Here is a 57,671-nt window from a genome sequence, read left to right as displayed (position 1 = left end):
GCGAAGGTCGTCACGGCCCGGGAGCAGAAAGCCCCTATAGGGGGAAAGAAACCAGGTCCCGCGCGCGGGTGGCCGGTGGCCGGCGCGCGACCGCGCGCCCGTGCGGCTACCGTCCGGAACCGTGGCTGAGGGTCCGAGGGCCCTTCCCGGTGTCCGCGGGCGCCGACCCGGTCGACGCAGGACCGCCGCCCCCGGCGAGGGCCACCACACCGCCGCCCGCATCGAGGTCCACGGCCTGGTGCAGGGCGTGGGCTTCCGGGCGTTCACGCACCGGCTGGCCTCGTCCCTCGGCCTGTCCGGCGACGTGCGCAACGCCGACGGACACGTGGTCGTGCGGGCGGCGGGGCCCGTTCCGGCCCTGCGGGAGCTGGCCCGCCGGCTGGCCCACGACGCTCCCCCCGGCGCGCGGGTCGGCTCGGTCGTGGTGGCCGAACTGCCCGACCACGTCCTGTGGGAGCGCGGCTTCCGGGTCGTCGACAGCACCGCCAGCACGGCCAGCACCGCCAGCGCCGCCGGCACGCCCGGCGTCGAGGGCGCCGCGGTCCCGAGGGGCTCCCGCGAGGTGCCGCCCGACCTGGCGACCTGCGAGGACTGCCTCGTCGAGCTGTTCGACCGGAACGACCGGCGCTACCGCTACCCGTTCCTCAACTGCGCCGTGTGCGGCCCACGCGCGAGCATCATCGAGGCGCTGCCCTACGACCGGGCCCGCACGACCATGCGGCACTTCCCGATGTGCCAGGAGTGCGCGGAGGAGTACCACGACCCGACGAGCCGGCGGTGCCGCGCCGAGCCCGTCGCGTGCCCCTCCTGCGGACCCCAACTGACGTGGACGGCGCGGGACGCGCGCAGCCCGTCGCACCTCGCGGGCGCGGCCCTGGGCGCGGCCGAGCGGGTCGTGGCCGAGGGCGGCGTGGTCGCGGTGAAGGGCGTGGGCGGCTACCAGCTCGTCTGCGACGCGACCGACGAGACCGCCGTGCGGCGGCTGCGCAGGATCAAGGGCCAGCCGCACCGGCCGTTCCCGGTGATGGTGCGCGACCTGGCCGCCGCGCGGTCCCTCGCGGCGCTGGACGGCCCCTCGGCCGCGCTGCTGCACTCCCCCGCCCGCCCCGTCGTGCTGCTGCCCGGCCGGGTCCCCGGCCGCGTGGGCGACTCGGTGGCGCCGGGCATGGCGGAGCTGGGGGTGCAGCTCCCGCACAGCCCCACGCACCACCTGCTGCTCGCCGACCTGGACCGCCCGCTGGTCGTCACCAGCGGCAACCGGGCGGGCGACCCGATGATCATCGAGGACGAGCACGCGCGGACCGTGCTGGGCCCGGTCGTGGACGGCGTGCTCGCCCACGACCGGGTCATCCGGTCGCGCTACGAGGACTCGGTGCGGCGCGTGGTCGCCGGCCGGGTCACGACGCTGCGGCGGGGCCGGGGCAACGCCCCGCTGTCCCTGCGGCTGCCCGTGCGCGTGCCCAGCCCGGTGCTCGCCGTGGGCGCGCGCCTCGCGCACACCGCGGCGCTGGCCCAGGGCGACCACGTGGTCCTCACCCCGCCCGGCGGGGACCTGTCGAACCCGGCGTGCGTGGCCGCGTTCCAGGACACCATCGCCACGTTCCTCCGCCTGCACGCCATCGAGCCCGAGGTGGTCGCGCACGACCTGTGCCCCGAGTACGTGTCCACGCGGTACGCCGGCGAGTTCGCCGCGCGGCGGCGGATCGGGGTGCAGCACCACCACGCGCACGTCGTGGCCACCGCCGCCGAGCACCGGGTGAACGGCCCGTTCCTCGGCGTCGTCTACGACGGCACCGGGCTCGGCGAGGACGGCACCCTGTGGGGCGGGGAAATCCTGCTCGCGGACTACGCGCGCTATCGCCGGCTCGCCCGGTTCGGCACCGCGCCGCTGCCGGGAGGGGAGGCCGCGGCGCACCGGCCGGCGTGGTCGGCGCTGGGCTACCTGTTCGGGGCGGAGCGGCTGGGCAACCACATCTCGCCGTCGATCGCGCCGGACCTGCTGGAGCGCCGGCCGGCCGAGGAGGTGGCCGGCGTCAGGAGCATGATCGCCTCCGGCGTGAACTGCCCCCGCTCCTCCAGCGCGGCCCGGCTGTTCGACGCGGTGGCCTGTCTGCTCGGGCTGTGCGACGAGGTCGGCTACGACGGCGAGGCCGTGCTGCGGCTGGAGGCCGCGGCGGGCGCGCGCGACGAGCCGCCCGCGCTGGGCTGGCGGTTGGCGCGCCAGGACGAGCTGTGGGTGTACGACCCGGTGCCGACGCTGTGGGACGTGCTGGTGGCGGCGACCGACTGCCCGCTGGACCTGGTGGCCGCGCGGTTCCACACCACGGTCGCCGAGGTCACCACCGCGCTGGTGACGCGGTGCGCGGAGGCGACCGGCGTGCGGACGGTGTGCCTGGGCGGCGCGGTGTTCCAGAACCGGCGGTTGACCGCCTCGGTGCTGGGCCGGCTGACCAGGGAGGGGCTGGAGGTCCTGGTCGGGGAGCGGGTGCCGGCGCACGACGGCGGGATCAGCTACGGCCAGGCCGTCGTCGCGGCCGCCCGGCTCGCCCAGGGCGGTTGAGCGGGACGCGCTTGCTCACGCGGGGCGGTCGAGCGGGACACGCGCCCGACCGAGGCGGCCGATCAGGACACGCGGGCCGGCGCGAACCGGGACCTTCGACCCTGGTTTCCCCTGGCGCGCGGGGCGACTGTGGACCGTCACTGGCGGCGGAGTTCGCCCGCCGCGCCAGGTCCTCGGTCGGGCTGACCCCGTGGAAGGAGCCGGACGTGCGGTACGACAGGACTGGTCTCGAGGTGCTCGACGAGGCCGAGTGCCTGCGGCTGCTGGGGTCGGTGCCGGTGGGGCGGATCGCGTTCACCCACGACGCCCTGCCCGCGGTGCAGCCGGTGACCTTCGTGCTGAACGGGGGCTCCGTGGTGTTCCGCACCCGGGAGGGCAGCAAGCTCGCGGCGGCCACGCGCAACGCCGTGGTCGCCTTCGAGGTGGACGAGTTCGACGCCGCGACCCGCACCGGGTGGAACGTGACCGTCGTGGGACGGGCGCGCGTGGTCACCGACCCCGACGAGCTGGCCGAACTCGCCGCACTCGACCTGCGGCCGTGGGCTCCCGGGCAGCGGGACCGGTACGTGCAGATCAGCGTGGACCTGGTGCAGGGGCGGCGCATCGTCCGCCGCCCGCGGGACTGACGGCCACCCGGAGGTCCCGGCCGGACACGGGACCTTCTGCCCTGCACCCCCCGGCGGCGGCCGGGGACCGTGGGAGGACCGGGGAACGACCCCGGGCGACGACACGGAGGTGGGCGGGCGTGAACGACAGGCTGCCGGTGGTGGTCGGAGTGGACGCCTCGACGCACGCCAGGACAGCGGCGTTGTGGGCGGCGCGGGAGGCGACGGCCAGGGGGTGCCCGCTGCACGTCGTGCACGCGTCGCTGTGGCCGCTGGTGCGGACCCCTGGCGGCCCCCTCTCGGTCGGGTCCCACGAGGCGCTGACGGAGGCGGCGCACCGGCTGTTGGCCGAGACAGCCGACGCCTGCCGGGCGGAGAGCCCCGGCCTCGTCGTCCACACCGAGCTGGTCCCCCGCGAGGCGGTGCGGGTGCTGGTGGAGCGCTCGGCGCGGGCCGAGCTGGTGGTGGTCGGCCACGGCGGGCTCGGCCGGTTCACCGGCCTGCTGGTGGGCTCGGTCGGGGTCGGCCTCGCCGCGGCGGCGGCCTGCCCCGTGGTGGTCGTGCGGTCGGCCGACGGGTCCCCGCCCCTCGACGGGCCGGTGGTGGTGGGGGTCGACGGGTCGGCGCTGAGCGAGGCGGCCACGGGTTTCGCGTTCGAGGCAGCGGCGCGGCACGGCTGCCCCCTGGTCGCGACGCACGCCTGGCACAGCCCTCTGGACAGCGACTTCCTCACCCACCTGCTGGAGGCGGGGATGGGGTGGGACGAGCAGCTCGCGGCGGCCGAACGGGAGGTGCGGGAGCGGCTCGCGGCGTGGCGGCGCAGGTACCCGGGGGTCGGCGTGCGGGTCCGCGTCGACTACGGCCACCCGGCGCCGACGGTGCTGGAGGTCGCGCGGAGCGAGGGAGCGCGGCTGCTGGTGCTGGGCGCCAGGGGCCGGGGCGGGGTGACCGGGGCGCTGCTCGGCTCCACCAGCCACGCCGCCCTGCACCACGCGCCGTGCCCGGTCGCCGTGGTCCGCGCGGCCGCCGGGCGCGTTGAGTCCACTCAGGACAGTCCACAGAAGACAGACGTGTGATGGCCGTCTCCCGCGCCGGCACGGCGCACCGGCCCGCCCCGACGTCCGTCGCTCTCCGCGCGCGGGGCACGTATATCGTCTGGATCATGCCCGTCCCGCGATCGGTCCGCTCCGCCCCGACACGCCCCCGGCGCGGGAGCCGGTGATGGCCGAGGAGATCCCGGTCGACCCGTCCCTCGCCGCCCCGGTGCGCGCCCCGCTGTCCGGTCTCCGGCTGGACGAGCTGCTGGGCGAGGTGCAGGACCGGTTGGCGGAGATCGTCAGGACCAGGGACCGGTTGCAGGGCCTGCTCGACGCGGTCCTCGCCGTCGCGGCCGGGCTGGAGCTGGACACCACGCTGCGGCGCATCGTCACCGCGGCGACAGAGCTGGTCGACGCCCGGTACGGGGCGCTCGGCGTGCTCGGCCCCGGCGGCGGGATCTCCCGGTTCGTCCACGTCGGCATCGACGAGGAGACCAGGGCGAAGATGGGCGACCTGCCCCAGGGGCGCGGCCTGCTCGGCCAGCTCATCCACGACCCGCGGCCCCTGCGGCTGGCCGACCTCACCGCGCACAGGGCGTCGGTGGGCTTCCCGCCGCACCACCCGCCGATGCGCACGTTCCTCGGGGTGCCGGTGCTGGTCAGGGAGGAGGTGTTCGGCAACCTCTACCTGACGGAGAAGCGGGAGGGCGAGTTCACCGCCGACGACGAGGTCGTCGTGCGGGCGCTGGCCGCGGCGGCGGGCATCGCCGTGGACAACGCCCGGCTGTTCGAGCAGACCCGGCTGCGGCAACGCTGGCTGGAGGCGTCCAGCGAGATCACCACCGAGCTGCTGTCCGGCGCGGCGACCGAGGACGCGTTGCGGCTGATCGCACGCAGGGCGCTGGAGCTGGCCAGGGCCGACTGCGCGGTGATCGTGCTGCGCGGTCCCGGCGCGGGTCCCGGCGCGGGTCCCGGCCGGGTGGCGGCCTCCGCCGGCGACCCCGACACCGACGCCCTCGACAGCCCGGTGGCGGCGAACCTGCCGCTGGTGTCCGAGGTGCTGACCGGCGGCGCGCCCGTGCTGTCCTCGGACCTCCTCGCCGACGCCGAGCCCGACCTCGATCCCGACCGCCCCGACTCCCCCGCCCCTGACGACGTCGACGGGGACGAGGACTGTGGGGACGGGGACGGCGGCCAGCCCCACCCGTTGGCCGGGTGGGGGCCGGCGCTGGCGGTGCCCCTGGTGTCCGACCGGGCGGGCGCCTCGGCCACCGGCGTGCCGGCCGGAGTGGTCCTGGCGTTGCGCCGGCGGGGCGGCGAGCCGTTCCTGCCCGGCGAGGTGCCCCTGCTGGCCTCGTTCGCCGACCAGGCCGCGATCGCGCTGGAGCTGGCGGCCAAGCACCACGCGCAACGCGAGCTGGACGTGCTGGCCGACCGGGACCGGATCGCCCGCGACCTGCACGACCACGTGATCCAGCGGTTGTTCGCGACCGGGCTGGGGCTCCAGGGGACGCTGCGCCGCAGCGCGGACCCCGAGGTGCGGCGGCGCATCCAGCAGGCCGTGGAGCAACTCGACCAGACCGTGCGGGAGATCCGCACGTCGATCTTCGACCTGCACACGCCGGCGGGCGCGGAGGAGACCAGTCTGCGCCGCCGGCTGCTCGACGTGGTGTCGGAGGCGAGCGCGGGCGGGGACATGACGCCCGCGGTGCGCGTGTCCGGCCCGGTGGACACGCTGGTGCCGCCCGAGCTGGGCCAGCACGCCGTCGCGGTGCTGCGCGAGGCGGTCAGCAACGCCGTCCGCCACGGCCGGGCGTCCACAGTGGACGTGATCGTGGACGCCGGCGACGACCTGGTGCTGGAGGTGGTCGACGACGGCGTCGGCATCGATCCGGCCGTGGCCAGGAGCGGACTGCGGAATCTGGAGCAGCGCGCGACCGAGTGCGGAGGGACGTTCACGGTGCGACCGGAACCGGGCGGCGGAACCCGGTTGCGGTGGCAGGCGCCGTTGAAGTGAACCCACGTGACACGAGGAACGGCGAGGAACGCCCCGCCGCACAGGAAATCCGTGCCACGACCGATGGGATCTGACGGGCCGGATCTGAGCCCGAACTGAGCCGGATCTGAGCCGGATCTGAGCCGGATCTGAGCCGGATCTGAGCCGGATCTGAGCCGGATCTGAGCCGGATCTGACGAGTCGGATCTGACGGGCGAGGCCGCCGGCCGAGGGCCGGTGTCAGGCGTGGTCAGCCACGGGACGGACCGAAGCGCGCCCGCTCGGCCGAGGTGCGGCCCCACCGCAGTTCGGTGGCCAGCACGGCGGCCTGCGTCCGCCGCTGCATCCCCAGCTTCGCCAGCAGGTGGGAGACGTAGTTCTTCACGGTCTTCTCGGCCAGGAACATCCGCTCCGCGATCTGCCGGTTGGTCAGGCCCTCCCCGATCAACTCCAACACGGTGCGCTCCTGGTCGGTCAGCTCCCGCAACGGGTCGGCCAACTCCTGCTGCCGACGCAGCCGCGCCAACAGGGCCGAGGTCGTCCGCGCGTCCAAAAGGGACTGTCCAGCCCCGACGGCGCGGATGGCCGCCACCAGGTCGCCGCCCACCACCTGCTTGAGCACGAACCCGGACGCGCCCGCCATGATCGCGTCGAACAGCGCCTCGTCGTCGGCGAACGACGTCAGCATCACGCACCGCAGCTCGGGCATGCGGGACCGCAGTTCCCGGCACAGCTCCACGCCGTTGCCGTCGGGCAGCCGCACGTCGAGCACGGCCACGTCCGGCCGTGCGGCGGGGAGCACCGCCGTCGCCTCCCGCACCGAGGCGGCTTCCCCGACCACCTCGATGTCGGGCTCGGGCTCCAGCACGTCGGCGATCCCCCGCCGCACGATCTCGTGGTCGTCGACCAGGAAGGTCCTGACCGTCACCGTCTCGTCCTCCAGTCCGTCCCCGCCGGTCGGCGTGCCGCGTGGCCGTCTCCGGCCCCGTTCCCGGCTCCGCCGGACCTCGTGCCGCGGTCGCCCGCGCTCACGACGCGGCCACGGCGTGCCGGCGCGCGCAGGCGTCGAGCAACTGCGGCAGGCTGGCCTCCGCCGCCCACGAGCGGACGGCGGCCGGCGCCCGCACGGGCACGTCCCGGTCGGCCGGGACCACCACGAGCGGCCGGCGCGCGCGGACCGCGCACACCGCCCCGTACTCCCGGGTCGTCAGCTCCTCGTCGCCCGCCCGCACGTCCACCACCAGGTCGACCGGCTCGCCCGGCGTGTCCAGCGGGCACCGCCCGCCCGGGCTCAACGCCCGACAGAAGCCGGTGGAGCCGTGGCAGGTGCTGACGCGACAACCGAGCGAGCGCAGCCGCCGCACCACCTCGTCGCTGTCCCCGAAGGCCGCTTCCGTCACCAACACGCGCATGCCGTCTCCCCGGTCAGGTCAGGCGCCCCGTCCGATGGCACGAGGCGAAACGGTAAACGTTCCCAGCGGTCCGGGCCGCCCGCTTTGGTCCTCCGGTGACGGGACCAAAGACCATGGCCGCTCGCCCGCCGACGTGCTATCCGCGTCATCCCGTCATCCGTGTCGCCGGTCTCGCTGGCCTTGGTGTTGTCGCTGTCCTTGGTGTTGTCGGTGTCCGTGTCGTCGTCGGCGTCAGTGGCGTGGATGCCGTCGCTGCCGTCGGTGCTGGTATCGGCGTCGGTGGTGTTGGTCTTGCTGTCGTCGGTGTCGGTGTCGTGGGCGTCCTCGCTACCGGCGTCGGCATTGGTGTCATCGCTGCCGTCGGCACCGACGCTGGCGGCAGCGTTGGCGTCCGCGGTGTCCGTGTCGCGTTGGCGTTGGCGGCGGCGACGGCCGGTCTCGGTGGTGTCCATGCCGTTGCTGACGGCGCCCAGCCGAGTCGGTGGCGTCCGTGTTGGCGTCGTCGGTGACGCTGTCGGTGTCGTCGGTGTCAGCGTCCGCGTCGTCTGCGTTGGTGTCGGTGTCGTCAGCGTCGGCTTCGGCGTCAGTGGCGTCCGTGTCGGTGTCGTCGGTTCTGGTGTCGGTGTCGTCCGTATCAGCGCCCGCGTCGCCTGCGTTGGTGTCGGTGTCGTCAGCGTCGACTTCGGCGTCAGTGGCGTCCGTGTCGGTGTCGTCGGTTCTGGTGTCGGTGTCGTCCGTATCAGCGCCCGCGTCGCCTGCGTTGGTGTCGGTGTCGTCAGCGTCGACTTCGGCGTCAGTGGCGTCCGTGTCGGTGTCGTCGGTTCTGGTGTCGGCGTCACAGGTGTCTTTGGTGCCGTCGGTGTCTTCCGGGTCGTGCGTGTCAGCCGCGCCCGCCGGCGCAGCGCGGCGCGGGCGTGCGATGCACGACCTCGGCCAGTCGCACGCCGGGCACGGTGTGCACCAGCGCGGTGACGACCCGCCGCTCGGCCTCGTCCGTGAACTCCCCGGTGACCGTGACCGCGCCGCCCTCGACCTCGACCCGCCACCAGCCCCGGCCCGCGTAGTCGTCGAGCCGGCGCTGGATCGCCGCGACCAACACCTCGTCCGGCCGGACCGTCAGGCGCAGCAGGTCGCCCCGGCTCAGCATCCCCACCAGCACCCTGGCCGTGCCGCACGCGGTCACCGGCACGCTGCGCACCTGGTGGTCGAGCAGTAACCGGACCACCTCGGACAGGTCGGCCTCGGTCGAGGCCACCACCGCCGGACTGCTCATCACCGACCACACCGGCGCCGTCGGATCGCCGACGGCGCGACGCGCGTCGGACAGGCTGATCACGCCGAGGACCCGCTCCACCTCGTCGACCACCGGGAGCACGGCGAACCCGTGCTCGGTGAGCAGCGCCGCGGCGTCGCTGACCAGATGGTCGCCCCGCACCCACACCACGTCCCGCGTCATGACGTCCCGCGCCCGCATCACCGCTCCTCCCGCATCGACCGGAACCCGACGCTAGGGACGGAGAGCGCGGCGTGGCAGCGGCCAAGGACCCTGCCCGAGGGGGCCTTGGTCCCTCCGGCGAGGAGCAGCGCCATCCCGCTGTGCGGGACGGACGGCGCGATCACCCGACCGACCGGGGCCGTGACCCACTACCCTGCGTGCGTCGGGGCGACGGCCCGTGGCCGCCACCCGAATCACCCGCAGCAGCCAGGAAAACCGAGCACGCCGAACTCGTCGAGCGCCATCGGAGAGGACGCCGCCACCGTGACCATCCCGCTCACCACCCGGTGGGTCGTCGTCGACATCGAGGGCACCGTCACCGCGACCGAACAGGTGCACGTGGTGCTCTACGACTACGCCCGTCCCCGGCTGGGCGCGTGGATCGAGGAGCACCCCGACGACCAGGAGGTGGCATCCGCGGTGCGGCAGGTGCGGGAGCTGGCCGGGCTCCCCGCCACGGCCGGCGTCGACGAGGTCGTCAGGGTGCTGCACGAGTGGATGGACGCCGACCGCAAGGCCGCGCCGCTGAAGACGTTGCAGGGCCTGGTCTGGCAGCACGGGTACGCGCACGGCGAGCTGACGATCCGGCTCTTCCCCGACGCCGCGCCGGCGCTGCGGGCGTGGCACGAGGCCGGCACGCACCTGGCGGTGTTCTCCTCCGGCTCGGTCGCCGCCCAGATCGCCCTGTTCGGCCACACCACCGACGGCGACCTCACCGGGCTGTTCTCCCGGTACTTCGACACCGTCAACGCCGGACCGAAGCGGGAGAAGCCCTCCTACGACCGGATCGCCGAGGAACTGGGCACCGCGCCGGAGGGCATCGCCTTCCTCTCGGACGTGCCGGCCGAACTCGACGCCGCCGCGGCGGCGGGCTGGCGGACGGTCGGCCTGGCGCGCCCCGGCGAACCGTTCGCCGACGCCGACTTCGGTCCCCACCCCACGACCGACTCCCTCGCACACCTCCAGGTGGTTCCCCAGCGATGAGCGAACACCCCCTCTGGCCCACCCAACTCGACCAGGCCGGCCGGGCGTTGGCCGCCGAGTCCGCCCGCTACGCCGCCATGGGCTGGATGCGCGGCACCTCCGGCAACCTGTCCGTGGTGCTCGGCAGGGACCCGCTGCGGCTGGCCGTCACCGCCAGCGGCATGGACAAGGCCGAGCTGACCCCGCGTGACGTGGTGGTCGTCGACGAGCACGGCGCGGCCGTGCCCGACCAGCCGGGACCCGCCCGCCGCCCCTCGGCCGAGGCGGGGCTGCACGCCAGGATCGCCAGGGTCTCCGGCGCGGGGGCCGTGGTGCACGTCCACGTGCTCGCGCCGGTCGTGGCCGCCGAGCGCTGGCCGCACGGCGTGGCGCTGCGGGACCTGGAGATGCTCAAGGGCCTGGGCCGCGGCGCGCACGACGACGTCGTGACGATCCCGGTGATCCCGAACGGCCAGGACATGCGGGTGCTGGGGGACGCCTTCGAGGCCGGCTTCCGCGCGGACACCCCGGCGTTGATCGTGGCCCGCCACGGGCTGTACGTGTGGGGCGAGGACCTGTACCAGGCGCGGCACCGCGCCGAGTGCCTGGACTGGCTGCTGCGCTTCGTCGTGGAGACCGCGTCCGGACCGGTGGGCCCGGCGTCGGCGCCCACCGGCAACGGCGCCGCCGAGCCCACTCCCGTCCTGTCGGAAAGGGGAACCCCATGACCTCGTTGACCGTGTGGCCGGACACCGATCCCGACACCGAGCTGGTGCGCACCGAGGACCCCGAGGAGATCCGGGAGCACCTCAAGCAGATCGGGGTGCGCTTCGAGCGCTGGGAGCTGGTGCCCGGCCTGTCCGCCGAGCCCAGCTCCGAGGAGGTGCTGAACGCCTACCGGGAGCACGTCGACCGGGTGGTCGAGGCCGAGGGCTATGTGCTGGTCGACGCCGTGCACATGACGCCCTCCGACGACCCGGCCTGGGCGGAGAAGGCGACGGCGGCGCGGCAACGGTTCCTGTCCGAGCACACGCACGACGACGCCGAGGACCGGTTCTTCGCCCGTGGGGCCGGCGTCTTCTACCTGCACGTGGGAGACAAGGTCCACGCGGTGCTGTGCGAGGCGGGCGACCTGCTCAGCGTCCCGGCCAACACGACGCACTGGTTCGACATGGGTGTGCGCCCGGACTTCGTGGCGATCCGGTTCTTCCACGACGAGGACGGCTGGGTCGGCAACTTCACGGGGAACCCGCTGGCCGAGGCGTTCCCCGACTTCGACGCCCTCCTCGCGCGGCGGCGCGGAGCCTGACCGGGCGCCGGCGCGGGAACGGGCGCCGGCGGACGCCGTGGGGCCGGACGATTTCGCCCGTCTCCGGCCGTCATCCCTCATGTCCGAGCTTCGCCGGTCGTCCGCTTCTCAGGTCCGTGTGGTTCTCGGGTCCGTGTGGTTCTCGGTCCCGCGTCCGGTTCTTCGGTCCGTCTGGCTCCCGGGTCCGTCCGGGTCCCAGGTCCTGAGGTCCCGCGTCCGGTTCTCGGGTCAGCTCTCCGCGATGACCAGGCCCTGTCCGGCCGCGCCCCGACTGTTCAGCACCTCGACGATGCGCTGGTAGGAGGCGGGGTGCGCGTCGCGGTGGGCCGCGGTGTTGACCACCCGCACCGTCTCGCCGTCCAGGTGGATCACGGTGGGGACGGCCTCGGCCCTGGTGACGGTGTAGCGGCCGTGGGCGTCCCTGGAGAAGGTGAACCGGGCGACGACCGAGTCCTCGGTCTCGCCGCGCCCCTGCTCGGCGACGTGGTTGCCCAGCCCGTAGGCGACCCACTTGCCGTTGATCCGCTCGAACGGCTGCACGACGTGGCCGTGGTGCCCGATCACCAGGTCCACGTCGGGCGAGGCGAGCAGCCGTCGGGCGATCTCGACCTGGTTGGGCGGCGGCTCGTGCACGTACTCCTCGCAGCAGTGCACGGTGGCGATCACGACGTCCGCGCCGGCCTCCCGCACGCGCCGGGCCTCGGCGAGCATCCCGTCGACCTCGGGGACGTCGGGGTCGAAGACGTTGACCGACCACTCCCTTCCCTCGGGCTTGGGGATGCCATTGAGGCCGTAGGTCCAGGCCAGGTGCCCGACGCGCACCCCTCCGACGTCGAGCAGCAGCGGGGTGCGGCTCTCCTCCGCCGTGCGGAACGTGCCGGTGTGGCGCATCCCCCTGGCGTCGAGGGCGTCCAGGGTGCGGGCCAGGCCGGGGAAACCGGCGTCGAGCGAATGATTCGACGCCGTCGAGCAGGTGTCGTAGCCCGCGCCGCGCAGGGCGTCGATGATCTGGGGCTGGACGCTGAACGCCGGGTAGCCGGTGAACGGCCCGCCGGGCTCGGACACCGGGGTCTCCAGGTGGCAGATGGCCAGGTCCGCGCCCTCGACGACCGGGGCGACGTCGGTGAACACCCGCCCGAAGTCGTAGCCCACGCCCCTGGCCGCGCCCGCCGCGGCGGCCTGACGCACGAGCGCCCCCTCCTGGTGGATCAGCACGTCGCCGGTGGCGACGACCGTGAACGTGGACGCGGCCGTGACGGCCACGCTCCCCGGGGCGGCTGACGTGGCGGTGGGGCGGTCGAGTCCGGGGTCGCGCGCGGGGTCAGGCGGGCCGACGCACCCGCCGACGGCGAGCGCCGTGACCAGGCAGAACACCCGCCCGAGGCCGTGGTTTCCAGGCATAGGGACGGGATAACACCGGGGCGGGGCGGCGGCAGGCTGGGCCACTCGCCCTCACCACGGGATCGCCCGGTGGTGGTGTCCGCCAGCCCACCGAACACTCTCCGTGGCGACACCCGCCCACCACCACCCCACCGCCCCACCGCGATCACTCGTCCCGCGCAGTCGGCTCGCCCTTGGCCGCAGCCCGTCAGGCACCAGCCAGCCGCACTGGACCGTCCCTCGGACTCAGCGCGCAGTCCCGCGACCTATCGTGAGGCGCGCTCATAGCTGGCCACAGGAGACGTTGACTGGACCCTAAGCGACTGTGGTCAGCGCGATCTGCTTGCGTGATGCTGCCTCTCATCGAGACTGATTTCAGAGCCTCCCTTGACAGTCATGCCAATGGAGAAGGCCATTTCGACATCGCCTCAACATCACGCCGAACAGGAGACCGTCCCCTTTGATGGATACTGTGCGACACCCGCGTTGGAACCGGGAAAAGCGCTCGTGGCCCTCGGCGAGCCGCACAGGGTGACATCGCGGTGACCACGGCCGAGACCAAAGTCGCCGGTCGGCTCCCCTGACCACGAGGCGTTCCCTCTCTGGACCGCCAGCGGTGCGGACAGAACCGAGGGGACACGAGCGTGGGGGTGAGCCGTGACCGACAGGGCGCGTGTTTGCCGCTAACGTACCCGGTGTTCCGCACGATAGGGCGGCTGACAGCGCTGTTGGTCCGGCCGGAGCAGTGGATCCGGCCGGTTCCTTCTTGTTGGGGGTTGCGTGGGCCTGCTGGATCGACTTCGGCGCGCGTTGGGCGGGGTCAGCACGCCAGGATTGTCCGGGCAGACCAGCCCGCCGGCATGGGGACCCGCGCCGACGCCGACCCGCCCGGCCAGGGCGTCGGTCCCCGCCCCCACCTGGGTCGCCCCTGGCACCCCCGTCCACCTGGGCCACCAGGTCCTCCCGGGCGGCATGTTCTACCTCGGCCAGGTTCCCCGTGACCATCTCGACACCAACCTCAGCGGCGAGGTGCTCGACCCCACTCTGCCCGTCGACTGGGCCCGGGCGGACCTCGCGGGCCAGCACATGGACTACTGGCCCGCGTACCACTCGATCCCACCGCAGAGCCGGGCGGCGTACCTGCTGTGGCTACAGGGGGGACGATCGGCGCCGAACGCGGACATCGGCTACGTCATCCTGTTCTTCTACGGCCTGGAACGGCGGGCGCTCGTCGACGCGCAGCACGACCCGGTGGCACGGGCCGAGCTGCCGTCGATCCTGGGCGAGGTCGACCGGTTGCTGGGCATCTACGGCGCCAACCACTCCTTCCACCGGTACGCGACCGCCTTCCGACAGGTCCTCCACTGCCTGATCAGCCAGGGTCAGGCTCCCGGCACGCCACCGGACCCCGCGGCCCACGACCGCTGGGACCCTCCCTTCTCGCTCCGAGCGGGCATCGGCGTGTTCGCGAGGGACGGCCGGCCGGTTCCCGCCGACTGGGCGTTGTCGTGGGCGCTGCTGCACCCGGAGATCCAGCCGAGGACCCCGGTGAGCCGGTGCCAGGAGGAGTTCCGCCAGCTCTTCACCGCCCGCTACCACCAGCGGCACGGGGACGGCATCGTGGTGCGGCCGCTGAAACGGCGACTCGCGCTGTCCTACCGGCCCGCCAGCGCGGCGCTCACGAATGTCGAGTTGGCCCTCGACCTCCCGGACGTGGTCACGGCGGCGGCTCCGACGCGCGTCCTGCGAACCCTGGTCGAGGCGTGCACCGACGAGCTGGACGCCTACAGTCGGCTGCTCGGCCGCCAGCCGGAGGCAGCGGGCTCCCTGGCCGCGATCGCGTTGCTGCCCTCCGAGCTGTTCCACGTCGATCTGCCTGCCCTGCGCCCGGTTCGCGACCTGGTGGACGGCGCCCTGTCACACGGCGTCCAGCAGGCGACGATCGACATGGCCGAGCTGGTGGCGCTGTGGCCGCCACGCACGCCCGGCAAGTTCGTCAAGGCCGACGCGGTGGGACTCGCCCAGCTCCTGGAGCGGTTGGGGGTGGGGTTGGAGCCGGACGTCCGGATGGGCGGCTCCGTCCGGGCCGACGGTCCCGGTGTGCTGTTCCGGCTCACCACCGACCAGCCGGTCACCCCCAGCGCCGAGTACGTCGCCGCGATGACGCTGTTGCACCTGGCGGCGGTGGTCTCCGCGGCGGACGACGACGTGTCGGACGTCGAACGGGACCACCTGGTCAGGCACCTGGAGTCCAGCCTCCACCTCGCGCCGGGCGAGCGGACCAGGCTCCAGGCCCACCTGGCCTGGCTGTTGGCCTCGGACCTCAAGCTCAGTGGTCTGAAGAAGCGGCTGGCCGGCCTCACCCCCGCGCAGCGCGAACACGTGGCCGAGTTCGCGACGACGGTCGCGGGCGTCGACGGGCACATCTCACCGGACGAGGTGAAGACCCTCCGTCGGATCTACACGCTGCTGGAGCTGGACCCGGAGACCGTGTACGCCAGGCTGCATGCGGTGGCGGCCGGGTCGACTTCGGCGGAACGCCCGGAGCCGGCCAGGGAACCCGTCACCGTCATCCCGGCGGACGCCCGCCCCACCGGCTACGCCATCCCGTCCGCGACCGAGTCACCCGAGAAGGGCGGCCTGCGGCTCGACACGGCGTTGGTGCAGGCGAAGATGCGGGAGAGCGCCGCGGTCGCGGCGATGCTCGCCGAGGTCTTCGAGGACGAGGACGCGCCCGAGGAGCCCACCGGGAAGGCAGCGACCGCACCAGGGGAACCCACGATCTCCACTTTGGACAGTGCACACTCGACCCTCGTGCGCCGCCTGGCGGAGAAGCCGACCTGGACCCGCGCGGAGTTCGACGCGGTGTGCGCGGCGGTGGGCCTCCTGCCCGAAGGCGCTCTGGACGTGGTCAACGAGGCGGCCATCGAGGCCACCGACGAGCCCCTCGTCGAGGATGACGGGGATCATCTGCGCATCGACACGGACATCCTGGGAGAACTCCTCGCATGAGCGACACCCGCATCAAGCCGCGTGAGCGCGACGCCATCCTCCAGTCCCTGCGAGCCGGTGTGGTGCCCAGGACGGGCCAGCACCATGTCCAGGTCGGGCGGATGCGCGAGGTCGAGTCCCTGCTGCGGGACCTCGACCGCATCGCCGACGGCGGGTCGACCGCGCGTTTCGTCATCGGCGACTACGGTTCCGGCAAGACGTTCTTCCTCCACCTGGTCCGGGCGGCCGCGTTGAAGAAGCGGCTGGTGACGATGCACGCCGACCTCGCCCCTGACCGGCGTCTGCACGCGACGGGCGGGCAGGCTCGCGGCCTCTACGCCGAGCTGGCGCGGAACACGTCCACGTCGACGAAGCCCGACGGCGGGGCGTTGTCCGCGGTCGTGGAGCGATTCGTGACGCAGGCGATGACGACCGCGCGTGAGCGGGGAGTGGACCCCGAGGTGGTGATCCGCGAACGGCTGGCCGACCTGTCCGAGCTGGTCGGGGGGTACGACTTCGCCGAGGTGGTCGCGGCGTACTGGCGCGGCCACGACACCGGGAACGAGCAGCTCAAGAGCGACGCGGTCCGGTGGCTGCGCGGGGAGTTCAGCACCAGGACCGAAGCCAGGGCGGCGCTGGGCGTGCGGACGATCGTCGACGACGCGAACGTCTACGACCAGCTCAAGCTGATGTCGCGTTTCGTGCGGCTGGCCGGCTTCAGCGGCCTGCTCGTCTGCCTCGACGAGATGGTCAACCTGTACAAGCTCACCTCCGCGCGCGCCCGGGCGGCCAACTACGAGCAGATCCTGCGGATCCTCAACGACAGCCTTCAGGGAGTCAGCGGCCACGTCGGGTTCCTCTTCGGGGGCACACCCGAGTTCCTGATGGACACCAGGCGCGGTCTGTACTCCTACGAGGCGCTCCAGTCACGACTCGCCGAGAACTCCTTCGCCGTCAACGGCCTCGTCGACCACTCGGGTCCCGTGCTGCGGTTGACGAACCTGACGCAGGAGGACTTCTACGTGCTGTTGACCAAGCTGCGCCACGTCCACGCCTCCGGGGACCCGGCGAACTACCTCGTTCCGGACGAGGCGCTGCACGCGTTCATGCGGCACTGTTCCGAACGCGTCGGCGACGCCTACTTCCGCACTCCCCGCACCACCATCAAGGAGTTCCTCAACCTGCTGTCCGTCCTGGAGCAGAACCCCGGCCAACAGTGGGAACCCCTCGTCGGCGCCGTGCGGGTGGAGGCGGAGCACAACCCGGACCTCGCCCCGCTGGAACCGGAAGAGGACGATGAGCTCGCCACCTTCCGTCTCTGAGACCGCGTTCCGCGGTTCCTCGTCGCACTTCGCGCTGTTGCACCGGAAGGTGCAGCGCTGGGTCCACGCCCAGCGCTGGCAGCGGTTGAACGACGTGCAGGAAGCGGCCATCCCCCACGTGCTCGAAGGGCGGGACGACGTCGTCATCTCCGCGGCCACGGCCGCGGGCAAGACGGAGGCGGCGTTCCTGCCGATCTGCTCGGCCCTGCTCGCCGACGAGCGGGGCGGCGGGCCGGGCATCCGGGCGTTGTCCGTGTCGCCGCTCAAAGCGTTGATCAATGACCAGCACCGACGCCTCGACGAGCTTTGCGAACACCTCGACATCCCCGTCCACCGCTGGCACGGCGACGTCGCCAGCGCGGCGAAGTCCAGGGTCCTGGCCGCCCCGAACGGCATCCTCCTGATCACCCCGGAGTCGTTGGAGGCGATGTTCGTCCTGCGTGGGCACGACGTGGGGCGGATCTTCCGCGCTCTCCGGTGGGTCGTCATCGACGAGATGCACTCGTTCATGGGCACCGAGCGGGGAGCGCAGTTGCAGTCACTGCTGCACCGCGTCGAACTGGCGACACGTCGACGGGTGCCCCGTATCGGACTCTCCGCGACGCTGAGCGACATGGCCTCGGCCGCCGAGTTCCTCCGCCCGGGGCAGGGGGACGAGGTTCGGGTGCTCGCGTCCGAGCACGGTGGCGGAGAGGTTCGCCTCCAGGTGCGGGGCTACCTCAACACCGCCAGCAAGCCCGCCCCGCCGGAGGACGGCGAGCCGGTGGCCGAGGGCAGCAGCACCCGGCAGATCGCCGATCACCTGTTCCGGGCTCTCCGGGGGCGGAACAACCTCGTGTTCGTCAACCGGCGGAGTGAAGCCGAGTTGTACGCGGACCGGCTGCGAACCCTCAGCGAGGACCACCAGGTCCCCAACGAGTTCTTCCCCCACCACGGCAGTTTGGCGAAAGGGGTTCGGGAGCACGTCGAGGAGCGGCTGCGGGGTGGCCGTCCGACCACGGCGGTGTGCACCTCGTCCCTGGAGATGGGGATCGACATCGGCACGGTCGCGTCGGTCGCCCAGATCGGTGCGCCACCGTCGGTGTCGAGCCTGCGGCAACGCCTGGGGCGCTCCGGTCGTCGCGGCGAGCCGGCGGTGCTGCGGTTGTACGTCGCCGCCGACGAGGTCGTCGCGGACACCCCGCCCCAGGACCAGCTCCGGGCCGAGCTGTTCCAGGCGGTGGCGATGATCGACCTGTTGGGGCGGCGCTGGTACGAGCCCGCTGACGCCTCCTCCCTCCACCTGTCGACGCTCGTCCAACAGGTGCTCTCGGTGATCGCCGAGCACCAGGGGGCGCGGGCCGCCGAGCTGTTCCGGACCCTGTGCGGTTCCGGGCCCTTTCGCCACGTCGACCGTTCCGTGTTCGTCGAGTTGCTCCGCGACCTGGGCGCCGCGGACCTCGTCCGGCAGGAGCCCGACGGCCTGCTTCTCCTGGGGCGGACCGGCGAGCGCCTGGTCGAGCACTTCAGCTTCTACTCCGCCTTCGCCACCAGGGAGGAGTACCGGCTGGTCAACGGACCCCGCACGCTCGGGACGCTGCCCGTGGCGTTCCCGACCCCGGTGGGGTCGCTGCTCATCTTCGCCGGACGGCGGTGGCGGGTCGTCTCAATCGATGACCAGGCCAAGCTCATCGAGGTCGAACTCGCCCACGGTGGCAGGGCGCCCACCTTCCTCGGCCTGGCGGCCGAGGTCCACGACGAGGTGCGGCGTCGGATGCGTCTCTGGTACGAGTCCGACGTCGTGCCCGCCTACCTGGACGCCGGCGCCCAACGACTGCTCGACGAGGGACGAGACGCCTACCGACGGCTCCGGCTCGCCCGCGACCCGGCCGTCGCGCACGGAGACGAAACGGTGGTCTTCCCGTGGCTCGGCGACCGGATCCTCAACACGCTGGTCGTGTGGCTGACGAAGTCGGGTTTCGACACGGCGCGCGACGGCGTCGCGCTCACCGTCTCCCACAGCACGCCGGCCCAACTCCGGCACGCCTTCCAGCAGATGCTGACCGACGACGGCACGACAGCGGAGGATCTCGCGGCGTCCGTTCCCAACACGATCGTCGACAAGCACGACGAGCACCTGGGCGACCAGCTCCGCGTTCGGGCGTACGCCGCCGGGCACCTGGACCTCGCGGGGGCGCGGGCGGCGCTCGCCGACATGCTGGAGCGCATGCCGGAGCACGACGTGGACCCGGTCACCGGAGCCCGTCGGGCCGTCCCCGCACTCGTCCCGACCACGGGCTTCTTGCCGTACGCGGTCGTGGACCTGGAAACGACGGGGTTGGTGCGCGGCAAGGACCGCATCGTCGAGATCGCCGTCGTCAGGCTCGCCCCGGACGGCTCGGTCCTGCGCGAGTGGACCTCTCTGGTGAACCCGGGCAGGCGCATCTCGGCCCAGGAAATCCACGGCATCAGGGCTGAGCATCTCGCGGGGGCTCCCACCTTCGCGGACATCGTCCCGATCATCGCCGAACACCTCGGCGGCGCGGTCCTCGTCGCGCACAACGCGCCGTTCGACCGGGGCTTCCTGGAGGCGGAGTTCGCGCGTGCCGGCGTGGCACTCCCGCCGACGCCCGTTCTGTGCACGATGAAACTGGACCAACGAGTCCATCGCTCGGGAAGGAGAGGACTCCAGGAGTGCTGCGCCGCGGTCGGCCTCACCGGCTTCGCTGACGGGCAGCGGCATCGTGCCCTCCCCGACGCCCGAGCGACCGCGGCTCTGCTCCAGCACCACCTCCTCGCCAACCGATCCGCTGTTCGGTCACTCACCGATTGGTGACGCTCTCCCGGTTCACGTCCTCGGGCACATCCGGGCCGGGGAGAACGTCAAGGACGACTCGACGGGTGCGTTCCGCATGCAGGGGCCCGCACGCCGTCGCTCCTTGATGTCAAAGGGACACGGGTCGGGCACCTGGCTGGACCTGGGGACTCAATGGCATCCCCAAGCCCGAGGGTGGGGGATGGTGGTCAACGTCTTCGACGAACCCGAGGCGCGAGGTCGACGGGGCGCTGGTCGAGACCGAAGGGTCCTCTGCTGATCGTGCTCGGTCGCTTCCGATAGGTCGAACTGGTCGCCGACAGTTCACGAGAAATCGCTGAGCGAACGGATGAATGCTGGACATGGCACGACCGCTCCTCCGCGCTTCCACCGGCTGCAACGATTCGTTCCGCAGGCGCGCGGTGCGCCGTCCTGGCCCGCCCCCCGAGCCGTGGCACAGCTCCCGGGCGGCGACGGGTCCAGGGTTGACCGGTGGACCATAGTTCGAACTGTGACCACCAGCGAGGGAGCACTGGACCCCCGGCGGATGCTCGCCGTCGCCGTGGAGGAGGCCCGCACCGGGTACCGCGAGGGTGGCGTCCCGATCGGCGCGGCCCTGTTCGGTCCCGACGGCCGCCTGCTGGGCCGGGGGCGCAACCGACGCGTCCAGGACGACGACCCGTCCCTGCACGCGGAGACGGCGGCCTTCCGCGCCGCCGGCCGCCGCCGCGGCTACCAGGGCACCACCCTGGTGACCACCCTGTCCCCGTGTTGGTACTGCGCCGGCCTCGTCCGCCAGTTCGGCATCCCCCGGCTGGTCGTCGGCGAGGCCCGCACGTTCTCCGGCCAACACGACTGGCTGGCCGAGCACGGCGTCGAGGTGGTCGTGGTCGACGACCCGGCCTGCCAGTTGCTGATGACGGAGTTCATCCGCACCCGGCCCGAGCTGTGGCACGAGGACATCGGCGCGGAACCCCCCGGCGCCCGGTGAGGGAGGGCCGGCTCACCGCCCGGCCCCGGCCGCCTCCGGCCGACCGGTCTCCAGGAACGGCCGCAGCAGCCCCGGCACCGCGTGCTCGGCGAACCCCAGCCCCACCCCGACCGGCACGTCCCGCACGGCGTAGGCGCCCTCGCCGGCGGCGGTGGTGGCGGCCAGCGTGAGCAGTCCGGCCCGGCGCTGGAACACCGACCGGGAGATCGTCCAGCCGATCACCCCGTCACGGCGCAGGGCGACGGTGCGACGGTGCCCGGTGCCGTACCGGGTGACCAGGTAGTGGCCGTCGAGGGCGTGGCCGAGCGCGCGGGCGGCGTCCGCCGCCGCGGCCAGGCCGACCGGGACCAGGACCAGCGCGCTGATCCACGCCAGGTGCAGCAGGACCGGCGTCAGCCAGAGCCCGAGCAGGGCCAGCACCAGGACCGGTGGCACGGTCCACCACAGGGCCAACCGGACGCGTCGGCGCAGGGCGGCACGGGGGTGGGGCCGCAGCGCCGCCGCCGTGGGCGGGCGCGACTCGCGCAGGACCTCGGAGACGATCCGGTGCGCCTCCGCCCTCGGCGCCGGCGGCGTCAGCGCGGTGGAGGTCGACTCCTCGTTGTCCTTTGTGGACACTCCAACGGCCAGGGCGCCGACCCGGGCTCCCCGTCCCCAGCGCAGGAACAACGGCTCGACGAGTTCGACGCCGCGCAGCCGACGTTCCTCCAGCGACAGCGACCGCGTCGTCAGCAGGCCCCGGCGGACCCGCAGCGTGCCGCCCGGCTCCCGCTCCAGCCGGTAGCCCCACCACGTCTCCGCGTACAGGGCGAGCGACCCGACCGCGCCAACCCCCAGCACGACGGCCAGCACCACGGTGATCCCCAGCCACAGCGGGACCGAGCGGAACAGCTCCCACACGTCGGCGGCGAACTCGGTCTTCCACAGCTCGACGCCGAAGATCTTGGACACCCGCTCCACCGCGCCGGCCGCGACGGCCACCCACGCGACGCTCCACACGCTCAACGGGGCGTAGCGCAGCCACCCGGTCCTCCACCGCGCGAGCACGCCGTCCCGTCGCGCGGGGTCGCCCGCGCCCGACGCGCCCAGCGCCGCCGCCCGCGTTTCCCACAGCTCCCGGCGCAGCAGGACGGCCTCGGCGTGCGACACCGCGTCCAGCACCAGCTCGCCGTCCTCACCGGAGCCGGCCGCCGCGCCGGTGCCGATCCGCACGACGGACAACCCGAGCACCCGGTGCCACGGGTGGGCGGTGAGGTCGACGCTGCGGATGCGGTCGCGCGGCACCGAGCGGACCCGCCGCACGAACACGCCGGAGCGCAGCTCCACGCGTTCGGGGGTGATTCGGAAGCGGGTGGTGCGGCAGCGCGCCAGGTCGAACACGGTGATCGCGACGAAGACCACGGTCAGGATCGCCAGCGTGATGAGGAACTCGGCGTCGAACCGGCCGCCGGTCCACAGGGTGCCGATCGTGGCGGGCGCGAGCGGCACCGCGAGCCACCGCAGGTTCACGGCGGCCATCTTCGGGTCCAGCCGCCGCCAGCCGTGTTCGTCGCGGTTCACGTGGCGTCCCCCTTCGTCGCCTCGGTCGCCCTGCTCAGCCACTCGGCCAGGTCGGAGGCCACCGTGTCGTCCAGCCCGCCGATGCGGATCGGGCCCGCCGCCGAGGCCGTGGTGACCGTGACCGCGGCCACGCCGCACAGCCGCTGCAACGGTCCGCGCACGGTGTCGACGGTCTGGATGCGGGACATCGGCGCGATCCGCCACTTCTGCCAGAACCAGCCGGACGCGGTGTAGACGGCGTGGTCGGTCACCTCCCAGCGGTGCACCCGGTACCGCCAGCGCGGCATCACCAGCACGTAGGCGGCGCTCGGGACGGCGACCAGCGCCAGCGACGCCCCCAGCCAGAGCCGGGCGGGCGGGATCAGGGCGGTCAGCAGGGCCAGTGTCAGCACCGGCGGTCCCACGATGACCAGCGCGAGCAGCGTCCAGCACCACACCGCTCGCCGGTCGACGCGGTTCCTGGGTGGCCTGAGCCGGAGATCGGCCTCCCCGAAAAGCACAGAAGGTGCGGAAGGCGCCGGCGGCGTTGGCGGCGCCGGCGGCACCATGCCGGCTCGCGCGCCGGTCGGTGTTCCGTCCACTGTGACCATCGCTCCTCTTCGGTCTGGTGGGCGTTGTTCGTTCCGGGTCGATTCCACCGGAGCGACGGCGTCGACCGACAGCGCGCAAAGTGGACAGTTGAGACGACCAAAGTCGGGTCGGCCGGGACAGGCAGCAACTTTCGTAGGTTCTTCGTCCCGACCAAAGGCGGGCGGAGCCTCGGGGAGCGGGCGGCGACGACTACCGTGGTCGACGTGTCCCGACGTCACTGGGAATCATGGCGCCAGACCCTCTTCGACGCGGGTCCGGCCCTGTGCGTCCTCGTCGTCCTGGCGGCACTGGTCATTCGGTACGGCCTGCCCGACGACGTCAACGGCTGGACGGGCCTGGTGGTGCAGACCGGCCTCGGCGTCGCGTTGCTGTTCCGCCGCCGCGCGGCCCTGGCGGTCACGACGGCGGTCACCCTCGGCGCGGTGGCGATGCTGCTGTCCGTGTATCTGGCGCCCGGCCTGCTGGTGGACGCGGCGGACGAGGGCGCGCTCTGGGTCCCGTTGGCCACCCCCTTCGCGGTGTCCGGGGCCGTCCTGCACGCCTCCCGCCACCGCCTCACGTGGGTGTTGGCGGCGGTGCTGACGTTGATCGCCACGCGACCGTGGGACACCTCCGTCGGCGTCGTCACGGCCGGGCTGCTGTTCACCGCCGTCCCGGTGCTGCTCGGCATGTACGCCGCCGACCGGCAGCGGCTGATCCAGGCCCTCACCGACCGCGCGGAACGGGCCGAGCGGGAACAGCACCTGTTGGCCAGGCAGGCCCGCGCCGAGGAGCGCGTGCGGTTGGCGGGCGAGATGCACGACGTCGTCACCCACCGGGTCAGCCTGATGGTGCTCCAGGCGGGGGCGCTGCGGGTCACCGCGCCCGACGAGCGGACGAGGGACGCGGCCGAGGAGCTGCGCGCGGCCGGGTGCCAGGCGCTGGAGGAGCTGCGCGACCTGATCGGCGTCCTCCGGTCGTCGGCGGGGTCCCCGGCGACCGTGGCGTCCCCGGCGACCGCGGCGTCCATGGTGGACGCGGGGCCGGGCGGCTCCTCGGACGGGTCCGTCGTGCCCCTGCTGGCCGACCTGGTCGCCGAGTCCGAGTCGGTCGGCGTGCCCGTGAACCTCGTGGAGGACGGCAACCCGCTGTTCGCCTCCCCCGTGGTGGCCCGCACGGCCTACCGCGTCGTGCAGGAGGCACTGACGAACGTGCGGAAGCACGCGCCGGGCGCCGCGACCCGGGTGCACGTGCGGTACGGCGCCGACCGCGTCCGCCTGACGGTGAGCAACAGCTTCCCCACGCATCCCCGGGACACGGCCCTCTCCGCGAGCGGCTCGGGAACCGGGCTGCTCGGGCTCCGCCAACGCGTCGAGCTGGTCGGCGGGACCCTGCGCGCCAGACCCGAACCCGACGGCGGGTTCACCCTCGACGCGACGCTCCCCGCCTACGTCCCCACCACACCGATGCCGGAGAACAGCCGCCATGGGTCGTGACGTCATCCGTGTCGTCGTCGTCGACGACGAGCCCATGGTGTGCGCGCACCTGCGCACGATCCTCGGCTCCGTCGAGGACATCGAGGTGGTCGACCAGGCCCACGACGGCGCGGCCGCCGTCGAGTCGGTCATCCGGAACAGCCCGCACGTGGTCCTCATGGACCTGCGGATGCCGGGGGTGGACGGGCTCACCGCGATCGAGCACATCAGCCGGCTGCCCGACCGGCCGGCCGTGGTCGCCCTCACCACCTTCGACGTCGACCAGTACGTCCTGCGCGCGCTCCGCGCCGGCGCGGCCGGCTTCCTGGTCAAGTCGACCCCGCCGGAGGACCTGATCAGCCTGGTCCGGGTCGCGGCGGACGGCCACACCGTGCTGTCCCCGTCGGCCGCGCGCCGGCTGGTGGCCGCCTCCGCCGACGAGCACGCCGCCCGCGACCGCGCCCGCGCGCTCGTCGAGCAACTCACCGGCCGCGAGGTCGAGGTGCTGACCTGCCTCGGCGAGGGGTTGTCGAACGCGCAGATCGCCCAGCGGCTCCACCTCAGCGAGGCGACCGTCAAGGGCTACGTCTCACGGATGCTGGACAAGCTCGACTGCGACAACCGCACGCAGGCCGGGCTGCTCGCCTACGACGCCGGCCTCGTCACCCGCTGACGCCCGGCTCCGCGTCGGGCCTTCCGGGAGGACCTGATCCGCGGGTCGCGGTCAGTGCGAGAAGGGCTCCACACAGCCGAACTCGCGCGCGCTCCCCTCCACCTCGACCCTCACGCCTTCCGGGCTCACGACGCCACCGACGCACGTGACCCGTTCCACCAGCACGCCGTAGACCGAGCCCGGGGGCGGCTCCTCAGGCGCGGCCGCCGACCCGCGCCGGGGGACGACGGTGACGGCGCCGGGCTTGTGCCCCAGGTCGAGCAACGCGCGGCGCACCGCCTCCGGCGCGATGTCCCCCTTGACGCGCAACTCCTCCAGCTTCGTCCGGACCGGACCGGCCGCCCGCTCGCCCGCCTCGCGTTCGGCCTGGCTGAGCGTGGCGCGCTGCTTCCAGCCGTTGTTCTCGGCGTGGTGCGGAGCACCGTCGCCCGGGGCGGGCCTCGTCGTGGGCTCGACGGAGCCGCTCGCGGCAGCCGTGGCGCTCAGCGCGCTCGTCGTGCTCGTCGCGACCGGGAGGCTGGCCGCCCCCGCCGCCTCCGGAGTCGGCCGCTGCCCACAGCCGACCGCGCCGAGAAGCGGCAGGACCGCGAGGGCGACGACTCCGGCCCACCGACGAAGCTGAGAGGTCATGGGGCCACTCTCCCAGACGACGATCAACGCGAGGAGGAGTTCCTGGTCACCCACCCCGACCGGACCGCGGGCCACGCTCCTCGGCCGTCCACACCGAACCGCCGGACCCGCTCCCCTGTTGATGCGGCGGAAGTTTCACCGGGTCGGAACGCACCGCCGTCCGGACGGCGGCCATTCGGACGGCCCCCTCGTCATGTTTCCGCGCCGAGGGGCCTCCCATGATTACCTGGAGGTAAGTACGTTACGTCGGAGTTATTCCGCGACCGTCACCATTCACTGATTCGTTCGAGTGATTCTGTCGAACCCGCTTGACCCAGCAATGCCGGGCCAACATCCTGAACGCGGGTCTCGCCGCCGCCCGTCTCGTAATTCAGCGAAGAATTACCCCACTGGACGGTGAAAACGTCATGACGGACGACGAACGCGGTCTCAGTCGCGCGTCCTTCCTCCGTGCCGGCCTGGTCGCGGCGGCCTCGGTGCCGCTCATCGCCGGGGCGGCCCTGCCCGAGCGGGCCCAGGCATCCGACGGCCTGTTGGAGCTGACCCCCACCTGCGACGACGGGGACGACCCCACGCCGCCGCAGATGGAGGGCCCCTACTTCAAGCCGAACTCCCCGGAACGGTCGTCGCTCATCCAGGGCGTGACCGGAACGCGCCTGGTCCTGACCGGTTTCGTGTTCAGCAGGAGGTGCACGCCCGTCGCCCGCGCGTTGTTGGACTTCTGGCAGGCCGACCGCAACGGCAACTACGACAACGTGGGGTACCGGCTGCGCGGCCACCAGTTCACCGACGCGCAGGGCCGGTTCACGCTCACCACGATCGTGCCCGGCCTCTACCCCGGCCGCACGCGGCACATCCACGTCAAGGTGCAGGCGCCGAACCAGCCGATCCTGACCACGCAGCTCTACTTCCCCGGAGAACCGAGGAACAACACCGACCCCATTTTCGACCCGCGCCTGCTGATGACCGTGCAGAACGGGCCGAACGGGCGCACGGCCACGTTCGACTTCGTGCTCAACGTCCCGGGCGCGGAATAGCGGCACCCGCCCCGGTCCGCCCGGGCTCATCACTCCCCGTCGTCGCCCGGGCGGCCCCTGGGCCACCTGGTCCCACCGCTACGACCAGGTGGCCCACGGGGCCGGTCACGGCCTCGGCCCGCACAGCGGCCAAGCCTCGTCGCCGGTTCCGGCACGCACCCGGTCGGGATCGCGCGTGCCATGCTCGATCCGTGCCGTTCAACCACAACGATCACTACCACCCTCTTCTCCTGCGCCAGGTTCCGACGGGTTGCCGCCGCGCGCTCGACGTCGGGTGTGGCACCGGCCGGTTCGCCCGACGGCTCGCTGCGCGGGGCGTGGAGGTTGACGCCCTCGATCCCGCGCGCGAGGTCATCGAGGCGGCGAGGAGCGCGCCACCCGCCCCGGGTTCCGGCACGGTCCGGTTCGAACAGGTGGACATCACCAGGGCCGAACTACCGGCCCGGCACTACGACTTCATCTCCTGCCTGGCCAGCCTCCACCACGTGCCTTTCGACACCGTCACGAAGCTCCGCGCGGCACTGGCCCCCGGCGGCGTGCTGGCCGTGCTCGGCTGCTACCGCGAGGAATGGCCGATGGACGCGCCGTTCAGCCTGCTCGCCGTGCCGGTGAACGCGGTCATGCGCCTGGCGACCGCCGCGACCGAGCGCGTGACAGGACAACCGAAGAGTCCACAGGAGACAGTCGTCGCGCCGGTGGCCCGCCCGAGCACGACACTTCGCGAGATCAGGGACTCCGCGTCGCGTCTCCTGCCCGGCAGCACCGTCCGTCGCCTTCTTTTCTGGCGCTACCTTCTGGTGTTCCGCGAGGCCGCCACCCGGTGACGCGGGCGCGCCGCCAGGTTTGGTCGATGCCGCGCCGACCCCGAACACCGACGCGATCCCTCCCCAGGAGCGCCGCTCATCTGGGGTGTCCGGCCTCCGCCCAGAGTTCCCGCACGGCGGGCCAGGGGTCGTTCACGACCCGGGACGCGATGTCGAAGCGCATCGTGGCCCGTCGCCTCGGGTCATAACACGGCCAACCCGGATCTCCCGAGGTCATGAACGCGACCCAGGCGTTGTGCACCGTGGTGGCGAGCTGACGCGGCGGATTCGGTCCGGTCAGCGCCCGCATCGTGGGAGTATCGACGAGGTCGAAGACGAACGGAACCTCCAGGAAGTGGCAGGCGCCGAGCAGCCCGTCGAACGCGGGCGACCGCCATGCGAACTCGTACATGTGGGTGGACCCGGCGTGGGCGGCGCGCGCCTCCGCGAGACGGATCGCGGGAGCGCGGTAGTACCAGTCTCCCTGGAGGAGTGCCAACAGATCACCCGGACCAGCGCCGGGGTACGTCTCGCGGTAGACGGCCAGTGCCTGGGGCGCCGGAAGGCCGTACTGCGTCATGGCGGTGGCGAGGTCGACCTCGGTGATCCGGTCGAGCAGGCCGAAGGGAACCAGGGACAGCCTTCCCTCCTCGGTGTTCTGTCCTATGAGGACTGGAATGTCGGCGCCGGCTCCGGACAGGAACTGGTCGATCGGACGAGAGGGAAGGACGTCCCCGTCCCGGACCGGTTGCCAGAGGGTGACGCGGGCGGCCGGCTCACCGCCCCAGAGTCGCGCGTCGGGCCGAGCGGCGTAGTCCTTCGCGACCTCGGCCTGAGCGGAGAGCAGGCGCGGCACCGGAACGGACGCGATCGCCTCCCGCGTGGGCGCGACACCGAGCCTGAAAGCGAGGTCGTGACTGATCCGGCGCCCGGTCTCCGGCGGGAACGACTGGTTTCCGGCCCCGCTTTCCAGCACGGCGCGGTGGAACAACCCTCGGGCGCGGCGCAGGGACAGCAGCGCGCCCACACTCATCGCGCCGGAAGACTCGCCAGCGACGGTGACGTTGTCCGGGTCCCCACCGAAAGCGGCGATGTTGTCCCGCACCCATTCCAGGGCTGCGACCTGGTCGAGCAGGCCCAGGTTCGCGAGGCCGTCGTCGAGGTACAGGAAGCCGTCGGCGCCGAGCCGGTAATTGATCGCCACACACACCACGCCATCGCGGGCGAACCGACTCCCGTCGTAAATGATGTTGCCCCCGTTGTCCCAACCCCCGCCGGGAATCCAGACCATGACCGGTTGCCGGGCCGACGAACCGAGATCACGGGACCAGATGTTGAGGTTCAGGCAGTCCTCCCCGTCGACGAGGGGAGAGAACGCGTCGAACGGCGGGGACATGGGAATCTGCGGTGGCGTCGGACCGAACGCCAGGGCGTCCCGCACGCCACTCCACGGCTCGGGCCGTCGCGGCGGCTGGAACCGGCGGGAGCCGAACGGCGGCATCGCGTAGGACACGCCCAGAAACCTGTGCACCCCGGCGGAGGTGCTGCCTCGCACCGTGCCGTGACGTGTCCTGACCAGGCAGTCCCTCGGCATCTCCCCACTGTGCCCCACACCTGTCACCACGGCACCGGCAGCCGTGGCGGCAAGGCCGCCCAGGAACCATCGACGAGTGAGCCGTCCTCTCGTCGTGCCGGCGTCGGCGGAGCAAGGCGCCGACGCCCTCCCCTGGCCGTCCTCCAGTTCGTGACGTGTCATGAGAAGGACGAAACCAGCGGCCTCTGGCCTACGGCTTGAACAAATGGGACATGCCGCCGGCGAGAGCCCGTCCACGCATGGCCGCGATCTCGCTCGGAGCGCAGTGAACGAGCGCGCGAGCCTCCCGGCTGAGGTGCGCCTGGTCGGAGTACCCGGCGGCCGCGGCGACATCGGCCATCGAAGGCAGGTCCGCGCCCATCAGCGTGAGCGCGTGCTCGAAGCGGAAGATCCGGGCGACGGTCTTGGGCGGAAGACCGATCTGCTGGTGGAACCTCCGAACCAGGTGACGCCGGCTCAGCCCGAGCTGGTCCCCCAGCGTCGCGATCCTGATGCCCCCCGCGGTGTCACGCAGTCGCCGCCACGCCAGGACCACGGCGGGGTCCGGCACCGGGCCGGCGGTGATGAGCCGGGCCAGGGTGTCGGCGAGGACGGCGAAGCGCCGCCGCCAGCTTCTCTCCTCGGCCAACCGCTCCACGAGCCGCCCACCAGGCCGGCCCAGCAGTGACTCCAGGTCCGTGACGTCGTTGCTGACCAGGCCCAGGGGAAACCCCAGCAACGAGTAGGCGTCCAGAGGGTCGAGCCGCACCAGGACGCCGTGCTGGTCGCCCCTGCCGCCGAGCACCACCGTCCGGTCCCTCGGCCCCACGACCAGGAAGGTGAAGGCCCGTCCTCGACCCTCGTCGCCCGCCCGGCCGACACTGACCGGATCCCCGAACGCCACGACCAACAGCACCGTGCTCGTCGGGATCTCCTGCCGCCGGACCGTGCTGGCGAGGTGTTCCCGGTAGCCCACCCAACCGCGCGTCAGACCGGTGAGCGCGGCGGGCGGGCGGACGCAGACCGCACCGCCCGAGCGGAAGTCGGCTGGGTTCTGGGACGAGGCGTCCAACGATCTCCCTCACTCGCACAACAGTCCTTCCATCATCAAGCACCTCTGCGCGGCTCTGGTCGGTCGTGGAGTTCCAGGAGTCCCGCGAAGACGACCGCCATACGCCAGAACGGGTGATGCCGTGCCAGACCCCCACGCCGGGAGGAACCAACCTCGGCGAACCCGCCGACAACACCGATCACCGCCTGCTAGCGTCGCGGACGCACGTGGCGATCAGGAGGGGTGTCATGACCTCGACGGAAGGCGGCTTCGCCGGAGCCGCGGCCATGATGAGCGGACTGCGACAGCAGTACGACGGTCTCCGCGCCTCGGTCGACGCGGGCGGCTTCCGCGTCGAACCCGAGGCGGCCGCGAACGCCGCCAAGGCCTGTCGCGACTACATCAGCAAACTCGACTCGGTGCTGAGCGACGCCCGGCACCTCACCACGGTCACCGGCCTCGGCGACTGCCAGATCGGCAACGCTCTCGCGAACAAGTTCGCGAAGAAGGCGGACGGCGGCCAGAACTCGCTGATCCCCATCGTGCGACAGGCACAGGAGATCCTCGAGAAGATGGCGCAGACCTACGAGGAAGCGGGCCGCTCGTACCGAGGAGCCGAGGACTCCAATCGACAGGCTTTCGGAGGACATGCCGGATGAGCGACCCCCGTGCCCGTGCCGCGTTGGCAGGACTCGTCGGCGTGACGGTCCTGTTCCTCGCCGCCTGCGGCGGCGGGTCGATTCCTGGTCAGGCCACCACCCCTGAGGGCTCCGCCAGCGCGTCCGACACCTCTCCCCGGGGCGGGATCGACAAGGTCGACCCCTGCAAACTCCTTTCCGCGAGCCAGTTGTCCACGTTCGGACTCCAGACCACCGGGAAACCCGACAAGCTCGTGAGTGAGCCCTACTGTGAATACGACGGCGACCCGTTCAGCATCCGCGTGATCACGAGCCCCAACCGGAACCTCGAGAAGTTCAAGTCCGCCGGGCAGACCTACGACAGGTTCGAGCCCAACCAGGTCAACGGCCGGCCGGGCGCGAAGATCATTGTCGCCGGCGACACCGGACACGGCGGCTGCGTCCAGCTCATGGACGCCGGGCAGGGCAGCGCCCGGATCCAGGTGAACTACAAGTTCGGGAAGTACGAGGGCAAGGACCCGTGCGCCGACGCCATGGCCATCGCCAAGCTCGTCGAGCCCAACCTCCCGAAGTGACCAACCACTTCTTCGGTCCTTCGAGCCCGCCGAAGGACCACGCAGTCGACGGACAGTGAGAGGACCAGAACGCATCGGATGAGCGACACCCGCTTCCATGCCACGAGGGCAGGGCTCGTCGGCATGATGGTCATGTTCCTCGCCGCCTGCGGCGGGTCGGTGCAGGGACAGCCCTCCACGAGCGGCCCAACCGGGTCCCCCCGAAGCTCGGGGGATCTCATCGACGGGGTCGATCCGTGCAAGCTCCTGAGCGCCGACCAACTCCAGAAGGCCGGTCTCGGCGGACAGGGGAAGCCGGTGGACGGAGCCCTGGAAACAGGCTGCGAGTACTCGAACCAGGACTTCGCCGCGCGTGTCTACAAGAACAAGACCAAGAACCTCGCCGAGTACGAGAAGGCACAGCACGCGTTCGACGAGTTCGAGCCCAACCAGGTCAACGGGCACCCCGGCGCGCGGGTGGTGGCACGAGGCTCGAAGGGCAACGGCGGCTGCACGCAGGTGCTTGATCTGGGCAAGGGCAGCGTGGCCGTCGAGATCGGTTACAACTACGGGAAATATCAGGGCAAGGACCCCTGCGCCGACGCCATGGCCATTGCCAAGCTCGTCGAACCCAACCTGCCGAAGTAACCTCTCCCGGCTTTCGGTTCGTCGCCGAAGGGCCACGCGCTCGGCAAATGCTGAGAGGACCAGAACACGCCGGGTGAACGACACCCGTGCCCTTCCCGTTTGTGCGCGGCGTGGACGGCCTGGTCCGCTCATGCTTCGTACCGGTCGCGGTAAGCGCGTCAGCCCAGGTCGCGGACCGGTGGTACGGGAGGTTGTCGGTGAGGCAGCGGCGGATCATTGCGATGCCGTGAGCGGCGAAGAAGGTAACCACCGGGTGCCAGAAGGCGACCGTGGTGGTGGCCTTCTCTTGTCCACCCGTCGATGCAGCGAACCTTCCAGTAGACCATGGTCGACAGACATTCCTGTCTGGTCTCACGCTTCTGAGGCCCGAGTTATCCACATCCCCCGGAGTTGTCCACAGCCGGCGGTGTTCAGGTTCTCGCGCGGGGTTCGGGCCGATAGGCTGGAGCGGGGCTCGCCCCCCAGGGCGGGTGGGGGCTGTCCACTGGGGAGTGGAGGCGGGCCCGGGTTCCGGTGAGTGTTTTCTGTGTTGTGTCAACCCTTTCGCCGTGTTGAGGGACGGGGTTGTCCACAGGGATCGGAGTTGTCCACAGGAGACTGGCGTGGCCCTGTGTCGAGGGGTGTGCGGCGGTAGGCTGGAGCAGGGCTCGCCCCCCAGGGCGGGTGGGGGCTGACCTGGGGGAGGGTGGGGCGCGGGAGCGGGCGAGCCCGCGAGTGGTCGTCGAGCGCCGAACGCGGGCGCGGGTATTCGATCTTGACGGTGCCGGGGCCGGTGCGTTGGGAGGCGCGGGCGGACTCGGTGCCCACGCGTGCGACCGCTGTGGGTCGGCGGCGAGCCGGGCTGGTCCGTGCTTGGTCTGGCCGCCGCGGCGCCTCCACCAGCCGGCGATGACCTCGGGGTTCAGACGGGCTGACCAACCGCCCGCGTGCTGGCGCTGGAGCTGCTTCAGCCAGGCGGCACTCGGACGAGCTGATCGACGTCGAGCCCAACCGCCGCAGTAGGGGCCTAGGCGTCGGAAGTGGGTGGGCAGCCGCAGCTCTCGCGGGTGATGAGGCGGGCGGGGAAGCGCCGGATCTCGGGGGTGGACGCCGGGCGCTTCTGGAGGACGAGGTCGACGGCGGCCTCGGCCATGGCCTCGCGGTCGGTGGCGACGGTGGTCAGCGAGGGGTGGTGGAGCGCGGCCTCGGCGATGTCGTCGCAGCTCGCGACGGCGAGGTCGTCGGGCACGCCGAGGCCCAGCTCGCGGGCCGCGTACAGGACGCCGATGGCCTGGTCGTCGGTGGTGCAGAAGATCGCGCTGGGGCGATCGGGGCGGCTGAGCACGCGCAGGGCCGCGCGGGCGGCGCCGTAGCGGTCGAAGGGCACGCGATGCAGCAGGCCCCGCTCGGGGTCGATCCCGGCGTTCCGGAGGGCCTGACGCCACCCCTTGGTGCGGAGGGCGACCGGGTTGCCGGTGCGGGGGGTGCCGGCCGGCGCGTCGAAGCAGGCGACGCGCCGGTGGCCGTGGCCGAGCAGGTGCTCGACGGCGAGCGCCCCCATGGTCACGTCGTCGGCGACGACCGCGTCGGCGTCGATCAGGTCGGCCCGGTGGTGCAGCAGGACCAGGCGGGTGCGTGAGCCGCTGACCTCCTCGGCGAGGGGTTCGGCCGCCCCCTGCCGGATGAGCAGCAGGCCGCTCACCCGCATGCCTAGGAACGCGCGGACGTAGTGCAGTTGGCGCTCGTCGTCGTAGGCGGAGTTGCCGAGCAGGACCAGGTGGTCCCTGGCGAAGGCGGCGCGCTCGACGGCGTGGGCGAGTTCGGCGAAGTAGGGCTGGCGCGCGTCCGGCACGATCAGCCCGATGAGGTGCGTGCGGCGGCTGGCCATGGCCTGGGCGACGGTGTCCGGCCGGTAGCCGAGCTGGTCGATCGCCTCCAGCACGCGCTGCCGGGTGGCGGGCGCGACGGGACGCGGTCCGTTGTTGATGACGTAGCTGACGACGGCCGTCGAGGTTCCCGCCAGTCGCGCGACGTCGTCTCTCGTCGGCCTGCGCACGGTCGCCGACTCTACGCGGGTCGCGTCCCGCGAACCACGGCGGTTTCCCCGACATACGTCCACGATGTGAGAAAAGCTTGCTTCCTGGGTCTACGCGCGTCAACTTGTCTACCCGCGTAGACGACGAAGTCACCGCTGCCTCCAGGAGGGCCGACGCATGTCGCTGTCCCCGGCGCCCCTCGTGGCCGGTCCGCCCGGCGCGCCCTGGTCAGGGTCGGAGCTGCGACCGCACCAGCGGGCGGCGGTGCGCGACGTCCTGGACGCGCTGCGCGTCCGCCCCAGGGCGCAGGTGGTCATGGCCTGCGGGACCGGCAAGACCCGGGTCGGCATCGCGGTGGCCGAGCGGCTGGGGGCCGCCGACGTCGTGGTGCTCGCGCCCTCGCTCGCCCTGCTCAACCAGCTCCTGCGCATCTGGCGCGCGCACCTGCCGGGCGCGTGGACCCCGGTCGTGGTGTGCAGTGACACCAGCGTGCGCGACCAGGCCGTGATCGACGACGAGCTGCCACCCCCGCGCGCCGAGGACATGGGCGTCCCGGTCACCACGGACCCCGGCGCGCTCACCTCCCTGCTCGCGGCCACCCCGTTGGCGCGCCGCGGCCCCGCGGGCGGGACCCGCCGGGTCGTCTTCGCGACCTACCACAGCCTCCCGTGCCTGGTCGGGGCCGCCAGGGCCGCCGGCGTCACGTTCGACCTGCTGGTGGCGGACGAGACCCACCACGCCGCCGGCCGCTGGGACAGCCCCTTCGCACGCGCCGTCCGCCCCGACGACGACCCGCTCGGCCTGCCCGTTCGCCGGCGCGTCTACTTCACCGCGACACCGAGGACCGGGCGGCGCTCCCGGGACGGCTGGGTCGGCATGGACGACGAGGACGCCTTCGGGCCGGTCGCGCACCGGTTGACGTTGCGGGCCGCGATCGACGCCGGTGTGCTGTGCGACTACCAGATCGCGGTGGTGGGCGTGCAGCGCGAGGAGTGGCGGCGGCTCGCCTGGCAGGTCCAGCCCACCGACCCGCAGGTGGTGGCCGCGGCGCCGGGCGCCCCCAACCCGCAGCGCCTCGACACGCCGACGCTCGCCGCCACCTTCGCGCTGGGTCGGGCGATCAGCGAGCTGGGTCTGCGCCGGGTGGTGTCGTTCCACGGGCGCGTCTCCCAGGCCGAGCTGTACGCGCGGACGCTGCCGCACCTGGCCGCGCGGGTTCCTCGCCGGCCGCACGTCGCCCAGCGCGGCCCGGTGCGGGTGCGCGCCCTGCACGTCAACGGCGGGCACCCGGTCAGCCACCGCCTCGCGGCGCTGGCGCGGTTGCGCGACCCAGGCCCGTCGACCGCCGTCGTGGTGACCAACGTGCGGTGCCTGAGCGAGGGCATCGACGTCCCCGCCCTCGACGCGATCGTGTTCGCCAACCCGAGGACGTCACGGATCGGTCTGGCGCAGGCGCTGGGGAGGATCACGCGGCGCGCGCCGGGCAAGGAGCGCGGCGTGGTGGTGCTGCCGGTGCTCCTGCCGGACGGGGTCCCGGAGGCCGGCGTGCTGGAGCGGTCGGACTTCGCCGACATGTGGTCGCTGATGTTGGCGTTGCGCGAGATCGACGACGGGTTCGCCGAGGAGCTCGCGGAGCACGCGCGCCAGCGGGGCCGGCTCGCCGGCGGGACGGGCGGGCGCCGCGCCCTCGCGTTGCCGCCGGAGCGGGTGCGGTTGTTGCTGCCCTTCGGTCTCCCGGACAGCTTCGCCCGCGCGTTCACGCTGCGGCTGTTGGCGACGACGACGTCGAGCTGGGAGGAGCGGTTCGGCCGGCTGGAGGCGTGGGCCGCCGAGCACGGGCACTGCCGGGTGCCGGTCCGCGCGGTCGTGGGCGGCGTTCCGCTGGGCGCGTGGGTCCACCAGCAGCGGGTCGCCGCGGCGGCGGGCACGCTCGGCGCGGAGCGGACCGCCAGGCTCGCGGCGTTGCCCGGCTGGTCGTGGTCGGTGTGGGACGACAACTGGGAGCGGTCGTTCGAGGCGCTGCGGCGGTGGGCGGAACGGCACGGCCACGCGAACCCGAAGCCGCAGGACGTGCACGGCCGGGTCGCCGTCGGCCAGTGGGTCAAGACCCAGCGTGAGCAGCACCGCAAGGGGCAGCTCGACCCGGACCGGGTCGCCCGGCTGGCCGCGCTGCCGGGCTGGACGTGGTCGATCCGCGAGGACGTCTTCCACCGGCACCTCGCGGCTCTGCGCGCCTTCGCCGCCGAGCACGGCCACGCGCGCCCGCCCCGCACCTACGTCAGCCCGGACGGGCTCCGCCTGGGGATGTGGGTGGTCAACCGCCGTCGTCGCGAGCGGACGTGCACGCCGTGGCAGCGGCAGCAGTTGGAGTCGCTGCCCGGGTGGACGTGGGCCGCCCCGCCCACTCCTCGGGGCGGGAGCCAGAGCGGGGCCACCGGGCGGTCGACCGTCCACTGAGGACTTCTCCTTCCCTGGAGGTTCCTCTCCGGGAGGTGTCCTCTCCGGGAGGTGTCCTCTCTGGAGGGTGGAGAGCGCCGTGGTGCCACGGAAACGGTTCGCTTCCCTTCGCCCGGATCGCGACGCCACGCCGAAGCGATCACGACGACAGGCGTGTGACAGACCACATCGGCGAGGTGTGATCGGCACGCGGAGCAACGGCTCGCGGGAAATCTGACCACGTATCGTCGAATTCCTTGCGGGCGCAAAATGCTCAGCCGGACCACCTGGCCCGTGGGAACCGGACTCCAACCACATCGTTGTCAGGTGTAAGGCATGATCGCCCTCGATGGGGAACAACCGTCGGGAGCCGTGGGACACGGCGATCACCCCCACCCGCGGTGGCGCGGGAGGTCGGGCCGTGGACACCGGGGCGGGCGGCGCGGCGCGGACCGTGCCGCCACGCGCGACCACCACCCCCGCGCACGCGCGGCGGGCGCCGGCTCCCGGGCCGCGGTGGATGAGAGGGGCGTATGGGCACGAGGAACCCCCGTGTCGGCGCGAACCGGGCCTGGCTCGTCTACCTGATCGTCGGGTTCGTCCTGGTCGGCGGCTACTACCTGATCCCGACGACCGGGCAGGGGCGCGTCGTGCGGATCGTGGTCTACTGCCTGGTCAGCGCCTCGGCCGCCGTCGCCGTGTTCGTCGGCGTCGCCCGGCACCGACCACGGCCCCGACTGCCGTGGCTGCTGCTGGGGCTGAGCCAGCTCGTCTACGCGACCGCCGACGCGAGCTTCTACGTCTCGCACTACCTGTTCCGGATCACGGCCTTCCCGTCGGTCGCCGACCCGTTCTACCTCGGGCACTACCCCTTCGTCGTCGGCGGCCTCGTGCTGTTCATCCGACGCCGCTCCCCCGGGCGTGACCTGCCCGGCGTGCTGGACGCGGCCGTGCTCGCCGTGGTGGCCGGCATGCTGTCGTGGCTGTACCTGATCGGCCCGCAGGCCCGGCTGCACGCGCCGACGCTCGTCAAGGTCACGTCGATGGCCTACCCGATGATGGACCTGGCCCTGCTGGCCGTGTCGCTGCGGCTGATCCTGGGACCCGGTCGCCGACCGGTCTCGTTCTTCCTGCTCAGCGGCAACCTGGTCGCGTTCCTCGCGGCGGACACCAACTACGTCATGCAGCAGCTCGCGGGCACCTACCACGCGGGCAACGGGCTCGACGCGATCTGGCTGAGCGGGAACCTGGCGCTGGGCACGGCGGCGCTGCACCCGACGATGGCCGGGCTGGGCGAGCGCGGCCCGCTCCGGGAGAACAGCGCCGGCCCCATGCGCATCGTGGCGTTGTGCGCCGCGGCGCTGGTCGCGCCCGCGACCCTGCTCCTCCAGCACGCCAGCGGCTCCCTGCGGGACGTCCCGGTCATCGCGGCGGCGTGCGCGTCGCTGTTCGTGCTCACGATCGCCCGGCTCGCGGTGCTGGTCGCCGACCAACGACGACTGGCGATCACCGACGGGCTGACCGGGCTGCACACCCGCCGCTTCTTCGAGGCCCAGCTTCCGCTGGAGGTGGCGAGGGCGCGGCGGGGCGACAGCTCGCTGGCGGTGTTCATCATCGACGTCGACCACTTCAAGTCGATCAACGACCGGTACGGGCACCCCGCCGGCGACCAGGTGCTGATCGAGGTCGCGGCACGGCTGCGGGCCGCCGCCAGGGCCGGCGACGTGCTCGCCCGCTACGGCGGCGAGGAGTTCGCGTTACTCGTGCCCGGCGCGCGCCGCGAGGAGCTGGAGCGCATCGCCGAGCGCCTGCGGCACCAGGTGGCCAGCAGCCCGATCACCGTGGGGGCCGACACCTGGGTCCCGGTGACGGTCTCGGTCGGCACCGCGAGCTTCCCGCACCACGGCGACGGGCCGCAGGCCCTCGTCGCCACGGCCGACCGGGCCCTGTACGCGGCGAAGGCGGGCGGCAGGGACCGGGTCGTGATCGGCGAGCCGCCGCAGCCACCGCCGGACCTGACGGAGGCGGTGACCGACGCGGCGGACCTGGCGTTGATCGACTACCTGCACCGGCTGGCCGACGAGGTGGACGCCATGCTGTCCACGGTGGAGCACAGCCGGGCGATCAGCCGGTGGGCCGGCGCGCTGGCCGTCGAGCTGGGCCACGACGCGGCGGTCGCCCGCCGGGTCGAACTCGCGGGACGGCTGCACGACATCGGCAAGATCGTGGTGCCCAAGGCGGTGCTGACCAAGACCACGCCGTTGACCGAGGAGGAGTGGCGGCTGCTGCGGCAGCACTCCGAACACGGGTTCCGGCTCACCAGGGTCGTGCCGGGGCTGGCGGGGGTCGCGCACGTGATCCGGCAGCACCACGAGCGCTACGACGGGGCCGGCTACCCGGACGGCCTGTCCGGCACGGAGATCAGCGTGGAGGCGCGCATCCTCGCCGTCTGCGACGCGTGGGCCTCCATGCGCTCCAACCGGCCAGGCCAGCCGGCGCTGAGCGAGGAGGAGGCGTGCGCGCGCCTGCGCCTGCGGCGCGGCACGTACTTCGACCCTGACGTGGTCGACGCCTTCCTCGACCTGCGACGCCGGGGGCTCGTCGGGGACCTCCGCCGCATCCAGCCCGAGGCTCCGGCGACGCAGCGCGACGCGGGTGTCTCGCTCTGACGGCTCTCTATCCGGCGATCTCGATCTGACGGTCTCGATCTGACGGTCTCGATCTGACGGTCTCGATCTGACGGTCTCGATCTGACGGTCTCGATCTGACGGCTCTCAATCCGGGCATCTCACTCTGGGGGCTCACTCTGGGGGCTCACCCTGGCTCTCCGTCGGGTGTTCTCACTCCGAAGGCCTCGCGGGGCGCAGGGCCGTGTGCGACCGAGATCCGCTTCCCTCTTGATCACCCCGTGGGGCCGGTGGGCACCGAGATCCGGTCTTCGTGGTCACCCGGGTGGGGCTTGTTCGGTGTGTCCATCCGTTCAGGCGACATCGCCGATGGCTTTTTTGTCAGTGCCCCGTGCGATGTTCGAGATGGGGGGACCCCCTACTACAGGGCTGAAGGCGAAATGATCACGCCTGTCCAGGCCGGATCGCGTGGGAATTTCCCCCTGGTATGAGGGACTTCGGCGCCGCGTCGGGGTTCGCCTCGGGTTGGCCTCGCGCAGCCACCCGCCTGAGGGGTCTTCCCCAGATCCGCCTGTCCGGGGGACACCACGCATGGCCTTTTTGTCAGTCCCCCATGCGACGTTTGAGATGGGGGGACCCCCTACTACAGGGCTGTAGGCAGCCTTCGATCTTGGCTGGCGGGCGGACGGGCTGGCGGGCTGGCGGTGCCACCGCCGCTCTCCGACAGGGTCCCCTTCGTGCCGGGCGGGCAGGCGCAGGCAGGGCAGGCGGTCCACCGCCGCTGTCAGCCAGGGGAACACTTCGCGTGCCCGTGCCGAGCGGACCTCAGAGGACCGAGAAGCCCGGCGGGAGAGGGTGGCGGCCGGTGAGCGCGAGGAGGGCCTGTTCCCCGCGCCCGGCCGCGAAGGCCAGGTCCGCCGCCAGCCGCAGGCTCTCGTGGAGCGCCAACGGGGTGTCGGGGGCCGGCAGGGCGAGGGCGGTGGCGAGGTCGCGGGTGTGCACGGCCAGCTCGAAGGTCCGGGTGGGCAGGTAGTCGATCAGCCGCATGCCGCCGAGCCGGGTGGTGACGCCGGTGTCGTCGGGTGTGCGGGCCACCAGCACGAGGACGCGGTCGCACAGCTCCGCCACCGCCCCCGCCGGGTCGCCGCCGAGGGCGCGCCCGGCGTCCCTGCCCCGCTCCGCGACCTCGCCCTGGTCGATCGCCGAGGCCGCGCGGTAGTACGCGACCGGGTCGGCCAGCTCGACGCGGGTGGCCGGTCGGGACAACGCGGTCTCGACGGTCGCGAGCGCGCGGCTGGTGTGTCCCACCAGGTCGAGGACCGTCCACTCACCCAACGCCCGGCGGCGCCAGCCGTCCGGTCCGACCTGGCTGACCAGGTCGCGGAAGGCGCGCCCCGCCTCGGCGTAGGCGTGTCGACGGGTCACGGCCTCGGTCGTCATGCGCCCAGACAACCACGACGGCGCGACGGCACGCGCGACGACCAGCCGGGCTCGGCGGGGGGTTCAGCCGGCCTGGTCGGCCAGGGTGTTCCAGAACATCAGCTCGTAGTCCTGGAGCATCCGCGCGTACCGGCGGGCCAGGGTGAGGTCCTGCCCGGCGTCGAGCGCGGACTGCACGACCGCGAGCGCCTGGTCCTCCATCTCCGGCGCCGGAGTGGCGAAGAAGTCGAAGAAGCCGCACGCGCGGTCGTCGAACCCGTAGTGCTCGCGCAGGGCCTTGCCGAGGGTCGCGCAGTACGCGCCCCACGCGGCGAAGTTGACGGCGAGGGCGAGCACGACGGCGTGGGGCTCGCCGTTGAGCGCGAGCCAGGCCAGGTACGAGGGGTAGCCCTGGCAGCCGGGCGTGGGCTCGTGCTCGGACAGCGTCGCCGGGACCAGGCCGCAGGCGACGGCGAGGTCGGCGAGGCGGGCCAGGGCGACGCCCTCGCCCTGGGCGAGCCCGGTGAAGTACTCCCTGGCCCTCGGGTCGGTCGCCCTGGCGGCGAGCGCGAGGAAGCTGCTCCAGTCGCTGGAGATCACGTGGTGTTGCTCGGCGGCGAGGGCGGCGACCACGGACAGGGGCGCGCGCCCCGTCGCCACCAGGGGGACCAGGCGGTTGGCTCCCTCCTCGTGGGTGAGCTCGCGCCGGATCGTCGCCAGCAGGTCACGGGCCGAACGGGTCATCGTGTCGCGCTCCCGCCTCCGCGCGCCGCGGGCGCGCCGTGCTCGGACGTCGTCGGTCCTCCCGGAGGTCACCGGGAGGACCGCCAGACTAAAACAAGATCACCGATCACGGCACGCCCCTGTTGACCGTGACTGATCTTGCGCGGAAACCCTGGAGGCACTGGCGAGGAGGCCGAGGGCGCTCCGGTCCTGACACGTGGCCCTGTGCCGGCCCCGTCAACCGCCGTCTGGCGGACCCCCGGCTCGTCCGCCCGGTCGGCGGGGAACGCCGCCGTCCTCCTGCTCCCGGCCGTAAGAGACCGGGAGCAGGAGCGACACAAGGCGACCTCGGCCATGGTTACTGGGAAGCACGGCGACCTCGACCACGGTCACTGGGAAGCACGGCGACTCCGGCCACGGTCAACGGGAAGCGCGACAAGCGCACCGATGGGTCAGGATGGCGGCCCGAGTGAGGTCACGCGGGCCGGGTCGACCACAGAACGCTCACCGTCCACTTGGGACAGTCAGCGCACGAGGACGTCCAGCAGCCGTTCGAGTTCCGCCTCCGGGTCGGCGGTCAGCCCGGTGTGCACCGGGCCGGCCTGGAGGATGGTGCTGCGCGGCGCGGTCAACCAGCGGAACCGCTGCCCCGGCGTCATGTGGCTGCCCGCGGGGCCGCCCCCCTCCCCTCCGACGCAGGTCCGCTCCACGGCGTCGAGGGCGGCCCGCACCGCGTCGACGTCCACAGTGGAGTCCAGCGCGCGCACCCTGTCCGGGACGAGGTGCGTCCTGGCGGCCAGGAAGTCGCCGGCCTGGCAGTAGAGCAGGACGCCGACGTTGATCCGCTCGTTGCGCTCGATCCTCGGCACGAGCTGGATGACCGCGTACTCGAAGGGGCTGCGCCGACCCTCGGGCCGACCCTGCTGGTTCACGCTCATGCCGCCACCTCCGGCAGCCAGACGGTGGAGGACGACGCGCGCTCGGCGAGGTGGCGGACGTAGGCCGCCCGCACCGCGTCGACCCCGTCGAACCCGGGCTCGTCGGCCAGCCACTCGTCGGGGACCAGCGCGACGACCTCGTCGAGCAGGTCCGGGGTGACCAGCGCCGACAGCTCACGGTCCACAGCGGACAGATCCCTGACGAAGGGCGCGAGCGCGTGGTCGCCGGCGTCGTAGGGGCGGCGCGCCGCCTGCTCCGCGTTCCGCCAGTTGTGGTGGAAGATCAGCGAAGCGCCGTGGTCGATCAGCCAGAGCTCGCCGTGCCACACCAGCAGGTTCGGATTGCGCCAGCTCCGGTCGACGTTGCCGATGAGCCCGTCGAGCCAGACCACCCTGGCGGCCAGCTCGGGGTCGGGCGCGAAGGACACCGCGTCGAAGCCGAGGGCTCCCGGCAGGAAGTCCACGCCGAGGTTGCGCCCCGCGCTGGCCCGCAGCAGGTCCTGCACCTCCTGGTCCGGCTCGGCCGGCGCCAGCGCGGGGTCCAGGTCGACCAGCGCCAGCTCGGGCGTGCGCAGGCCGAGCCGGCGGGCCAGCTCGGCGCCGATCACCTCGGCCACCAGCGCCTTCGGTCCCTGGCCGGCGCCACGGAACTTCACGACGTAGGTTCCGAGATCGTCGGTCTCGATCACTCCTGGCAGGGACCCGCCCTCGCGGAGCGGTGTCACGTACCGCAGCGCGGTCACCTCGGGAAGCACGTCGACGAGCCTAACCGGCGGCGGACACCCCCTCCGAACGGATTGGGCCGGCCCGGACCGGCCGGCCAGTCCGTTCGAACTGGGCCGGCCGGCCGGACCGACCGAACGGACCGACCGACCGAAGGGACCGACCGGACTGGGCCGGGCCGAGTGGCTCAGGGCCGGGGGCGTGCCACGATCAGGAACCGGTGCGTGTGGACCTCCAACGGCACGTCGCGGTCCATCCGCTCGTGCAGCTCGCGCAACCGGTCGCGGTACTGGTCCACGTCGAAGTCCGGGACCTGCCATGGGGCGATCCGCAGGAACGACACCACCGCGCCGACGTCGGTGAAGGTCGCGACGGGCCGCTCCTCGCGCCGGTCGAGGATCTCGAAGTCCGCGGCCTCCAGCTCGGCCACGGCCGCGTCCAGCGTCCACTCGCGGTAGCCGTGGGGCGGCGCGCCCAGGGCCGCGTTCAGCTCCTCCAGGTCGCGCCCGCCGACCTGCTGGGTGAGGAACGTCCCGCCCGGCGCGAGCACGCGCCGGATCTCCTCGGGGTCGTAGGACTCGTGCCGGGAGGAGACGAGGGCGAACGAGCCGTCCGGGAACGGCAGGTGGTCCTCGTCCTCGTCGGTGACGTCGACGACCTCGACGCCCAGCGGCTCCAGGTTCGCCCTGGCGACGGGCACGTTCGGCGCGAAACCCTCGGTGGCGGCGGTGCGGGCCGGCAGCGGCGCGAGCGAGGCGAGCAGCTCCCCGCCCCCGGTGCCGAGGTCGAGCAGCGAGTCCACCTCCGGGATGCGGGCGCGCACCAGTTCGGCGAAGTCCCAGGACGGCGGGGTCTCGGTGTAGCGCCCGGCGAAGAACGCGTCGAAGTCCCACCCTTCGAGGTCGCTGCGCAGGGCCTGGTCGATCACGGCGTCGAAGTCCACGCCACCACGCTACAGACGAAGATCACGGGAAGCCGACAACGCGGGTGTACGACATCCGCCACACGGCCTGACTGATCGCCCGCAGCACCGCGCCGAGGCGGGAACACCGCCCGTCTTCTCCTCTTACCTCAGGTCAGCCCCCTCCCGCCCTGGGGGGCGACCCCAGGACAGCCTATCGCCCACGGCCGGGCCGCCGCAGGGGCAAGAACGCGAGCTGTGGACAACTCGGTCGCCTGTGGACAACTCCGCCCCCGCGCTCCCCCACACCAACCGTCCGCCAACCTTCACCCCACCCGAGACCACGGCGGAACCTGGCCCGCCCTCACACGGCTATGCCCGGCCCCGAAGAACACGGGGCCGGGCACGGCCGGGAGAGAACTGGATCAGCTCACGGTCACGCAGTGGCGGTCCGAGCGGATGGTGCCGGTCTTCTCCGCCTTGAAGCAGGCCCGGCCGGCCTGGCTGGGCGTGATGGTGGCGTTGCCGTTGGCGTCGGTGGTGGCGCCGCCGACGGTCGCGCCCGCCACGGGCTGCCCATTGCGGCCGTCGATCACCTTCAGCGTCACCGGCTTGCCGACGGTCCCGCTGGTCGGGCCGTCCAGCTCCAGCAGCGGCTTGTCGTAGCCGTCATAGGCCCACAGCACGCGCTCGCCCGCCTTGAGCTTGTACTGGCAGCCGCCGACGTCGGGCAGCTTGTAGTCGACGGCGAGGTTCCAGAACTTGGTGGTGGTCTGGGAGGCGTCGGCGATCCTGGAGACCAGGAAGTCGTCGAACTCCTGGTAGTAGGGGCCGTCCCAGGTGAAGTTGTTCTTCTTGGCCGCGTCGTCCAGCGCCGCGGTCGGCGTCGGTCCCGGCGTCGGGTTGGCGTTGTTGTTGGTGCCGTCGCACTGGTGCGTGCCGCCGGCCGCGGTGGTCACCGCGTGGCCGGACGTGGCGACGACGCCCTCGAAGATCGTGCGGTCCGGCCCCTCGATCCGCAGGTTCACGTACGCGGTGCCCCCGTCGGCGGGAACGGCGGGCGCTGCCTGCGCGGCGCCGGCGAACACCGACCCGACGAGCGCGGTGGCACCGGCCACAGTGGACACCAGCCACGACTTCCTCGACGTGCTCACGACATCCCCCATGCTCTGGTCGAACGGCGTTGACCGAAACGACGCCGACGCTACCCCCGATCGGGGTCGTCCCAGTCCGACCGGACGGAGTTTTCAGTCGAACGCCCGGAACACGACAGATTCCATGACCCACCGTCGCGCGTGGGGCGAGAACCGCTCCCCCGTTCGGTCGCTTGCGTGATCGTCCGACAGACCACGGCGACGGCGCCTCACGCGGGGAGCAGGGACCAGGCGCGGGCGACCTCGTCGGCCACCGCGCGGACGCTGGGCCGCCCCGCCGAGGACTCGCGCCAGGCCACGGCCACCTCCCTGGCCGGAGCCGGCTCCAGCGGCACCGCCACGACACCCGCCGGCAGGGACGGGCGCGCCAGGCGGGGCACCATGGCCACGCCCACCCCGGCCGCGACGAGCGCCAGTTGCAGTTCGTACTCGCCGTAGCAGCGCACCACCGGGTCGTCGACCAGGCTGAACAGCAGGTCGTGGCAGATGGTGCCCGGAGGCTGGGCGAGCCAGTCCAACCCGGACAGCTCGGCGGTCGACACGGCCGTGCGCTGCGCGAGCGGGTGGTCGGCCGGCGTCACGAGGTCGACGACGTCCTCCCCCAGCCGTCGCCACGCCACGCCCGCCGGCCACCGCAGCCGCATGCCCCGCCAGTCGTGCACGACGACGAGGTCCACCCCGCCCCTGGCCAGGTCCTCCAGCGCGGGGTAGGGGTCGACCTCCAGCAGTCGGACCCGCAACCCCGGGTGCCGTCGGGCGAGAGCGGGCAGGACGGTCGGGAACAGGGCGCGGCAGGCGGTGGCGAAGCTGGCGACGGTGATCTCCCCGACGACCTCGCCCTGGGCCGTCTCCAGGGCGACCTCGGCCCGCTCGACCGCGTCCAGCACGCGCTCCGCGTGGTCGGCGAGCACCCGGCCGGCGTCGGTCAGCCGCAGTCGCCGGCCGTCCCGTTCGACCAGGTGGGAGCGGGTCTCGCGTTCCAGCTTGGCGAGTTGTTGGGAGACCGCCGACGGGGTGCAGCACAGCACCCTGGCCGCCTCGGTGACGGTGCCGTACGACGCGAGCGCGTGCAGCGCCCGGAGCCTCCCCAACTCAATCATGAAGCGACACTAACAAGAGGGTCGCAGAACAACGCGATTGTGCTTAACGTTCGCCGTCCTCAGGATCGATCGCGTGCGACCACGTCACCTCCTCCTCGCCGTCGGCGTGGCCTTCGTGTGGGGCTTCAACTTCGTCGTCATCCACGTGGGCCTCGGCCAGCTCCCGCCGCTGTTGTTCAACGCGCTCCGGTTCACGCTGGCGGCGTTCCCCGCGGTGCTGTTCGTCGGCCCGCCCCGGGTGCGGTGGCGGTGGGTGCTCCTGGTCGGCCTCGCCCTCGGCGTCGCCAAGTTCTCGCTGTTGTTCGCCGGGATGGCGGCGGGCATGCCGGCCGGCCTGTCCTCGCTCGTCCTCCAGTCGCAGGCCGTCTTCACGCTGGTGCTGGCCGTGATTCTGCTCCGCGAGCGGCCCGACCGGCGGCAGATCGTGGGCATGGCGGTGGCCGTGCTCGGCCTCGTCGTGGTCACGCTCGGCGTCGGCCCCGCCCGCCCGCCGCTGGCCTTCGCCCTGGTCATCGCGGCCGCCATGGCGTGGGGCGTGTCCAACGTGGCGACCCGCAGGGCCGCGCCGCCGGACAGCTTCCGGTTCATGGTCTGGGTGAGCGCGGTCGTCCCGGTCCCCGTCCTCGCCCTCTCGCTGCTCACCGAGGGCGTGGACACCGACCTGCGCGCCCTGGCCTCGTTGGACCTGACCGGCGTCGGGGCGCTGGTGTACGTCGCGGGGGTGTCCACGCTGCTCGGCTTCGCCGTGTGGGGCCGCCTGCTGCGCACCTACGACGCGGGCACGGTGGCGCCGTTCTCCATGCTCGTGCCCTTCTTCGGGATGACCTCGGCCGCGCTGCTGCTCGACGAGAGCATTCGCCTCACCGACGTGCTGGGTGGGATCGCGGTCGTCGGCGGCGTCCTCTACGGCGCGGTGCGCCGGCGCGGGGCGACCTCCGCCGGTGCGGCGTCGACGGAGAAGGCCGGTTCCCCTTCCCCTGACCAGGCGCTGAGTCATTCCCGCTGACCAGCGCCTCCGGCCCCCGTGCCCCCGCGTTTCCCGCGTTCCCGCCGAGGACGCGGCGAGGGCACGGGGGCTCCTGTCCTCGTCGTCGTTCTCCTCGTGGTGGGCGCGGGTTCTCGTCGTGGTGGGCGCGCCCACGGGTCCTGGCCGCCCTCGTCGGCGAACCCCGGAGAGGATCTTAGGGTGCCCTTAGTAAGGTGTGCCTGACCCGGTCCGCGCCGGGATCGACCCGACCAGCCGACCCGGACGGAGGACCACGTGGCCACCCGCTCGTTCGACGACCACTACTACGACGTCCCGGACCTGCGGGACGCCGTCGCCCGGTTCGGGCTGGTCGGCGCCCTGGAGCGGGTCAACAGCCAGGCCATCCACCCCGACCTCCCCGCGTTGCGGTCGTGCTGGCGCGAGGCGTCGACCCAGCACCAGTTCGGCGGCGTCCCCCGGCTCACCAGCCTGGAGATCCACCTCGCCACCACCGCCCCGGTGCGGCAGACGGCCTGATCGACCGCGGGGTCCGGCGACCAGGGCCACGGCGCGTCGGCAGCCGGTCGAGCACGTCACCGGACTCGTCATCTCGCTTCCCTGGGACCGCGAGCGCGGGGAGGCACCTCCGGCGGGCCAGCGCCCAGCCAACACCCAGACCGTCCACAGTGGACTTGGCGCCGACAGGACGGGCGGGAGCGCCCGACCGCCAGCCCATGACCCGCTTCCGTCCACAAAGGACTAATGAGGTCCGGCGGGGCTCAGTCGTGGCGCCCCTGGTGGTCGGCCGCGGCGAGCCGGGCGTGGTGGCCGGTGTGGCGGCGCACCCAGCCGCCGGCCACCCTCGGGGCTCCGTCCGGCGGTCCCTCGTCCCCGTGCAGGTGTTCCCTGGCCAGGAAGCGCTCCAGGGCGAAGAGGTCGTCGCCGGCGCGCTCGACCACGTGCCGCAGGCTCGACATGCGCGCGTTGCGGGCCACCTGGTCGGCGAGGAACCACTGGAGGAACTGCTCGCCGAGCAGGTCGCCCTCCTCCCTGGCCACCTTCGCCAGGGCGGTCAGCTCCGCGGTGCTCGCCCGCTCCTGCTCCAGCGCGAGCGCCACCGGCTCGCGGACGCCGCCGAACTCGTTGTGCACGCTGTCGATCCCGGGGACGGCCACGTCCACGCCCACGTCGTGCAGGTAGGCCACGATCATCATCGCCCGGTTCCGGCCGGCCAGCGCCTCGCCGTAGAAGCGTGAGGCCAGCCGGGGCAGGTCGCGGGCGTCGAACCACACCGCGATCGCGAGGAGCTGCTGGGCCGAGGTGAACTCGTGGCGCACCTGGTCCCGCAGGAGCTTGTGGAACCGCGAACCGGAGGTCTTTTCCCTGGTCACCGCCATGGGCCGACGTTAGCCCCCACCTGGTGGACGGCGCCGCCCCGCACGGTGACACTCCCCGAACGAGCGACGGCCCGAGGGGGCGGGGCGACGCCAGGGCGGCGTCACCTCATGGGCGATGTCACCTGATGAGACGGGTTCGGGCCGCCAGCGCGCCGGCTCCGCCATGATTCCTCTGGTTCGTGGTCCGACCGCTGGCGAAGGGCTTGCCCATGACCCCTCTCGATGTTCCCGCCGGTCCCGACGTTCCCCCCAGGTCCCGACGCCACGCGACGCGGACCGCGCTCGTCGCCGGTGTCGCGGTGCTGGGGTTGCTGGCCGGCGCGCTGGTCGCCACCCCGGCCCAAGCACAAGCCCAGGCACAGGCACAGGCCGAGCACGCCGAGCACCGGGACCCCGCGCACCACGACGTGTTGTTCGTCGGCGCGCATCCCGACGACGAGTTCCAGTCCCTGTCGACGTTCGGTCAGTGGAACGAGCGGCGCGGCTGGAGCGTGGGCGTCGCGACGATCACCCGGGGCGAGGGCGGCGGCAACGCCGTCGGCCAGGAGGAGGGCGCGCGGCTGGGACTGCTCCGCGAGGGCGAGGAGCGCGAGGCCGTGGCGCACGCCACCATCCGCAACGTCTTCTACCTCGACAAGCCGGACTTCTGGTACACGCTCTCCGCCCCGCTCACCCAGCGGATCTGGGACGGCCCGCCGCAGCACGCCGACACGCTGGAACGGCTGGTGCGGCTGATCCGCGCCACCACGCCGCACACCATCGTCACGATGGACCCCCGGCCGTTCGACCAGCACGGCGCGCACCAGCTCGCCGGGCGGCTCGCGGTCGAGGCGTTCCGGCTCGCGGCCGACCGCACGGCCTTCCCCGACCAGATCACCCGCGAGCGCTACCGGCCGTGGCAGGCCGACCGGCTGCTCGCGCAGAACTGGCGGTTCTCCGGCCCGACCGGCCCGGCCTGCGCCTCGGCGAGGGAGCACGACCCGGCCAGCGGACTGCCGCTGGAGGGCGTGTGGGAGGGCGTGCTCTCCCGGCGCACCGGGACCACGTGGGCCCAACGGGAGCGCGACGCGGCCAGGGTCTACCGCTCGCAGGGGTTCGGCTCCCTGCCCGCGAAGATCACGACGCCACGGGAGCGCCTGGGCTGCGACTGGTTCTCGGTGCTGGCCGAGGACGGCCGTCCGGTGCGCGCCGAGGTCCGGGAACAGGCGCCCCTGCGCCCGCTGTACCAGGAGTTCCACGACTGGACGCGGAAGGTCGGGATGCCGTGGCTGGCCAACGACGCGCAGCCGTCCTACCCCGCGAACCCGTCGACGGAGGTCCCGCGCGCGGGCACGCGTCCCCGGGTGGACGGCGTCGGTGGCCAGGACGAGTACCCGGGCGAGCCGGTGACCCTGACGCACTGGCAGGGCGAGCGGTGCGCCTCGGACCAGGACTGCTCGGCCAGGGCGCGGCTGAGCCGCGACGGCGACGACCTGTTCGTGTTCGTCGAGGTGGCCGACGACCGGCGGGGCGCGGTCCTGCCGGCCGAGGACTGCAAGCGGCACTGGCGCACGGACTCGGTGGAGGTCGCGATCGACCCGCGCGGGCGGGCCGACGACACCTCGACCACGTTCAAGGCGGCGTTCCTGCCCGTCACGGCCGAGGGCGGGCCGTGCGCGGCGCGGGACGCCGACCAGCACCAGGGTCCGGCCGGGCAGACCGCTCCCGGTCTGGAGTTCGCCTCCGCCCCGCTGGCCGGCTCCCCCGCCGGCTACACGATCGAGGCGAGGATTCCGCTCGGGGCGCTGCCGGCCGGGGTCGACCCGGAGCGGTTCGCGGTGAACATCCTGGTCTACGACTCCGACACCGACGACAGGACCGGCAAGACGAGGTTGGCGTGGTCGCCGTTCGGCAGCGCGCAGGCGGACCCGTACGTGTGGGGTGTGGCGCGGCTGGTCGACTACACGCCCCCGCCGGGGCAGCCGACGGAGCCGATCCCCCCGGTGATCCCGACCGAGGCGGCCCGCAGCAGCGACTCCCCGGCGTCGCTGGCCCAGAGCAGGCGCACCGGCGTGCCGTTGGCGGTCGGCCCGCGCATCCGGCACTGACCCCTCCTGCGCAACAGCGGGTCCCCAGCGGGTCCCCGCGGGTCCCCAGCGGAGTCGTGACAGGCCCCGGCCGCACGAGCGTGCGGCCGGGGCCTCCTCGTCGTCAGCCCTTGACCGCGCCGTCGAGCATCCCCCGGATGAAGTGCCGTTGGAGGAACAGGTAGAGCAGGACCACCGGCAGGGCGACCAACATCGAGCCGGCCGCGAGCACCGGCACGCTCGTCGTGGCGCGGCCGGCGAAGAACCGCAGCCCCAGCGGCGCGGTCCGCAGCCCCTCGTCGGTCACCATCACCAGCGCGAGCATGAACTCGTTCCACGTCCACAGGAACACCAGGACGACCAGGGTGACGACGGCGGGACGGGCCAGCGGCAGCAGGACCGACCACAGGGTGCGGACGTGGCCGGCGCCGTCCATCCGCGCGGCCTCCACCAGGTCACGGGTGTGGGAGAGGAAGAAGGCGCGCATCCAGAACGCGCCGAACGCCACCGACTGCGCCACCTGGGGCAGGACCAACGACAGGTAGGTGTCGGTGAGCCCGAGGTCGCGCAGGTCGAAGTAGAGCGGCACGACCAGGGCCTCGGTCGGGACCATCATGCCGAGCAGCAGCAGGGAGAACAGCACTCCCCTGCCCCGGAAGCGCATGGCGCCGAAGGCGTAGCCGGCCAGCACCGACAGCACGGCGGAGACCGCCACGACGACCGCGCTGACGATCGCGCTGTTGCGCAGGTACCCGCCGAAGTGCCCGACCGTCCACGCCGTGACCAGGTTCTCCGGCCGCCACCCGCCCTGGCCCACCACCTCGGGGCGCAACGCCGTGGCGACGATGGACAGCACCGGGAAGAGCGCGGACGCGGTGAAGACGAGCAGCACCAGGTACGTGCCGACCCGTTCCGTGCGGGAGATCCTCATCGCGCGCGTTCCCCTCCCGCGAGCCGGCCGATGCCCATGGTGACCAGGAAGCTGAGCGCGGTGAGCGCCACGCCGAGCGCGGCCGCCGACCCGACCTGTCCACTGTGGAACGCGCGGTGGTAGATCTCGTAGGCCGGAACGGTGGTGGAACGGCCGGGACCTCCCTGCGGCGTCATCACGTAGACGAGGTCGAACGTGCGCAACGCGGCGATCGTGGTGAGGGTCGCGGCCACGCCGATCTCGGCCCGCAGGGACGGCACGACCACGCTGCGGAACTCCCGCAGCGCGCCGGCCCCGTCCAGTCGGGCGGCCTCGAACAGCTCGCGCGGGATGCGCCCGATGCCGCCGAGGAAGAGCACCACCGCGAGGCCGGACTGCACCCAGGTGCCAACGAAGCCGACGGCGACCAGCGCGGTGTCGGAGTCCCCCAGCCAACTCGTCGCCCACGAGCCCAGACCGAGCGCGCGCAGCGCGCCGTTGAGCGCGCCGTCGGGGGCGTAGATGCCGCGCCACGCGACACCGACCACGACCATCGCCACGACCTGCGGCAGGAACAACGCGGTGCGGAAGAACGCCATGCCCCTGACCCGCGCCCGGTGCAGCGCGGTGGCCAACACCAGCCCGATGGCGATGGGCAGCGCCGAGAAGAACACGAGCAGGACCGCGACGTGCCCGAAGGCGGCGCGCAGCCCCGCGTCCGCCACCAGCGCGCGGTAGTTGTCCCAGCCGGCCCAGTGGCCCAGCGTCAGCCCGTCCCAGTCGAACAGGGAGATCCAGGCCCCGCGCCCCAGCGGGAACAACAGGAACAGGGCGTTGACGACCAGGGCGGGCAGGAGGTACAGGTACGCGACCCGGCGGGGCTCTCCCGGCGGCCCCGCCGAGCGGCGGGGCTTCCCCGGCGGCATCGCGGAACGGTGGGCGCCCCCACGCCGGTCAGCGCCCGCCACGGTCGTTGTCCCGATCGGCCTGGAGCGTCTCCAGGAACGCCTGCACGCTCGTCGCCTTCGCCAACAACCGTTCCACGGCGTCACCGATCGTCTCGTAGGCCGTCGGGGTCGCGTAGTCGAGATAGGGGACGAGGACGCCGGACTTCGCCGTCGTCTCCCACGCCGTGACCGCGTCGCCGAACAGGTCGGCCGGTCGGTTCGCGCTGGGCGGCATGGCCGGCAGGATCCGCGTGTCGGCCAGCACCGCCATCGCCTCGGGCGACGTGACGAAGTCGAGGTAGGCCGCGGCTGCGTCGGGGTGGCGGGTGCGGGCGCTCACCGCGAACGGCAGCCCGGGGCCGCCGGTGACCACCGGCCGGGCGGGAGCGCCGCCCTCGTCCCGCGCGGGTGGGAGGAGGAAGCCCACGTTGTCGCCCATGGCGGCCTGGAGTTCGGGGACCAGCCAGCTCCCGCCGACGTGGAACAGGCCCTCTCCCCTGCCGAACGCCGCCCACGCGTCGTCGGGATGGACCCCGGCGAAGCCGGGCGTGAGGTAGCCCCGGTCGACCCACTCGGCGAGCAGCCGCGCCGCCGCGCCCGCGGCCGGGGTCGACCAGGAGGCTTCGGGGCGACCGGTGGCCAACGCGGTCTCGTCCTCCGGCGTGGCGAACCGGTGGAGCGCGAAGCCCAACAGGTGGATCCCCGGCATCTTGTCGAGGTTGCCGAACTGGATCGGGAGGCGGCCGGCGCGCCGGGCGGCCTCCAGCGCCGCGTCGAACTCCGACCACGTCCTGGGCGGCCGCAACCCCAGCTCGGCCAACATCGTCCGGTTGTAGAAGAGGCCGACCAGCTCGCCGGTCTGCGGCAGGCCGTAGAGCCGGCCCTCCCCGATCTGGTCACCGGCGTCGGGGTAGCGGGCCAGCCGCAGGACCTGTTCGGGGAACCGGCGCTCCCAGCCGTAGGCCGCCGCCTCCCCGGTCAACGGCCGCAGCAGACCGGCGCGGACGAACGCGCCGAGGTCCTGCCGCCCGTTGTTGACCTGGAGGACGTCCGGCGGCTCCTCGCCGGTGAGGGCGAGCCGGGAGGTGTCCCGCAGGTCGGCGAACGCGCGGGCCACCCGGTGGACGCGGATGTTGGGGTGGCGGCGCTGGAACGCCGCGTTCAACGCGGTGATCTGCTTCTCCTGCCCGCCCCTGACCTCCTGGTCCCACACGACGAGCGTGACCTGGCCGAGGGCCGACAGGTCCGTGCGGACCTCCTGGGGCGCGCGGTCGGCCGGCCTGGCCGCCGCCGACCGAGCGCCCGGCACGCACGCCGAGACGGACAGCAACACGGTCGCCACGGCGACCACCAGCAGGGTGACAGCGGTTCGCGCACGCCCCCATCGCGCCACGAGATCGTCCCTTCCCGTCGCTCCTTCCCGCGTTCCTCCACGGCACGCCGCTTGAGCACACGCCGCTCCACGGCGCACCGCTTCACAGCGCACCGCTTCACAGCGCACCGCTTCACGGCGCAGCGCTTCACGGCGGACCGCCTTACGGCACGCCGCGCAGGCCGATGGTCGCGCTGGCGCGCCGCACGGTCGCGCAGCCGTGCTGGGGCAGCAGGTCGTTGAGGAACCCGTACCCGCGCAGGTTCTCGTCGTCCCGCCGACCCAGGTGCCGCCACCACGCGGCCAGGTCGCACCAGCCGGGCGCGGACAGCGAGCCGCCGAAGTGCTGCACCGACAGCGCCGCGCACAGGTTGGCGAAGTGCACCCGGTCCGACAGGGACCAGCCGGCCAGCGTCCCGTACACGAACCCCGCGCCGAACACGTCGCCGGCGCCCGTGGGGTCCAGCGCGGCGACGTTGAGGCCGGGCACGTCGACCTCCTCGCCCGTCCCGGCGTCGACGGCGTAGGCGCCGTGCCCTCCCCTGGTCACCACCACGACCGGCACGACCTCGGCAAGCGCGTTCGCGGCCTGCTTCACGTCGTCGCAACGCGTGTAGCTCACGGCCTCGACGGCGTTGGGCATGAAGACGTCGTACCCCGCGAGCTGCTGGAGCATCCTGGGCTCCCAGCGTTCGGTCGGGTCCCAGCCGACGTCGGCGAACAGCAGCGCGCCGTCCCGCTTGGCCGTGCGCACCCACTGGTCCTCGTGCAGGTCGACGTGGACGAAGCAGGCGCGGGTGGAGGGCGGCGGGGTGAGCAGCTCGTCGGCGGTGATCGGCGCGGGATGGCCGTGGGTGACCATGCTGCGGTCGCGGTTGACCGCCATGGACACGGTCAGCGGCGAGTGCCAGCCGTAGAAGCGGCGGGAGTAGGTCAGGTCCACGTGCTCCTGGTTGGCCAGCACGTCCCAGCAGAAGTCGCCGTAGACGTCCTCGCCGAACGCGGCCGCCAGCCCGGTGCGCAGGCGCAGGCGGCTCAACGCGACCGCGAGGTTGGCCACGCCGCCCGGGCTCGACCCGAGGCCGCTGGCCCAGACCTCGGTGCCGGCGGCCGGCGCCTGCGGCAGCCCGGTGAAGATGATGTCGAGGAAGACGGTGCCGGAGAGCACCACGTCGAACCCGGGGGGCCGCCCAGCATCCGGTGTCCCGACCTCGGACGCCCTGCCCTCTTGTGCGCTGCCCTTTGGTGCGCTGCCCGCCACCGTCCGGCCCGTCACGGCCTCGCCCGTCACGGCTTGGCCCGCCGGTCCCGGGTTCGACGCCCGGTCCGGGGTTCGGTCCAGGCCCCGGTCCGGGGCCGGTCCCGACATCGGGTCCGTCACTGGGGGATCCGACGACACGGTCACCACGTCCTCCTCCCGTCGACTCCCGCTCCCCGTGGGCTGATCCGGAGAGTGTCTCCCCCGACCGGGGTCCGGACAAGCCATGATCGAGTGACAGCCGCCGCCGGCGGGCCGGGGATGGCCAACCCCGGCCCGCCGCCACTACCGTGCGCCGGGTGAGGCTCGTTGTGCTCGGCGGTGGTGGGTTCCGGGTGCCCCTGGTGCACGCCAGCCTGCTCGCCGACCCCGACCGGCTGGTGGACGAACTCGTCCTGTGCGACCGCGACGAGCGCCGGCTCACGGCGATCACGGCGGTGCTCGACCAGCAGGCCGCCGGCGCGGCGACACGGCCGGCGCTGACCTGGACCACGGACGTGGACCACGCCGTCGCCGGGGCGGACGTGGTCTTCTCCGCGATCAGGGTGGGCGGGACGCGCGGGCGCACGCTGGACGAACGGGTCGCGCTCGACCAGGGCCTGCTGGGCCAGGAGACGGTCGGGCCGGGCGGGATCTCCTACGCGCTGCGCACGGTCCCGGTCGCCCTCGACATCGCCCGGCGCGTGGCGACGGCGGCGCCGGGCGCGTGGCTGATCAATTTCACGAACCCGGCCGGGCTGGTCACCGAGGCCATGACCTCGGTCCTCGGGGACCGGGTCATCGGCATCTGCGACTCGCCCGTCGGGCTGTGCCGGGGGGTCGCCGCCGCGCTGGGCGTGGAGCACGAGCGGTGCGGGTTCGACTACGTGGGCCTGAACCACCTCGGCTGGCTGCGTCGGGTCCTGGTGGACGGCCGCGACCGGTTGCCGGAGCTGCTGGCCGACGACACCGCACTGGCCAGGTTCGAGGAGGGGCGGCTGTTCGGGCCGGCGCTGCTGCGGGCGCTCGGAGCCGTGCCCAACGAGTACCTGCACTACTACTACTTCGCGCGGGAGACGTTGCGCGAAGCCCGGGAGCAGGAGCGGACGCGGGGCGAGTTCCTGCGCGACCAACAGGAACGCTTCTACGCGCGGGCGATCGACAACCCCCGCGACGCGCTGCGCCTGTGGGAGGAGACGCGGGCCGAGCGGGAACGGACCTACATGGCCGAGAGCCGGGCGGTGGCCGGCGCGGGCGAGCGCCCGGCGGAGGCCCTGGACGGCGGGGGCTACGACCGGGTGGCGCTGCGGCTGATGAAGGCGCTCGGCGGCGGGGGCGAGGACCGACTGATCCTCAACGTGCGGAACCGGAACGCGGTGGCGGAGATGCCGGCCGACGCGGTGGTGGAGGTTCCGTGCGTCGTCGACCGGAACGGGGCGCGCCCGCTGGCGGTGGGGGCCGTCGAGCCGCATTTCCTCGCGTTGATGCGCCAGGTGAAGACCGTGGAGCGGGCGGCGATCACGGCGGCGACGACCCGGAGCCGCGCGCACGCCCTGCTGGCGTTGGTCAGCCATCCCCTGGTCGACTCGGCCGCGGCGGCGGAACGCGCGCTGGACGGGTATGCGGCGGCCTTTCCGGAGCTGGCCGACCTGGCGTGACGAAACTCGGAAGTCTTGGGAAGGGCGGGCCGGGCCTCCTCTTGTGATCTCCTTGTCGGGCGCGAGGAAGACGGGGCGAGACGTCTGGGTCATATCCGCTGTCTCTGTTGTCTGTCTCTGTTGTCTCCGCTGCCTCGGCTGTTTTGGCTGTTTTGGCTGTTTCGGCCGTCTCCGCTGTTTCGACCGTCTCCGCTGTTTCGGCTGCTCGGTCGAGGCGGCGACCGGACGGGCGCGATTGTGTGGAGGTCGTCTGTTCGAGCAGGTCGCGTTCAACCCAGCTCGTGTTCAAGCCGTCTTGTTCGAGCCGGATCGGGTTCGAGCCGTCTTGTTCGAGCCGGGCCAGGTTCAAGCCAGGCCGGGTTCAAGCCAGGCCAGGTTCAAGCCAGGCCAGGTTCAAGCCAGGCCGGGTTCAAGCCGTCGGGTTCGAGCCGAGCCATGTTCGAGCCGTCGGGTTCAAGCCGAGCCATGTTCGAGCCGTCGGGTTCGAGCCGAGCGTCCGAGGTTGTGTTCGAGCCAGCCGTCGGGTTCGAGCCGAGCGTCCGAGGTTGTGTTCGAGCCAGCCGTCGGGTTCGAGCCAACGACACGCTGCGATCGCACGATGGAAGGAAGAAATCACCTGGTGGCGCACGAGGTTATCCACAGCCCTCGTGGTTATCCACATGTTGATCTTCGTGTGTGGCGGGGCGTCGGGGTGGGCGAATAGGCTGGTCGCGGGGTCGCCCCCCAGGGCGGGTGGGGGCTGTCCTGGGGGTGGTGGGAGAAGGCGGGGCGCGGCGGCAGAAGTGCCGGTATGACGGCGAAAAGCCTGGCGGAAGAACCCGCAGCAGGAAAGCTGGCGCGACGAAAGAAGGCCGGCACCACGAAGGAAAGTCGGCACGACGAAGGAAGGTTGGCACCACGAAGGAGAGCCGGTGCCATGAAGGAAAGCCGGCACCGCCAAGGAGAGCTGGTACCACAAAAGAGAGCCGGCACCGCCAAGGAGAGCTGGTACCACAAAAGAGAGCCGGCACCGCC

At 72.8% G+C, this 57,671-nt stretch carries 48 protein-coding genes; 24 read left to right on the top strand and 24 right to left on the bottom strand.

All coding sequences use genetic code 11. The features are described from left to right. Positions 1-121 precede the first annotated feature (121 nt). The 4 genes from hypF to LX15_RS14050 all read left to right on the top strand — a co-directional run bounded on the left by hypF (position 122) and on the right by LX15_RS14050 (position 6,219). Positions 122-2,560, top strand: coding sequence for a carbamoyltransferase HypF (gene hypF, locus LX15_RS14065; RefSeq protein ID WP_253670019.1), 2,439 nt, complete (start codon positions 122-124; stop codon positions 2,558-2,560). Between the two features lie 206 nt (positions 2,561-2,766). Further along, a complete protein-coding gene (locus LX15_RS14060; protein WP_253670018.1) occupies positions 2,767-3,186 on the top strand; it encodes a pyridoxamine 5'-phosphate oxidase family protein in 420 nt (139 codons plus the stop codon). Positions 3,187-3,305: 119 nt separating this feature from the next. Then, positions 3,306-4,241 (top strand): universal stress protein, encoded by a 936-nt coding sequence (locus LX15_RS14055; RefSeq protein WP_253670017.1) that lies wholly within the window; start codon positions 3,306-3,308, stop codon positions 4,239-4,241. A gap of 145 nt (positions 4,242-4,386) precedes the next feature. Beyond that, positions 4,387-6,219 (top strand): sensor histidine kinase, encoded by a 1,833-nt coding sequence (locus tag LX15_RS14050; RefSeq protein ID WP_253670016.1) that lies wholly within the window; start codon positions 4,387-4,389, stop codon positions 6,217-6,219. Positions 6,220-6,448: 229 nt separating this feature from the next. Here LX15_RS14050 and LX15_RS14045 read toward each other — a convergent pair whose 3' ends face one another. From LX15_RS14045 to LX15_RS14025, 5 genes are all read right to left on the bottom strand, one after another. Continuing rightward, complete coding sequence (locus LX15_RS14045) at positions 6,449-7,126, bottom strand: response regulator (RefSeq protein ID WP_253670015.1); 678 nt, start codon at positions 7,124-7,126, stop codon at positions 6,449-6,451. A 100-nt stretch (positions 7,127-7,226) separates the two neighbouring features. Then, entirely contained in the window at positions 7,227-7,610 is a 384-nt protein-coding gene (locus tag LX15_RS14040; protein ID WP_253670014.1) for a hypothetical protein, read from the bottom strand. Next, entirely contained in the window at positions 7,595-8,062 is a 468-nt protein-coding gene (locus tag LX15_RS14035) for a hypothetical protein (RefSeq protein ID WP_253670013.1), read from the bottom strand. Before LX15_RS14035 ends, LX15_RS14040 begins: the two co-directional genes overlap by 16 nt. Before the next feature lie 428 nt (positions 8,063-8,490). Continuing rightward, positions 8,491-9,084, bottom strand: a complete 594-nt coding sequence (locus LX15_RS14030) for a CBS domain-containing protein (protein ID WP_253670012.1) — start codon at positions 9,082-9,084, stop codon at positions 8,491-8,493. Continuing rightward, positions 9,084-9,230, bottom strand: a complete 147-nt coding sequence (locus LX15_RS14025) for a hypothetical protein (RefSeq protein WP_253670011.1) — start codon at positions 9,228-9,230, stop codon at positions 9,084-9,086. The genes LX15_RS14030 and LX15_RS14025 overlap by 1 nt, the downstream gene beginning before the upstream one ends. A 139-nt stretch (positions 9,231-9,369) precedes the next feature. Here LX15_RS14025 and mtnC point away from each other — a divergent pair, with 139 nt between their 5' ends. Genes mtnC through LX15_RS14010 form a run of 3 tightly spaced genes read left to right on the top strand, consistent with a single transcriptional unit; the run spans position 9,370 to position 11,377 of the window. Next, positions 9,370-10,089: an acireductone synthase gene (mtnC, locus tag LX15_RS14020; RefSeq protein ID WP_253670010.1), complete on the top strand. Its 720-nt coding sequence runs from the start codon at positions 9,370-9,372 to the stop codon at positions 10,087-10,089. Continuing rightward, a complete protein-coding gene (gene mtnB, locus LX15_RS14015; RefSeq protein WP_253670009.1) occupies positions 10,086-10,796 on the top strand; it encodes a methylthioribulose 1-phosphate dehydratase in 711 nt (236 codons plus the stop codon). The genes mtnC and mtnB overlap by 4 nt, the downstream gene beginning before the upstream one ends. Then, positions 10,793-11,377: a 1,2-dihydroxy-3-keto-5-methylthiopentene dioxygenase gene (locus LX15_RS14010; protein WP_253670008.1), complete on the top strand. Its 585-nt coding sequence runs from the start codon at positions 10,793-10,795 to the stop codon at positions 11,375-11,377. Before mtnB ends, LX15_RS14010 begins: the two co-directional genes overlap by 4 nt. A gap of 228 nt (positions 11,378-11,605) precedes the next feature. On the opposite strand, the gene LX15_RS14005 is transcribed toward LX15_RS14010, so the two are convergent. Further along, positions 11,606-12,778, bottom strand: coding sequence for a CapA family protein (locus LX15_RS14005; protein ID WP_253670007.1), 1,173 nt, complete (start codon positions 12,776-12,778; stop codon positions 11,606-11,608). Between the two features lie 759 nt (positions 12,779-13,537). On the opposite strand from LX15_RS14005, the gene LX15_RS14000 reads away from it, so the two are divergent. The 4 genes from LX15_RS14000 to LX15_RS13985 all read left to right on the top strand — a co-directional run bounded on the left by LX15_RS14000 (position 13,538) and on the right by LX15_RS13985 (position 20,855). Continuing rightward, on the top strand, positions 13,538-15,769 hold the full coding sequence (locus LX15_RS14000; protein WP_253670006.1) for a tellurite resistance TerB family protein: 2,232 nt from the start codon (positions 13,538-13,540) through the stop codon (positions 15,767-15,769). Continuing rightward, positions 15,766-17,070 carry an ATP-binding protein gene (locus LX15_RS13995; RefSeq protein WP_253670005.1) on the top strand — a complete coding sequence of 435 codons (1,305 nt, stop codon included), beginning with the start codon at positions 15,766-15,768 and terminating at the stop codon, positions 17,068-17,070. Before LX15_RS14000 ends, LX15_RS13995 begins: the two co-directional genes overlap by 4 nt. Then, a complete protein-coding gene (locus LX15_RS13990) occupies positions 17,045-19,885 on the top strand; it encodes a DEAD/DEAH box helicase (protein ID WP_253670004.1) in 2,841 nt (946 codons plus the stop codon). Before LX15_RS13995 ends, LX15_RS13990 begins: the two co-directional genes overlap by 26 nt. A 526-nt stretch (positions 19,886-20,411) precedes the next feature. After that, the gene (locus tag LX15_RS13985) at positions 20,412-20,855 is read left to right on the top strand and encodes a deaminase (protein ID WP_253670028.1); all 444 of its coding nucleotides are present in this window, start codon (positions 20,412-20,414) and stop codon (positions 20,853-20,855) included. 12 nt (positions 20,856-20,867) lie between these two features. On the opposite strand, the gene LX15_RS13980 is transcribed toward LX15_RS13985, so the two are convergent. Both LX15_RS13980 and LX15_RS13975 read right to left on the bottom strand, forming a co-directional pair. Beyond that, complete coding sequence (locus LX15_RS13980) at positions 20,868-22,415, bottom strand: PH domain-containing protein (protein ID WP_253670003.1); 1,548 nt, start codon at positions 22,413-22,415, stop codon at positions 20,868-20,870. After that, positions 22,412-22,915 (bottom strand): PH domain-containing protein, encoded by a 504-nt coding sequence (locus LX15_RS13975; protein ID WP_253670002.1) that lies wholly within the window; start codon positions 22,913-22,915, stop codon positions 22,412-22,414. The genes LX15_RS13980 and LX15_RS13975 overlap by 4 nt, the downstream gene beginning before the upstream one ends. Before the next feature lie 294 nt (positions 22,916-23,209). On the opposite strand from LX15_RS13975, the gene LX15_RS33115 reads away from it, so the two are divergent. Further along, positions 23,210-24,481 (top strand): sensor histidine kinase, encoded by a 1,272-nt coding sequence (locus tag LX15_RS33115; protein ID WP_253670001.1) that lies wholly within the window; start codon positions 23,210-23,212, stop codon positions 24,479-24,481. Continuing rightward, a complete protein-coding gene (locus tag LX15_RS13965) occupies positions 24,471-25,133 on the top strand; it encodes a response regulator (protein WP_253670000.1) in 663 nt (220 codons plus the stop codon). Before LX15_RS33115 ends, LX15_RS13965 begins: the two co-directional genes overlap by 11 nt. Before the next feature lie 51 nt (positions 25,134-25,184). Here the strand turns inward: LX15_RS13965 and LX15_RS13960 are convergent, their stop codons facing one another. Next, on the bottom strand, positions 25,185-25,763 hold the full coding sequence (locus LX15_RS13960; RefSeq protein ID WP_253669999.1) for a hypothetical protein: 579 nt from the start codon (positions 25,761-25,763) through the stop codon (positions 25,185-25,187). Between the two features lie 407 nt (positions 25,764-26,170). On the opposite strand from LX15_RS13960, the gene LX15_RS13955 reads away from it, so the two are divergent. Next, positions 26,171-26,800, top strand: a complete 630-nt coding sequence (locus LX15_RS13955) for a dioxygenase family protein (RefSeq protein ID WP_253669998.1) — start codon at positions 26,171-26,173, stop codon at positions 26,798-26,800. A gap of 191 nt (positions 26,801-26,991) precedes the next feature. After that, complete coding sequence (locus tag LX15_RS13950; protein ID WP_253669997.1) at positions 26,992-27,624, top strand: class I SAM-dependent methyltransferase; 633 nt, start codon at positions 26,992-26,994, stop codon at positions 27,622-27,624. A 76-nt stretch (positions 27,625-27,700) separates the two neighbouring features. Here LX15_RS13950 and LX15_RS13945 read toward each other — a convergent pair whose 3' ends face one another. Then, complete coding sequence (locus LX15_RS13945) at positions 27,701-29,197, bottom strand: carboxylesterase/lipase family protein (RefSeq protein ID WP_253669996.1); 1,497 nt, start codon at positions 29,195-29,197, stop codon at positions 27,701-27,703. A gap of 190 nt (positions 29,198-29,387) precedes the next feature. Continuing rightward, on the bottom strand, positions 29,388-30,248 hold the full coding sequence (locus LX15_RS13940; RefSeq protein ID WP_253669995.1) for a helix-turn-helix domain-containing protein: 861 nt from the start codon (positions 30,246-30,248) through the stop codon (positions 29,388-29,390). A 65-nt stretch (positions 30,249-30,313) separates the two neighbouring features. Between LX15_RS13940 and LX15_RS33110 the strand changes: the two genes are divergently transcribed. The 3 genes from LX15_RS33110 (at position 30,314) to LX15_RS13925 (ending at position 32,067) form a co-directional block, all read left to right on the top strand. Continuing rightward, on the top strand, positions 30,314-30,886 hold the full coding sequence (locus LX15_RS33110; RefSeq protein ID WP_253669994.1) for a PE domain-containing protein: 573 nt from the start codon (positions 30,314-30,316) through the stop codon (positions 30,884-30,886). Further along, the gene (locus LX15_RS13930; protein ID WP_253669993.1) at positions 30,883-31,440 is read left to right on the top strand and encodes a DUF3558 domain-containing protein; all 558 of its coding nucleotides are present in this window, start codon (positions 30,883-30,885) and stop codon (positions 31,438-31,440) included. Before LX15_RS33110 ends, LX15_RS13930 begins: the two co-directional genes overlap by 4 nt. A gap of 78 nt (positions 31,441-31,518) precedes the next feature. After that, the gene (locus LX15_RS13925; RefSeq protein ID WP_253669992.1) at positions 31,519-32,067 is read left to right on the top strand and encodes a DUF3558 domain-containing protein; all 549 of its coding nucleotides are present in this window, start codon (positions 31,519-31,521) and stop codon (positions 32,065-32,067) included. 1,006 nt (positions 32,068-33,073) lie between these two features. Here the strand turns inward: LX15_RS13925 and LX15_RS13920 are convergent. Then, positions 33,074-34,102 carry a LacI family DNA-binding transcriptional regulator gene (locus tag LX15_RS13920; protein WP_253669991.1) on the bottom strand — a complete coding sequence of 343 codons (1,029 nt, stop codon included), beginning with the start codon at positions 34,100-34,102 and terminating at the stop codon, positions 33,074-33,076. 157 nt (positions 34,103-34,259) lie between these two features. On the opposite strand from LX15_RS13920, the gene LX15_RS13915 reads away from it, so the two are divergent. Then, complete coding sequence (locus LX15_RS13915; RefSeq protein WP_253669990.1) at positions 34,260-36,539, top strand: DEAD/DEAH box helicase; 2,280 nt, start codon at positions 34,260-34,262, stop codon at positions 36,537-36,539. Positions 36,540-37,051: 512 nt separating this feature from the next. After that, positions 37,052-39,187 (top strand): diguanylate cyclase, encoded by a 2,136-nt coding sequence (locus LX15_RS13910; protein ID WP_253669989.1) that lies wholly within the window; start codon positions 37,052-37,054, stop codon positions 39,185-39,187. A gap of 783 nt (positions 39,188-39,970) precedes the next feature. Here the strand turns inward: LX15_RS13910 and LX15_RS13905 are convergent. The 7 genes from LX15_RS13905 to LX15_RS13875 all read right to left on the bottom strand — a co-directional run bounded on the left by LX15_RS13905 (position 39,971) and on the right by LX15_RS13875 (position 46,103). Next, positions 39,971-40,585: a maleylpyruvate isomerase N-terminal domain-containing protein gene (locus LX15_RS13905; RefSeq protein WP_253669988.1), complete on the bottom strand. Its 615-nt coding sequence runs from the start codon at positions 40,583-40,585 to the stop codon at positions 39,971-39,973. A gap of 63 nt (positions 40,586-40,648) precedes the next feature. Then, positions 40,649-41,308: a thiaminase II/PqqC family protein gene (locus tag LX15_RS13900; protein ID WP_253669987.1), complete on the bottom strand. Its 660-nt coding sequence runs from the start codon at positions 41,306-41,308 to the stop codon at positions 40,649-40,651. A 503-nt stretch (positions 41,309-41,811) separates the two neighbouring features. Continuing rightward, a complete protein-coding gene (locus LX15_RS13895; RefSeq protein WP_253669986.1) occupies positions 41,812-42,225 on the bottom strand; it encodes a DUF3037 domain-containing protein in 414 nt (137 codons plus the stop codon). Further along, positions 42,222-42,980, bottom strand: coding sequence for a HipA family kinase (locus tag LX15_RS13890; RefSeq protein WP_253669985.1), 759 nt, complete (start codon positions 42,978-42,980; stop codon positions 42,222-42,224). Before LX15_RS13890 ends, LX15_RS13895 begins: the two co-directional genes overlap by 4 nt. Positions 42,981-43,135: 155 nt before the next feature. Beyond that, entirely contained in the window at positions 43,136-43,891 is a 756-nt protein-coding gene (locus LX15_RS13885; RefSeq protein WP_253669984.1) for a class I SAM-dependent methyltransferase, read from the bottom strand. Between the two features lie 383 nt (positions 43,892-44,274). Further along, entirely contained in the window at positions 44,275-45,003 is a 729-nt protein-coding gene (locus tag LX15_RS13880) for a DUF4430 domain-containing protein (protein WP_253669983.1), read from the bottom strand. A 209-nt stretch (positions 45,004-45,212) separates the two neighbouring features. After that, on the bottom strand, positions 45,213-46,103 hold the full coding sequence (locus LX15_RS13875) for a LysR family transcriptional regulator (protein WP_253669982.1): 891 nt from the start codon (positions 46,101-46,103) through the stop codon (positions 45,213-45,215). A gap of 73 nt (positions 46,104-46,176) precedes the next feature. On the opposite strand from LX15_RS13875, the gene LX15_RS13870 reads away from it, so the two are divergent. Both LX15_RS13870 and LX15_RS13865 read left to right on the top strand, forming a co-directional pair. Beyond that, positions 46,177-47,109: an EamA family transporter gene (locus tag LX15_RS13870; protein WP_253669981.1), complete on the top strand. Its 933-nt coding sequence runs from the start codon at positions 46,177-46,179 to the stop codon at positions 47,107-47,109. A 255-nt stretch (positions 47,110-47,364) separates the two neighbouring features. Next, entirely contained in the window at positions 47,365-47,607 is a 243-nt protein-coding gene (locus tag LX15_RS13865) for a hypothetical protein (protein ID WP_253669980.1), read from the top strand. 242 nt (positions 47,608-47,849) lie between these two features. Here the strand turns inward: LX15_RS13865 and LX15_RS13860 are convergent, their stop codons facing one another. Then, a complete protein-coding gene (locus LX15_RS13860; RefSeq protein ID WP_253669979.1) occupies positions 47,850-48,467 on the bottom strand; it encodes a ferritin in 618 nt (205 codons plus the stop codon). Between the two features lie 209 nt (positions 48,468-48,676). Between LX15_RS13860 and LX15_RS13855 the strand changes: the two genes are divergently transcribed. Then, the gene (locus tag LX15_RS13855; RefSeq protein ID WP_253669978.1) at positions 48,677-50,554 is read left to right on the top strand and encodes a sugar-binding protein; all 1,878 of its coding nucleotides are present in this window, start codon (positions 48,677-48,679) and stop codon (positions 50,552-50,554) included. 103 nt (positions 50,555-50,657) lie between these two features. Here the strand turns inward: LX15_RS13855 and LX15_RS13850 are convergent, their stop codons facing one another. The 4 genes from LX15_RS13850 to LX15_RS13835 form a co-directional block, all read right to left on the bottom strand. Continuing rightward, entirely contained in the window at positions 50,658-51,464 is an 807-nt protein-coding gene (locus tag LX15_RS13850; RefSeq protein ID WP_253669977.1) for a carbohydrate ABC transporter permease, read from the bottom strand. After that, positions 51,461-52,369: a carbohydrate ABC transporter permease gene (locus LX15_RS13845; RefSeq protein ID WP_253669976.1), complete on the bottom strand. Its 909-nt coding sequence runs from the start codon at positions 52,367-52,369 to the stop codon at positions 51,461-51,463. Before LX15_RS13845 ends, LX15_RS13850 begins: the two co-directional genes overlap by 4 nt. A gap of 28 nt (positions 52,370-52,397) precedes the next feature. Then, the gene (locus tag LX15_RS13840) at positions 52,398-53,783 is read right to left on the bottom strand and encodes an ABC transporter substrate-binding protein (protein ID WP_253669975.1); all 1,386 of its coding nucleotides are present in this window, start codon (positions 53,781-53,783) and stop codon (positions 52,398-52,400) included. A 142-nt stretch (positions 53,784-53,925) separates the two neighbouring features. Continuing rightward, positions 53,926-54,930 (bottom strand): carbohydrate kinase family protein, encoded by a 1,005-nt coding sequence (locus tag LX15_RS13835; RefSeq protein ID WP_253669974.1) that lies wholly within the window; start codon positions 54,928-54,930, stop codon positions 53,926-53,928. A gap of 389 nt (positions 54,931-55,319) precedes the next feature. Here LX15_RS13835 and LX15_RS13830 point away from each other — a divergent pair, with 389 nt between their 5' ends. After that, positions 55,320-56,657: a 6-phospho-beta-glucosidase gene (locus LX15_RS13830; RefSeq protein WP_253669973.1), complete on the top strand. Its 1,338-nt coding sequence runs from the start codon at positions 55,320-55,322 to the stop codon at positions 56,655-56,657. Positions 56,658-57,671: the final 1,014 nt, after the last annotated feature.

This window comes from Streptoalloteichus tenebrarius (assembly GCF_024171885.1).
GTDB classification, from domain to species: Bacteria; Actinomycetota; Actinomycetes; order Mycobacteriales; family Pseudonocardiaceae; genus Streptoalloteichus; species Streptoalloteichus tenebrarius.
Note: the sequence above shows the minus strand (reverse complement) of the source record. Positions and strands in the feature narration are given on the sequence as shown.

Bases quoted from the DNA above. Each gene is read 5' to 3' on its own strand.
- LX15_RS14050 (WP_253670016.1), top strand. From the start codon at position 4,387: ATGGCCGAGGAGATCCCGGTCGACCCGTCCCTCGCCGCCCCGGTGCGC.
- LX15_RS14040 (WP_253670014.1), bottom strand. From the start codon at position 7,610: ATGCGCGTGTTGGTGACGGAAGCGGCCTTCGGGGACAGCGACGAGGTG.
- LX15_RS14035 (WP_253670013.1), bottom strand. From the start codon at position 8,062: ATGGACACCACCGAGACCGGCCGTCGCCGCCGCCAACGCCAACGCGAC.
- LX15_RS14030 (WP_253670012.1), bottom strand. From the start codon at position 9,084: ATGCGGGCGCGGGACGTCATGACGCGGGACGTGGTGTGGGTGCGGGGC.
- mtnB (WP_253670009.1), top strand. From the start codon at position 10,086: ATGAGCGAACACCCCCTCTGGCCCACCCAACTCGACCAGGCCGGCCGG.
- LX15_RS14010 (WP_253670008.1), top strand. From the start codon at position 10,793: ATGACCTCGTTGACCGTGTGGCCGGACACCGATCCCGACACCGAGCTG.
- LX15_RS14005 (WP_253670007.1), bottom strand. From the start codon at position 12,778: ATGCCTGGAAACCACGGCCTCGGGCGGGTGTTCTGCCTGGTCACGGCG.
- LX15_RS13995 (WP_253670005.1), top strand. From the start codon at position 15,766: ATGAGCGACACCCGCATCAAGCCGCGTGAGCGCGACGCCATCCTCCAG.
- LX15_RS13990 (WP_253670004.1), top strand. From the start codon at position 17,045: ATGAGCTCGCCACCTTCCGTCTCTGAGACCGCGTTCCGCGGTTCCTCG.
- LX15_RS13985 (WP_253670028.1), top strand. From the start codon at position 20,412: ATGCTCGCCGTCGCCGTGGAGGAGGCCCGCACCGGGTACCGCGAGGGT.
- LX15_RS13965 (WP_253670000.1), top strand. From the start codon at position 24,471: ATGGGTCGTGACGTCATCCGTGTCGTCGTCGTCGACGACGAGCCCATG.
- LX15_RS13960 (WP_253669999.1), bottom strand. From the start codon at position 25,763: ATGACCTCTCAGCTTCGTCGGTGGGCCGGAGTCGTCGCCCTCGCGGTC.
- LX15_RS13955 (WP_253669998.1), top strand. From the start codon at position 26,171: ATGACGGACGACGAACGCGGTCTCAGTCGCGCGTCCTTCCTCCGTGCC.
- LX15_RS13945 (WP_253669996.1), bottom strand. From the start codon at position 29,197: ATGCCGAGGGACTGCCTGGTCAGGACACGTCACGGCACGGTGCGAGGC.
- LX15_RS13930 (WP_253669993.1), top strand. From the start codon at position 30,883: ATGAGCGACCCCCGTGCCCGTGCCGCGTTGGCAGGACTCGTCGGCGTG.
- LX15_RS13925 (WP_253669992.1), top strand. From the start codon at position 31,519: ATGAGCGACACCCGCTTCCATGCCACGAGGGCAGGGCTCGTCGGCATG.
- LX15_RS13915 (WP_253669990.1), top strand. From the start codon at position 34,260: ATGTCGCTGTCCCCGGCGCCCCTCGTGGCCGGTCCGCCCGGCGCGCCC.
- LX15_RS13910 (WP_253669989.1), top strand. From the start codon at position 37,052: ATGGGCACGAGGAACCCCCGTGTCGGCGCGAACCGGGCCTGGCTCGTC.
- LX15_RS13905 (WP_253669988.1), bottom strand. From the start codon at position 40,585: ATGACGACCGAGGCCGTGACCCGTCGACACGCCTACGCCGAGGCGGGG.
- LX15_RS13900 (WP_253669987.1), bottom strand. From the start codon at position 41,308: ATGACCCGTTCGGCCCGTGACCTGCTGGCGACGATCCGGCGCGAGCTC.
- LX15_RS13895 (WP_253669986.1), bottom strand. From the start codon at position 42,225: ATGAGCGTGAACCAGCAGGGTCGGCCCGAGGGTCGGCGCAGCCCCTTC.
- LX15_RS13875 (WP_253669982.1), bottom strand. From the start codon at position 46,103: ATGATTGAGTTGGGGAGGCTCCGGGCGCTGCACGCGCTCGCGTCGTAC.
- LX15_RS13860 (WP_253669979.1), bottom strand. From the start codon at position 48,467: ATGGCGGTGACCAGGGAAAAGACCTCCGGTTCGCGGTTCCACAAGCTC.
- LX15_RS13855 (WP_253669978.1), top strand. From the start codon at position 48,677: ATGACCCCTCTCGATGTTCCCGCCGGTCCCGACGTTCCCCCCAGGTCC.
- LX15_RS13850 (WP_253669977.1), bottom strand. From the start codon at position 51,464: ATGAGGATCTCCCGCACGGAACGGGTCGGCACGTACCTGGTGCTGCTC.
- LX15_RS13845 (WP_253669976.1), bottom strand. From the start codon at position 52,369: ATGCCGCCGGGGAAGCCCCGCCGCTCGGCGGGGCCGCCGGGAGAGCCC.